A 57,671-nucleotide genomic window follows, 5' to 3' on the forward strand; every position below is an offset into this window, starting at 1 on the left:
GAACTGAAGCCATGACCGTGGCTAATTCTCTATAATCAATAGTTATGCATGGCATTTTAGCTAAGTATCATGCACCTATTGTTAGATAAAAAAGTATCTCTTAATTTTAGGTATCGATTTGTCCAATTAGCTTTGACGTTATACAGTGGGTAAATTACCTTCAAATAAGAATCATGCTAGCATTCTTAACTTTTAAATCTAATTACATAAAACAGCCAAAACTCCTTCACACTTCTCAATGACAACCAGAAATGTTATTCTAAAAGTTAAATTCCCAAAAGTATCAGGCATTCGATTAACAGTGGGCATAGTAATGGGATTGCTGTATTCTTTTGCCTTCTATTCCTTCATGTACATGGTGAGAGAAGGCTTTCGTTTACTTTCTGTTACCGAGGAGTACGATTTGTGGATTTTAAGTGATGAAGAGGTAAACTTCTACAATCTGTTCTTTGCTTTTGTAGCTGTTATTCTCTCACAATCGCTTTGCCTTAGCTTTTGGTTCGATCGACCACAAAAATTAGCCGGCAGTAAAAAATACAGACTCAATGCAATTGTAAATGACCAAAGAGTACTTAATTGGTATTTCCTGAACTGGTTTGCAAAATTGACTCTCTTATTTGCCCTCATGTTTGGAAGTGTTTACCAGGGAGGTTTTTATGTGTTCAGCTTTTATCCCGACTACAAGTTCATTTTCATGCTGATTGTACCAGTTCTTTTTCTACACACATGGCTTACCATCCGATTAAAATTCAAAGGCAATGGCTGGAAGTGGATGTTGGTTTCCATGTGTATTGTTACTGGTCTTTCCATTGGTCTGTCAAAAATTAACCTGATTGATTACAAAGTCATGAATCAATCCTATCTACAGAAGAATATTCGTTACAATTATCAATTTGAATTGGCAGAATCAGACTATAGTGAAACCTTCTATCCTACCTATTTTACAAAGAAGATCTATATGGTGAAATCGAGAAGTAAAAAGGAAACTGCACCACTGCTAATCGTAGATCAAGAGGAAATCGAAATGGTTCAGTTACATGAAAAAATTCTGGATTGGCAATCTACCCAAGAATATTATGACATAGAACGCATCATTTTTCAATTGCATATCCATAAGAATATAAAGGTAGGTGATCTCCAGCAATTGAAACAGGCATTGGCAAAATTGGGGGCAAGAAAAATTGCCTATGCATATCTTCCAAAGACACGGGAATACGATTCAAGATATTATAGAAATTTTGCACTCCAATCGCGCATTACAGATTGGGAAACAAGCTGGTTTCCTCCAAAAGAGGTTTACAAACACATGAATCGTCATGAAAATATCATAAAGGTCACGCAAAACTCAGAGGGCCAATGTTTCATTAATGGGAACAGGGTAAAGCTATCAATGCTTAAACAAAACTTAAAGCTACTCATTCTTAGCAATACAGATTATGTGATTCGATACGAGGTGAATGATAATATCGATTTTGCAGATTACTTTAGCGTGATTTCCGAATCAAGAGCTGTTATTAATGAATTGAGAAATGAATATTCAAAGGCCTTATACTCCAAGCCATTCATCGATTTGTATTATGAATATCAAAATGATGTAAAAAAGAAATACCCATTTTCATTTTTCGAACTGACCAGCGATTTTCAAAAAAGGCTTCACCAGGAGTAAATGATTCTTGTGAAATCTAGATCCATAACTTCTCTACTGCGGCCATATCATCAGGAATGCTTTCGATGGCATTTTCCATGATATTCAGTTCCTTCAATTGATGATCTTGAATCAAATGAAAAGGAAGCTCTTTCAATTGGTTATTTCTTAAATAGACATTGGTAATAGAATTGGAATTCAGGATATGCTCAAGCCCACCAGTAAGCATATTGTCGGTAAAATCGATAAGCTCAAGTCTTTTGCACTCCCCAATAATTTCCGGTACAACAGTAAATGCATTGTTCCCAAGATACAGTTTAATCAGGTGAGGTAATTCTGCCATTTGCCCAGGTAGTTCTTTCAACTCATTGTTTCGAATATCAAGACATGTTACAGTCTCCAGGCCAGAAATGCTCTCAGGAATGGATTCCAACCTGTTTTCCTGGATATCCAAAAACTCAAGATGTTTTAATTTGAACAAAGCAGGAGGCCAATGGCCTTTTAAATTGCACTTTGCGATATTCAGATGTGTTACCTGCCCTAAGTCATTCAGCTGGTAACCTTTAATTAACCAGTTTACCTTCCTAACTTGCTTTAGCTTTCTGTTAATCTGGTTGGATAAATCCTCAATTATCTGTATATCTTCCATTTAAAGTGTGTCTGCTGTGTTTTTTCAATTGCAAATTAGCAAAAAGTTTAAGATATCTACCAAACAAAATAATCATTCAGAATAAATTTTTGGGGATGTACATTCCTCTACTGCCTTCTTTTTGCCTATTTTTGAGGCATAAAATGAGAAAGAACATATCAATGGAAGATTTTAACAAAAGGGCATTTCAGGTCATTACAGATGGCAATTTGGATTACCGTCAGAAGAAACACCACCTTGCTTATATTGCAGAAAGTTCACAAGCTTATCCAGAAGTTTCGGCAGAAGCGAAAGAAGCTTTGGAGAAGAAGATTATTTGCGATTTATTTGAAGGTAATGCCCCTTACCGTCCTAGATATGTACTTCCAGATTATGCTCTAGCCATGAAAAATGGGATCGATTATCTTGAACTGGAAGCTCCAAAAGATTTCGATGAAGCCATCAACTTTTTATCGATTTTATATGTTCAGGTTCCTTCAATTACAGGATATTCGGTTTATCTTGGCAATATCGATCAACTCTTACTGGATTATGTAGGTGATTTATCGGAAGAGGAAATCTATAAAAAGATGAAGTTATTCTGGAGATTTATTGATCGTACTTTGCCTGATGCATTTGTACATATTAATATTGGTCCTGAGGACAATATCATCGCAAGAGTAATTCTGAGAATTGAAAGAGAATTGAAGCAGGTTGTTCCTAACCTTACGCTTAAATACGATCCTGAAATCAGCTCGGACGAACTTCTTTTGGAAGCCACAAAAACGGTATTCGAAGTGGCCAAGCCTCATATTGCCAATCATCCGATGACAGCAGCAGATTTTAAAGGCAATTATGGTGTGGTAAGCTGCTATAACTCTCTGCCCGAAGGTGGAGGCTCGCATACCCTGGTTCGTTTAAATTTGAAAAAGATATGTGATCTGCATCAAGGAGATTTGCAGGATTTCCTATCCAATACATTGAAGAAATACTGTATAATGACACTGGATATTATCGAAGCAAGATCGAAATACCTGGTGGAAACCGTAAATTATTATGAAACAGATTTCCTGGCCAAAGAAGGAATTATTTCGCTTGAGAATTTCTCGGCCATGTTTGGTTTTTACGGCTTGGCAGAATGCGTAAACCAGTTGATGAAAAAGAGCGGAAGTCAATCGGAATATGGGAAAGATGAAGATGCCAACCAATTGGGTCACCTGATTCTGGAGGAAATGAAAAAAATAGTTGATGCCCGTGAATTGCCTTACTGTGAAGCGAACGAAGGAAAAGCTTTCTTTCATTCACAATCGGGAATTGATATCGATATAGAAGAAACTGCAGGGGCAAGAGTTCCCATTGGCAGTGAACCTGATATCTATTCACACATTCAGGCCGTTGCTCCACATCACCATTTGTTTACAGGTGGAATTAGCGATATTTTCCATTTTGATGATACCATAAAAAGAAACCCTGAAGCGGTTCTTGATATTGTAAAAGGAGCATTTAAAAAAGGGATGAGAATGTTCACCTTTAATTTATCGGACAGCGAATTTATCAGAATCACTGGATATTTGGTAAGAAGAAGCGACCTGAAAGAATTCCGCGAGGAAGGTTCACGCTATGGCAGTGCCTTATTTGCAGCCAATTCTATGGACAATGCAAATGTTGATTGTAGAGTATCGAAAAGAGTACTTTCTCATGAGCAAGTTGCAGGCAAATATTAGTGGAATCATTAAGTCGAGTGTAATCGACGGACCGGGAAACCGAATGGTGATTTTTTTCCAGGCTTGCAATTTAAACTGCTTGTACTGTCACAATTCACACACCATCGGCTTGTGCAATTTGTGTGGCATTTGTGTAGATGCCTGCCCTACAAACAGCTTGCAAATCGACACCGAGAATAAACGAATCTTACACCAGGAAAACACTTGTATGCGTTGCGATAGCTGCATCAAATCCTGTCCCGAAAACAGCAGTCCGTTCTACAAAAAGATGTCAGTAGAGGAAATCGTTTCTGAAATTCATAAAGTAAGAGATTTTATATCTGGCATTACTGTATCGGGTGGTGAAGTTATGCTGCAGGTCGATTTTTTACGGCTTCTTTTTCAAACGATCAAGTCGGATAAGGAACTAAGTCACTTATCCATCCTGATTGATTCCAATGGCAATATTGCACAGGATAAATGGGATTCTATCTTGCCTTTTACCGATGGAGTAATGCTTGATTTAAAGGCTTTTTCTCAGGAAAATCACAAAAAGATTACGGGTTATTCCAACGAAACGATTTTAGAGTCAATTCAATACCTGGATAAGAGAAAGAAACTTAAAGAGCTTCGCTTTGTTTTGGTCAAAGGCATGAACAATCATGAAGATGAGCTCAGAAAAGTATCCCAATTCATGAGCTCTGTGTCTGCTTCGGTTGGCAAAAGCATTATCAAAATGCGGAAACATGGTATCAGAGATGAGTATGCTTTTGTAGAGGAGCCCAATGCGGATGATATGGAAATGGCTCGGAACATATTTGAAGAATCAGGATTGAATGTGCTGATGATTTAAAAAATCACGGAACTTACCAGTGATAAATCAATAAATACAAAAGCAGAAGTGGAACAATTAGTAGAAAGCCAAACCAGGCATTCGATTTGTTCTGACAAACCATCATGTATTTTGGTCTCTCTTTTCCAGTAATTATCGACTGAATGTACAGAATCACAAATCGGATTCCTCCACCGATAAAACAAAAGATTGGATGCATAATTTGAATTCTTAAATCGTAAAAGTGATTAAAAGTACAAAATAAATGAAGGCAGCATAAATTTGAATATTTAAATCTCTACTTTTAAAGTATCAAGTCAAAGGTATTATGAAGAAAAACAAGTTCAGACAATTGAACGATGATGAGATTCAATCATACATCAAAAAAAATAAACTGGAAGCAATTCAAACTCCTTCTGGATTGTATTACCTCATCGTAAACCAGGGAGATGGCAAAAATCCTACTCCTGATTCGAATGTATCCATTGCCTACATTGGTTACCTTACCAATGGCAATATTTTCGATAAAAGTGAAGAGCTGGAAATTAACTTGTCGGTTGTGATTGAAGGCTGGAAAGAAGGCTTGTCTTTTTTCAAAGAAGGAGGCGAAGGCATTCTGTTAATCCCCTCTCATTTGGCTTACGGAAGTACCGACTATGGGGCAATTCCCGGAGGATCAGTATTAATATTCGACATTTTTTTGAATAAGGTTTTCTAAAAGCGATGCGGAGGATTGTGCCCTCCCACTTCCAAAATCCCAATTAACAAAAAAAGCTGTCTAAGAAGTAGTTGTGATCAACAACTTTTCAGACAGCCTTTTAAATATCTTCTCAAAGCGTATTAGATTCTCTTCATCATATGTTCTACTTCTTTAATTTGAGCAGATAACATTTTTTGTTTGTCTAAACTTTTTGCTTCCTGCAAATAGTATTTAGACAATTTTTTGTTTCTTCTGGATAGATAAATTCCTGAAAGGTTAAGGTTTGCCACCGCTTTATCAGTTTTCATTCTAAGTCCGGTGTTCAAAGCTTTTTTGAATTGCTTTTCAGCTTGCGAATTGTTGTGTTCCTGCGAACTGATTAATCCTGACAGGTAATAATAATATGCTTCCTGGCCTTTAATCATTCTCTCAGGGCGTTTTACACCGTTCAATACTTTTCCGGCCGATTGAAACTTATTTTTTCTCAAAAAATAGAAAGCAAGCAAGTTTTTCTCGTTCTTAAAATGAAACAGAACAAACAATCCTGATAGCAGCACGGCCACTATTCCCAATCCAACAAAACTTTTAATAAACAGGAAGATTGAACCCAACAGTAAAATTCCAGCAATAATCAATCTTATAATGTTAGTCAACATGATATGTATTTTTAAATTAGCACTACAAAACAAAGAAATTTTTGTTAAAAAGCAAGAGGGAAAAGCAGGTGTTTTACATTTTAATTATTCCTTATATTTAGCACTGTTCATATATATGATTACAAGTATTTGAAAGCTAGCCAAACACAATTTTTGATTCTAAATTTTGGGTAATTTTACCAAGATGAATAATTGTTTCCGACAAATAAGTTTTACTATATTTACCTGTATACAATTGGTAGCTTATACCTACACTGCCTCAAACTTCTAAATACATGAAAAAAGCCAATAATAAGTTCATTTACAGCATTGTAATTCCAACCATTCTTGCAATCACGATGTTTGTAATCACTTTCTATGTTATCCTTATTCCTCTATTTGAACGAAGCATGATGGATCGCAAGAAAGAGATGATACTGGAACTCACCAATGCTGCCTGGAGTGTTTTATCGGAATACCAGGAAGCCTATCACAATGGCGAAATCAGTTTGGAAGAGGCCAAAGAGAAAGCCTCGGAACATGTTGGCAAAATGAGGTATGGCAACGAACAAAAGGATTACTTCTGGATCATTACCAACAGTCCTAAAATGGTGATGCATCCCTACCGTCCTGATTTGAATGGCAGCGATCTTTCCAATTTCTCGGACAATCATGAAAACAAGCTTTTTGTGGATGCAGCCGAACTGGTAAAGAACGAAGGAGAAGGATTTATTCAGTACTACTGGCAATGGAAGGACGATGCCTCTAAAATATCACCAAAGCTTTCGTATGTAAAAGGGTTTTCGGAATGGAACTGGGTTATTGGAACAGGGATTTACCTGGATGATGTGAGGATGGAAATCAAGGAATTGAAAAAGACTTTGCTAAAAATTTCCTTTACCATTATCTTATTTGTTGCCTTTATTCTCTTGTATGTATTGCGTCAATCGCGAATTATCGAAGAAAAAAGGTTAAAAGCTGAAAAGCAATTGCTTTCCTCTATACAGAAATACAAAAGCCTTGTAAATGCATCTACCGAAGGCACACTAATGGTAGTCAATAAAAAGGTAGTTTTTTCAAATACCAAATTCACACAACTTTTTGAGCACGATGAAATTATTGGATCAAAATTCTCGGAGCTTTTTCAAATGAGCTGGAATGATTTGGCTGATATGATCGAAAATCCGAAGAAAACATCCACTTTCGAAACTGAATTGGTGAATGCTCGAGCTGGATTGGAAAATGTGATCATATCGGTAACCCAGATTCAATTGTCTGGAGAAATTGGTTACATCATTGTGGCCAAGAATGTAACCGAAAAGAAGCGCATAAGACTGGATGCCAACAAAATGTCTGAAGACATTCAGCTTTCGCTACAATTGATGAATCAGCCTATTGATAACCTGATTCGAAAGAATGTTTGCTGCAATCTAAGCACTCCAATTCACGAGGCGGCCAAATTAATGACTGAACAAGAGTGCAGGTTGATCTGCATCAAAGAGAATGGACAGGTAATTGGTATTGTTACCGATACCGATTTAAGAAGCCGTGTTCTTGCTCAGGAGAAAAGTACAAATAAAGTAGTGGCAAGCATCATGTCGGCTCCTGTGGTTAGCATCAAGAAGGATGCGCTTTTATACGAAGCCATATTAAGATTCAAGCAAAGCAATGTTTCCCACCTATTAATTGAAGACAATCATGGGGAAATTATTGGGAATATCAGTAGCAGGCAGTGTCATGAAATGCAGCAAAATTCATTGACCCACCTGATCAACCAGATTAATGAATGCAGCACGGTGGAAAGCATCAAACGCATTCACAATAAGGTTCCGATTCTAATTCAGGCTGTATTTACCAGTTCTGAGAATATCAATAGTGTTTCGCGAATTATTACCGCCATTGCCGATGCCATTACATCAAGGATTATTGAATTGGCCATTCGCGAAGTAGGTCAGGCTCCATGCGAATTTGCCTTTATTACCATGGGTAGCGAAGGACGTTCGGAACAAACTTTAAAAGCCGATCAGGACAATGCCATCATATTTGCAGAAGAGAGCGAGGACAACAAAGCCTACTTTTTAAGATTATCCGAAATTATTAATGAAAACCTACATGCAATTGGCTATTCTCGTTGTAAGGGAGATTTAATGGCTGGAAATCCTGAATGGTGTAACTCTCTGTCGATCTGGAAAGATTACTTTTCACACTGGATCAATAATCCGGATATCCCAAATGTTTTGGATAGCTCTATTTTCCTGGATTTAAGAACTATTTATGGAGAAAATCACCTGGTGGATCAATTGTTTGAGCATGTGTATACCGAATTGGAACACAACCAGGAGTTTTACAACCAAATGGCCAAAACCGTGATTGGTGTTAAGCCTGCCATGGATAAAAAATCGGTAAACATTAAGAAATTTCTTCAACCTATTATCGGGTATTTAAGAATACATGCCTTGTACCATTCGGTGCGGGAAACCAATAGTTTGTTGCGCATGAACGAACTTATGGCATTGGGCGTACTGAGCGAGAAAAATGCCGACGAAATTGAAGCCATGTATAATTTCCTGATGCACCTTAGATTAAAGTGGCAGGTAAATTTGATTCTCGACAACGATTGGCCCGAGAATGATGTACTTCTAAAGCATCTTACTGAGATTGACAAGAGTACTTTTAAACGAATCGAAAAGGAAATTGCATCCCTTCAGGACGAATTGAAATCGGCATTTAAAATTTCTGAATACCAATAAAATTCAGTCGATCTGAATGTTCCAAATGTCATTCTTTCGGATCACCTTACAAGGATTTCCGAAAGCAATGCTGTTTGGTGGTATATCTTTGGTAACCACACTACCCATGCCAACAAAAGTGTTGTCGCCAACAATTACATTGTTCTTGAAAATAGCGCCTGAACCAATTTCACATGCATTTCCGATTTGTACATTCCCAGAGGTGATTACACCTGGATTGATATCGCTGAAAGCACCTATTTTATTGTGATGACCAATTTTTGCACCTCTCTTTATACTTACACCAAACCCAATAGAAGTTTGGGCACTGATCACGCATTGATGATCGATCAAAACAGCCTGTTCGAGAATGCTGCTATAACTAAGAATAGATGAATCGGCAATTAAATTATTATAATCCTCCTGCTTAACAAAGTGTAAAAAATCACGATAAATCGGATATTTGTTCTTTGGACTGGCCACACCAAAATAAATGCTTACATCAGTTTTAATTTTTTCGATTTCTCTGATATCAAATTTTACTTCCTGTGTTGGTGTAGATGCATTTGCCTGCATCTCCATATTCAGAAAGACATCTAAATTGAAATCATGATCGCCATTGAAATGAATGAGGTCGTGCAGCACACAAATCCAATTTTGATCGAAACCAAGAAGTTGATACGTACTTTGATTAGTTTGCTTCATTTCTAAAACCTAGTTTGCCAAATTCTTTGGGTGAATAACATTTTTTACCATGAATTTCAATTAAAGAATGAACGCGTTTAACCAGCTCAATATTGGTACTGTGGCGCGATCGATTCTCATCCCACCAAATATTGTCTTCCAAACCAACACGTACACCATATCCCATGCCAATGGCAGCGGAATTTACGGTAAGCTGATCGGCTGCCAATCCGGCCAGGCCAATATAATGCGTTTCGGGTATTTCAGCCAATGCGGTTCCAATCTGTTGGAAACTGGCCTGGAAACCAGCAATATTCCCAAAAAGTAAGTTCCAGTAAAATGGTCCTTCAATCAAACCTTTTTTAATCAGGTATTTTCCATAATTGATCATGCCCAGATCGAAGCACTCTAATTCCGTGGTGACACCATAGTCTTTCATTTTTTCGGCCAGGCGCTGAACCATATCCGGGGCATTCACCGAAGCCTGCTTCACAAAGTTCAAACTACTCAATGTTAGCGAACACATATCAGGCTTTAATTCAATAACTTCTGATCGTTTTTCGAATTCGGGAAAATTTCGACCTGATGTACTTCCGCAAATAATAAGATCGGGACAATGCTTGCGAACGCCTTCAAAAATATCGCGGTATATATTCTTCTTATAGGTGGGAATGCCATCGTCTTGCCTGGCATGCAAGTGGGCAATGGTAATTCCTATTTCGTAAGCCTCGTGGGTTTGTTCGATAATTTCCTGGGGAGATACTGGAACAAAGGGAGTCATGTCCTTGGTTGGAACCATTCCGGTTGGACAAAAATTGATTATGATTTTGCCGTTTCTCATGTGTTATATAGTTATAAGGTACACAAATAAATATACAACATTTTTCCTTTTTATAGTAATTATAAATAAGACTTAACACACATTCTATCTGACATTTAACTATTCTTAAACAAGAAAAGTTGCGGCCTAAAAAACCTCCTTTTTTAATGAAAAGGAGGTCAATCTCATATCGGATAAAAATTACTATTCTGCACCAATTGATTTTCTGAAACGAAGTGCTTTTTCTCTGAAATCGTCAAACTCTCCGTATTCAATAAATCGGCTCACTCTCCCATTGCATTTTTTGCAAGTTCCTTTAATCAGAATGTCATTCATATCATTCAGGAAATTCTCCTTTACGTCTACGCCTTTCACGCACATTTCCTTACAGTGTACACAATAAGTTCCTTCCTGCACGATGTAATCGTAAGCAGCCTTTTCTTCTTCGTCTAAAAGAACATGTAATTGGAATTGATTGAGCTTAATCTCACTGAACTTACTCATTTTTTGATATTTAGTCTTTAGGTAGTAGTATTTAATTGTAAGGCAAATTACTTTAACGAAGGTAGGAATATTCTAATTTATGACAAATTATTTTTCTGATTTTTATGAAGATGTGAATAAAATCACCTCTTAGAGGCATTATTTCGGACCAGCGAGTCTTTTTCTAAAGAATTTCATTATATCTTTGTTTTAAACAATAAGCAAAAATGAGTTTATACAAAAAAATAATCCGCCCAATATTAATTCAATTCGATGCTGAAAGCATTCACAAATTCACCTTCTCCTGCTTTAGGATCTTTCAAAAAATTGAGCCTGTCCGTAGCTTGTTTTCAGCCCTATTCAATACAAAGCATCCGAATTTAGAGCGAAGGTTGTTCGGCCTTACATTTCCCAACCCAGTAGGATTGGCCGCTGGACTTGATAAAAATGCCGAAGCTTTCGACATATTGGGAAGTATGGGCTTTGGGTTCATCGAAATTGGAACCTTAACGCCAAAAGGCCAGGAAGGAAATCCAAAACCTCGCCTATTTCGCTTTGTAAACGATAAGGCCATTGTAAACCGAATGGGCTTTAATAATGATGGGGTGTTAGAAGCCGTTGAGCGATTAAAGAAAAAGAAAACCAAAGTAATTATTGGTGGAAACATTGGAAAGAATAAGGTAACGCCTAATGAATTGGCCAGCGATGATTACATCAATTGTTTTGAAGCCTTGTATCCATATGTAGACTATTTTGTGGTGAATGTTAGCTCGCCAAATACGCCAAACCTTAGAGCACTTCAGGATAAAGAACCACTTAAAAATATCCTGAACAAATTAATGAGCCTAAATAAAATTAAAAGCAAAAAGAAACCTATTCTTTTAAAAATTGCCCCGGATTTAAATGAAGCTCAACTCGATGACATTGTAGAAATTGTTACCGATACCAAAATTGCAGGCATTGTAGCCACCAACACTACCATTTCGCGTGAAGGACTTCATTATCCGCAAGAGGAAATTGATGCCGTCGGTGCTGGTGGACTGAGTGGAAGACCATTGAAAGAAAAATCCACGGAAGTGATCCGATACATTCACCAAAAATCAAATGGAAGTATTCCAATTATTGGAGTAGGTGGAATTATGACAGCTCAAGATGCTTTGGATAAAATTGATGCTGGAGCTTCCCTGGTTCAAATATATACAGGATTTATTTACAGCGGTCCGAGCTTGATTAAAGACATCAACAAGGCCTTAATTGCCCGATCTGTCAATCAATAAGTATTTTTTAAAAAGCGTACAGATTTTCATAAAAAAGTTAGCCTTTCCAGTCTTGCTCTTTTCTATAGATTATTCGTAAGCAAATTGAGATATTTCCCAATATTTTTTATTTAGATTTAGATTCCTAAGTAAAACGAATATTGTGAGAGAGAATCCGGCTTTTAAATTATTAATCCTTTTTGTCATTGTATTTTATTCTTTCGATGCGAATTGCCAGCAATCGGAACAGGATGTTATCGATTCTTTAAGGATTGTGAATCAAGAAATTAGCAAGCAAAGAGAACTAGTAGACAATTACAACAGAATTGCCATGGCTTTTGGAGCCATAAATATAGATAGCTCATTGCACTACAGCAATAAAAGCAGAATACTTGCAATAGAAATAAACTACCCTAAAGGTTTGGCAGTGTCCCATTCCTATACAGCAAGGGCATCGATACAAACTTCCAATTTAAAAGCAGCCATCGAGAATTTTCATTTGGCACTAGACATTTTTAAGCAAGAGAATGACTCCATTAATATATTGGACACCTACAGTGGATTAAGCTATGTAAGTTCATACGGCAGCAGTCAGTTAAAAACTTTAAACTATAATTTAGAGGCGCTTGCCTATGCCGAAGCTCTAAAAGATACGCTGAAACTTTCAATCATTTACAACAATATTGGCGCTGTATACAAAAGACTTAAAAATTACGATCCTGCCTTAAAGTACTTTCAAAAGTCGCTGAATTTGGATCTGCCCAAAGGGAATCCTACTGCACTTGCAACAGGTTATTCCAATATTGGAGTTTTAAAAGTGGAACACGGCAAATTTCAGGAGGCTGATCACGATTATAAAATGGTGAGAAGGTTCCTTCCAAAAGTCAATAGTGAATATCTAAAAGCCTATTTACATGTTTCCCTATCGGGATATTATAACGGAATCGACGAATTAGATTCTTGTCAATATCATATCAACAAAGCCTACGAGTATAGCATTGATAATAAATACCCTCACATCCGGGCAAGGGTAGATAAACGCCATGGAGAATTGCTCTTAAAGAAGAAGCAATACCAAAAAAGCATAAAACTATTCCAGGAAAGTCTGGATAGATACACCCAGCTTGGATTGCAAGAGGAGTTTCCAACCATTTACAAACTGCAAGCCGAAGCTTACTCCAAACTAGGTTTATATCCTGAGGCGTTTGAGGCATCACGAAAGGAAAATCTCTTTATCGACTCTCTTCAAAGAACGAAGGTTACCAGCATTATGGATGAATTCGAGGAGCAGAACAGAAAAGATGAATTCGCTCGCTTGAATTTGGAACAGGCCCTAAAGGATCAGCAAATTGAGAACACAAAAATACAAATGGACAACAGAACCAATTTGGGTTTGATTAGTATCAGCCTGCTTGTGATCATTATCGGAATTATCGTGTATTTCTATATAAAAACCAAGGAGAGTAACCTGAAGTTACAAGAGAGCGAAGACAGCCTGAAAAGCATGAATGCTTCAAAAGACAAATTCTTCTCCATCATTTCTCACGATTTAAAAAGTCCTTTTAACGCCATTGTTGGTTTTAGTAATGAACTGTCTAACAGCTATGACGATTACAGCAACGATCAACGTAAAATGATGATTGGCATCATCAAGGAAACTTCGGATTCAGCACTTAGCCTGCTCGATAATCTATTGACATGGGCAAGATCGCAGAGTGGGTTTATTCAATTTAATCCCGAAAAAATTCAACTTCACTCCTTGGTAGAAACAAGTATCTCACCATACATGGGTGCTGCCAAAATGAAAAATCTACGCATTCAGAACCTTGTTGCAGAGGATTGCGAAATTTATGCCGATAAGGAAACCACACAAATTGTAATTTCAAATCTTTTCAACAATGCCATAAAATACAATAACACCAATGGTGAAATCATCATTTCATCCATTTCTTCGAAAAATCATATTGAAATATGTATTGCCGATACCGGAATCGGTATGAGTGAAAAAATAAAAGTTGGCTTGTTTAAAATAGAGGAAAATGTACAGCGTCCAGGTACTTCTGAAGAAGAAGGAACCGGACTTGGACTCATTCTTTGCAAAGAGTTTGTGGGCAAAAATGGTGGTGATATTCGTGTTGAAAGCGAAGTAAATTCGGGAAGTTCATTCTATTTTACCCTTCCGACAGCCTAATTGACTAAAGCAATTGTTCTATTGCATAGCTTTTATCTTTAAACTGGACCAGATCACCTTCTTTTTTTCCTTTAAAGGCCTGAACCAAATCCGATTGAAAAGAAACCAATAAATAATTTTTCCCATGAAGTTCGAGTTGGCCCAATCCGCCAATAATATAGAAACGAATATCATTGGTAATCACCAGTGTACCCAATTGTATGTTTTTATTTACCAATTCCGGGTCAACACGATCCAGTAAAGCCATCAACTTTTGGTTGTTTGCCAACTGTCGCATGACTTTTTCCTGTTCGATATGCATCATGGCACGGCCGGTTTCATGCTTGTCTCCTGCTGTACTTTTACTTTCGCTTCCCACCGATTCTTTTAATGAAGCAATGGCTAGTTTGTTTTCATTTATCTTCGATTCGATAAGCGTTTTGGCCAGTTTGTACAAATCAAGTTTGATATTTTTTTCCATGATGATATTGATTTAGGAAGAACAAATTTACAAAGAATTCCACAAGTAAGAAGTCTTCGTTAATAATTCCCTAAATCGATAACAAATACTGGGAATCATCATAAATTATTGTAAATTGGATTTGTTACACTTTAAACATTTAAGAAATGAGAAAATTGTTTGTTCTGATATTGGCAATTGCTCCTATGCTTCTTTCTGCACAGGATTTTAATGTAGGCTTTAGAGGAGGTTTTAATTTAGGAAATTACCAGGGAGAAGATAATGGTGGCAATTACAAATTTGCAGGTTATGCCGGGGCAATGCTCACCTATAATATAAGCGATATCGCAAGTTTACAAACCGAGATTAACTACTCCATGCAAGGTTTTCGCGATCATGTAGATGGAGAATCGGTAAGTGTAGCATTAGATTATATTACAGTTCCTCTTCTAATTCAATTTACGCTACGCAACTTCGAACAGTTTAAATTTTCGCTTGGCCCGCAAATTGGTTATTTGGTTCGCAAGCATGAAGATCCTGAAGATTTGTACAGAATGTCGCCAGAAATGGAATTTTCGATGGGGGCACATGGTGATACCTACGAAGATTTTGACTACGGGGCTACACTTGGAATGGAATATGAAATTAACGATCAGTTTTATATACAGGCGAGGTACTATCATGGAATCAGCAAATTATTTAACGAAGATGCCATTGATTCTGATGCCAAAAACCGAGCCTTTTCACTGGGAATCGCTTATCGTTTATGATGAAATGTAGGTCATAATCCAAGCGCTTTCAACCTGTATTTTGCGATTATTTAAAAAATATTCTACTTTTCGAAAAATCTAAACCATCGCATCGCACGTATGAACATTCCCTACTTGATCATTTTTTGCTCAGCCCAAATCATTGGTTTGATCCTGATTTTGCTGCGTAAAAAGTTCAGAACTCTTCCCAATTTTATCCTGAAGTTGATTTTTATCAATATCATCTCTCACTACTTATACTATTATTTCTTTTACAAAGGATTTATCAGCGAAGACTCCAACTGGCCTTTTGTTGTGGTTCCCATTGCTATTACCGCACCACTGGTTGTTTATTATTATGTGATGTCGGTTCTGTACGGAAAACTCAAATTCACCAAAGTGAGTTTACTACACCTCCTTCCCTATTTGCTAAATGCATTCATATTTGTACTGTACTTTAACAGCACTGAGCTGAAAAGCACTTATTTGCTTTTGGCAAAAAACATTTTGGTTTCCCTTTACATCATCTATCCTGTTTTAATCTTAAAGATGATTGGCAATTTCTATCAACTAAAAGGATTGTCCCTAAACCTCTTCAACTACAATAAGAAAAGAACATTGCTTGTCAAATTACTTTGCGGAATGATGAGCATTCATTTTGTGATTCTCGAAGTGAAAACCAACCTGCCTCTTTTCATTTCTGGTGTGAGTCCAACAATGGATATCATTAACCTGTTCTTTTTAATGCTTTTGGGATATGCCATTAGCTATGTGATTATTAGTGAACCCCGATCGCTGCACTTAAGTACCGAAAAAGTAGGCCTGGGTGGCTTTAAAAAGTACAGCAAATCGAAATTAACAAGAGCTGCTGCAGAACAAAATGTACTTGTTATGAACCAAGTGATGGAAACAGAAAAACCCTACCTGGATTCGGAACTCAACCTTGCCGGATTTTCTCAGCAATGCAAAATCTCTTCACACGAAATATCGGAAACAATTAATGGTTTGATGAACCAGACTTTTAATGATTACATCAACAATTACCGGGTAGAAGAATTCAAAAAATTAGCCGTAGAAGAGAAATATAAAAACTACACCATTCTGGCTTTGGCATTCGAAGCAGGCTTTAAATCGAAGGCCACCTTTAATGCAGCCTTTAAAAAGTTCACCAACAAAACTCCTTCGCAATTTTTAAAAGAATTGGACTAATCCAATATCCAATTTAGGCACAGGATTTTGCGGGTACGATAAAATTAGCAGACGTCCGAAATTATTGGCTTTGTCGCTATATCAGTGTTTTAGCTGCAGTTTTGAACTGTAACAAAAACATTGACACAATGAGTAAAAACGAAAAGCCATCGAAATTAAATCGTAGAGATTTCTTTAAAATTGGAGGAGTTACGGCCGCAGTTGGAGCAACTGCATTAAGCTCCTTACCTGGTAAGACTGCAGCCAAAGAACTCGACAAGCGAATTGTTGATAAAATTGTCACCACTCACGACGATTTTCCTGCTGAAGTAAGATCTGACTATGTGCCACCGCGAAATTGGGACCATGTACAGGCACGTTCCTTTTTTGTAAAGGAAATTAAAGCCATTGGCGAGACGGTAGAAGATGATATTGTTGCAGATGGACAAGCCTTTGTAGAGAAAATGAACTTTGCCTACGACAATGAAAAAGTAGGATACAACCAGGCCGATAAAGCCTTACTGGCTGGAGCCTGGGCTATGAATAACTACTCGGCAGGTCCAAGTCCGGCAGCCATTCCCAATTTTGGTGTTAACTCCTGGGAACAACGCCAGGAGAAAGCTCATTTTGCTCTTTTCGATAATGACTATGTCGTAAAAGAGAAATATCAGTTTACAAACAAACAAGAAGCGTCCAATCAAATTAAAAGAGCAGCCAAACTTTTTGGTGCCGATTTGGTCGGGATTACCAAACGTGATAAACGATGGGATTACAGCAAATTCTTGAATCCTATTCCACCTTTATTCAGAAAGCCATTATTGGCTCCACCCAGCAAGGAGCAAATGGAAGAGCTTCACAATTGGGGACCAGACAAGTTCGTTACCGATTGGAGCGACTTTCCTTTCGAACCCAAAACAGTAATTGTAATGGCCTTTAATATGGACTATGAAGGGATTGCCACCTCTCCGTCTTTCGTGGGAAGTGCTGCTGCAGGAGCAGGTTATTCCGAAATGGCGAAAGTTCCTTACCAGTTGGCAGTATATCTTAAAAACCTGGGATACAACGCTGTTTCGTCGGGGAACGACATGGGCTTAAGTGTTCCATACGCCATTGCTGCCGGTTTGGGCGAAGCATCACGTTTGGGACAGGCAGTGACCTATAAATTTGGTCCAAGAGTTCGATTGGCCAAAGTATACACCGATTTCGAATTTGTGGAATATGACAAACCTAAGTCGTTCGGTGTTATGGATTTCTGTAAAAACTGCATGCGTTGCGCCGATGCTTGTCCGACCAAAGCAATATCCTATGAAAAGGAACCTACTTTTGAACCAACTCATGATAATAAAGAGAATGCCTGGTACAATGTAAAGGGTGTGAAAAAATATCATGTAGATGCGAAAAAGTGTTTCAAACTGTGGGGCGAATTGGGCGACGATTGCGGAATGTGTATGGCCTCATGTCCATACAACAAACCTGATTTTTGGCATCACAGATTGGTGGATAGCATTACGGCTGCTATGCCTGGGCCCGTACACGACCTGATGCGCGAAATGGACGAACTATTTGGCTATGGGAATGTAGAAGACAAGGAATCAATTAAAAAATTCTACAGCCCTGAAGGCAAAAGCTATGACGGACATTAATGAATGATCACAATAAAAATCTAACATCATGATATTTACAGGAATTGAGATACTGTTTTTCTCCTTGGGAGTGCTGAGTACACTTGCCATTGGATTGATCTATTATTACAATCAAAAATTAAAATTTTCTGTCCCTGCCTGGACAACAAGTATTCTGGGTGCTTTTCTCTTTATTTTCGGAATTGCATGGGCTTTTAGCTCTGTTCTCGAAGGAGAGCCAAGGGCTGCCAGTATGGGACTCATTGTTTTTGTGATTCCCTCTTTAATTTTGCTGCTTTTCTCAAGAAAACTGGCAATTAGAAAATCGACAGGCAAATAGTTTTTGTTCATCGAGTAGCGGATTTGGGCACAGTCCAGGTCCCTACTCTTTTCATTTGGTTTACACATTTTCATGAAAAAATATATCAATTGGTTGGCCTACCTGAGCCTCGCATTGGCCTACTTTTATGGTGTTATCTACAAGGAGGATTCTCAGCAAATCCAATCCGTTCATGCCATACAGGATGAGAATATCCGCTTAGGGAAAGAGCATAACGATATTTATCCTGTATACCGGAAAGATAGTCTTATGGGATATCTTGCTTTTGGTACATCGCAGGGATATGGTGGCCCATTGCAGGTTGCTGTTCTGACAAACACCACGGGCGAAATATTAAGTACAGAACTGATTGGCAATTACGAAACGCCGTCCTTTGTGGCCAAGCTTTCGAACAAAAAGTATTACCAACAGTACGCAAACAAAAAATTGTTAGATCGCTTTCAGCTAAAGCAGGATGTTGAAGCAGTATCTGGCGCGACCGTAAGTTCCTTAGCCATTGCCCATGCAGCCCGCGACGCTTCCTACAAAATTGCAAAAGATGTATTTCAGCTTCATCCTCCTGATATTGAGAAAAAATGGAGATTGACAGCAAAAGAAGGCATCATTGCCTTGATCATACTGCTGGCTTTTGTGGGCATCTACATCAAGAGCAAAAAGTTGATCTATTTGAACCTCTTTCTTGGCCTGGTATTCATTGGCTTTCTGTTTAATGCATCGCTTTCTTTAACACATTTTGGTCGCCTTACTTTAGGTTATTTTCCTGATATCCACACCCATGTAGGCTGGTGGTTGTTACTGGCAGCCACGCTCAGTATTATTATTGTTTGGGGAAAGAATGTTTATTGCACGGCAATCTGTCCGTTCAGGGCCAGTCAAATGCTATTGCAGCAGGTATCGGGTATCAATATCAAAATGGATCAAAAAACGGCTAAAATCATGGGCTACACACCAGTTGTTTTAATCTGGCTTTCGCTGATATTGATTTTCATTTCCAAAAATCCCAGTATATCATCCTACGAACCATTTGCCATGTTGTTTTCCCTAAAAGGTGCAGGAATTCAATGGTATATTTTACCAACAGCTTTAATTGGAGCCTTGTTCTTTTCCAATTTCTTTTGCCGATTCTTCTGTCCTGTGGGAGGAATTTTAAATTGGTTGATTGCCCGCAGGAATCAAATTAAAAAACTACTAATTAACTAGATATAAAATGCTTAAACAGATAAAAGTAAGCAAGTCCACACTTGCCGGATTGGCTCTTTATGCCATGTGCTTATTGTCAATCCTGCTCTACCTGGCCGACAATTTTAAATGAGATAAACTTGTAGTTGGCGCTAGGGTTTATAAAATTTCACATGTTGATGCAACAGCAGAAAAATGGATTTGTGACTCAAATCCTATAACTGCGGCGATGCGTGTGGGATTATCATCGCTATTTTCTCTCAGCTTTAAAAAACTGTGAGAAATGTTTATAGATTATCACAAAAAAAGGTTTTACCATCATAATTGGTAAAACCTTTTTGCTTTATTTTTCTGAATGGCTTAAGCCATATTTTTCAAACAACAGTTCTTGTATTTTTTCCCTGAACCACAAGGACATGCATCGTTCCTGTTTATTTTCACATCCTGCTGTATTGGCGATTGTGCCGAAGCAAACATCTGCTCCATATGCTGGTAGTGATTCTTCCATTCAGGATCTCTCATCTCGCAAAAGGCGACACCTTGTTCGTAATCGCTAACTCTTCCTTCCATCACATCGATATAATACTGTAACTCAATGGCCGTATGCTTTCCTTCGAACTTTGGCAGGATCTCTTTGAATTTCTTCAATGTATCTTCTCTTTGCAAATCCCCCAATACACGAATGTAATGATCTACCCAATGAAAGTTTGCCTCATCTAGCATGGAATGAATTCTCTCGAACTGATGATCCTTTGCATAATACAAAGCTTCAAAAGAGAAAATATATGGTGTTTTGTTTTCCTTTTTAATGTTCTCCTCAATAAAGAACAGAACCTTTTCAATGAATGATTCAGGAAACTTCTTTGCCAACAATCCAACCAAATAGACAGCTTGCTCATTCATCAAATCCCAATCTTCTTCGGTCGTAAACATCTCCAGCAATGGTTCAAATAAATCTTCGCTCAGATGCTTTTCGGCCACAACAGCATACCACAAAGGTGCCGGCAACATGATTCTGTGTTTCTCGGAATAATAGACCTCACCCTTATAAGCATTTGTTAAGGCATATACTAGTTTCTTGCTCAATTCTTCACTGCTCTCCTGCTCTCTCAAAAAATCGATTGCCTCGTAAGGTATTCCTGTTGCTTTTGTATCTAAAATTTCAAAAGCTTGTTGTATTGTACGGATCATATTATCATGTTTAGGCCGCAAAGATAAGGAAGAATTAATAATTAGTAATGATTAATGATCAATTATTGGCATGCTTATTATTGGTGCATGGTTATAGAATAAATACGATTAAATAGTGCCTGAAAGGCTTGAATTAAATTAGCCCTTGCAAGGAGATGGAACGACGTCGCACTGATAATAATCCGAGTCTTTAATCTTCGCAACTGCTCCCTTTCCGATCCAGAAATTAGATTGTGATGATATCAAGCTAGTATAATAAGTAATTGATTAATGCGCATAATTCCTTTCTATTTTAAAAAGAACCACTGGCCATTCTCTCCTTGTTCAAAGTGAGAAATAATTGTTTCTTCGTAATGATCGAATGTCACTTTCACTTTCTTTCTAAACTTTCCCTTTTTCCGATAAGCTTTTATAATATTAATCGTACCAGATTTGCTAATTTTCCCACTGCTCCATTTGTAAACAGTATCTGCCGAGTTTCTGCTTAGAAAATGTACGACTTGTTCTTCAGCAACTATTGCATCAGTATGGCTTAATTTGCTTTTTTTGCCAAATACAAAATTTCCTAGTCCTTGTACTGCATATAAAGGTGAAGATACAATGCCTCCCACAAATCCTTTTGAAGCATTTTTACCGATATTGTTTGCAGTTTTATCGGCATTTGCCACTAAAATTTCGGCTTGTTTCATGTAACTTGAAACAGAATCGTTGGTTGTATTTACAGTACTAATCACTTCTGGAATGATTTGCCTAATTGAATCCACTCGAAGCAGAGTTTGGCTCATCGTGATATTGGTGCTATTGATGGTTTCCAAGATTTTTGGAAGTTGTTTGTGAACGGAATCAATACGCTCTAATACAGATGGAATCATATTACCAATAAAATGTGTTTCTGCAATAATTTTAGGGATAGTGCTGTTTTGTAGTTTTTCCGTTTCACTTATGAGCATGGGAATTTTAGATTGTATGTTATCAACTTGAATCGTAACTTCGGGAATGACTTCTAATATTTGCGGAATTCTTTTATTGGTAATACTGTCTATTTGTTCATTAATTAGAGAAGTTTCAGTTATAATAGCAGGAATATTTCCATTTACCTTCAATAATGTGCTTGAGAAATGGAAAATGGAATAGGCCAATGCCAATATTGAAAATCCGATCCAAACTTTTAATACAATTTTAATTTTCTCCACACTCATGCTTTCAAATTTTTTATAAGATTAGCAAACAAAGGCAGACAGGAGCTATCATAATACACAATAAACCAATCTTCTACCCCAAATAATACTTAGCAATACATTCTATTTTTGGAATAAAACCTGCCAAGCCATACACTGTTTTGACGCATTTAATTTTCAGGAGTATAAGTTTATGTATTTCATCATTCTAAACAAGCATTATCGATATACAGTATTTCAGCATCGACATTCGCTACATATTTATCGATTTAAGTTTTATTTCATCTCAATTATTAATTACAAAAATAGGTTTGGCTAATTTTCCAATAAAAAAAGGCGCTAATCAGCGCCTTCCCTTATCTATTTCAAAAAATACTATTTGTTTCTTACGGATACCTTCGCGGCCATTTCTTTGGCTTTTTCTACTGTAGACATCACATCGCTGTCGATAGAATCGTAAGCCAGGGTCACGCCCATTCGGCGATATTCGCGTGTTGTTGGTTTACCGAACAATCTGAAATCTGATTTTGGATAAACCGCAATTTGATCCAAACCTTCGAAAAATGGATTTTCACCTTCCTCTTTGGCAAGGATTACTGAACTTGCTCCTACTCTTTCCAGTGTAATTTCAGAAATTGGCAATCCTAAAACAGAACGACAGTGCAATTCGAATTCTGAGAAATTCTGGGTCCCGGCAAGAGTCACCATTCCGGTATCGTGCGGACGAGGAGACAGTTCTGAAAATACCACACCATCTTCACAAATGAAGAATTCTACGCCCCAGATTCCTGCACCACCCAGTGCTGCCGTAACCTTATCGGCCATTTCCTGCGCTGCTTTCACATCGGCATCGGATATAATGGCTGGTTGCCAGCTTTGCTGATAATCACCTCTCTCCTGCACATGACCAATTGGCGGGCAGAATAAAGTTGGACCATGCTGCTGTGTAACGGTAAGCAAAGTAATTTCGGAGGTAAATTTTACGAAGGCTTCCACAATTACCTCTCCCGAATCGCCTCTACCCTTTGCCCCAGCAATTTCCCAGGCTTTCTGGATATCATCCTTACATTTAACTACCGATTGTCCTTTTCCTGAAGAGGACATCAGAGGTTTTACAACGCATGGCATGCCTACTTCTTCAACTGCAGTATACATCTCTTCCAATGAAGTTGCATACAGGTATTTTGCTGTTCTCAGGCCAAGATCTTTGGCAGCCAAATCGCGAATGGCCCTGCGATCCATGGTAAAATTAGCTGCTTTAGCACTCGGCACTACCTGGATTCCCTGCTTTTCGTAATCGTAAAATCGTTCGGTACGAATGGCTTCAATTTCCGGTACAATCAGGTCTGGTTGGTGTTTGGCTACCACTGCATCAAGTGCTTCTCCGTCGAGCATGTTGATCACCTCAAAGTCGTCGGCCACTTGCATTGCTGGTGCATTTTCGTAGCTATCCACAGCAATTACATTTTGTCCCAATCGTTGAGCAGCTATCACAAACTCTTTTCCCAGTTCTCCCGAGCCTAGTAATAAAATCTTTTTAAGCATAAAATGTCTTTCTAATTAGATAATGGATTTATATCTCTTGTGTTTGGTTGTTCGAGCTGCAAAAATAATAGTTTCTGGTTATGGATTGATAATTCTGAGTAATGAATTGATGGATTTTTTGGGAATAGACAAATATTGTATTCTCTATTAATATCAAGCTCCATTTGTTGGTATTTAATAATTATATTTATTGAAATTGTATTCTATTGTTTCTTCATTCCCATGAAAACATGAAAATTGAATTAAGATATTTTACAGGAACAGGTAATTCATTAAAGGTTTTGCGAAGCTGTGAGACTATTTTTTCTGACTTAGGCCATGCTTGTAATTTGTCTAGAATATCAGTTCCAGAAACTAATTTGCATCAATCAGATTTGATCGGTTTTTGTTTTCCTGTTTATGCTTTCGACATTCCCCGAATCTGTAGGAACTACCTCAAAAGTCTTCGAAAATGCAGTAAGCAACAAGAAGTATTTATTCTTCTAACAGCAGGCGATAAAAATGAAGCTGGATTTGCCATTAAACAGTGTACTAAAATCCTGAAGAAAAGAAATTATAAAATCATCTATTCTGAGGTAATCCAAATGCCTATCAATTGGACCACCTCTCCAAAACCTCCTTTCCCACCTTCAGATGAAGAAGCTGAAAAAATAATCAGTCAGGCTGAAGCCATCAGTCATAAAATTGCCAATGACATAATTAATGGTGTTAAGCATCATCACAAGTTTAACTATCCTAAAAGATATTCAAAACTAAAATTCTATTCCGATTATTTACTATTCAAATATTTGGGGATCCAAAACATGTGGAGATCTTTTGCCATTTATAATACTTGTGATGGTTGTGGACTCTGTGCCAATATTTGTCCGACAAAGAGTATAAAAATGCTTCATAAAAAACCTGAATGGACTAAAACTTGCGAACAGTGCATGAGGTGTGTAAATTTTTGTCCGAAAGAGGCGATTTATCAATCGCATGGTGGAGATACCATAGGGAAGAACAAATACAGGGCACCTGGTTTCAAACCAAAATCTAATAACTGAACTGCCTGTGCATGAAATCTTTCTCGTAACAGACATCGACCCAACTTTTAAACAAATCAAATTAGACTTTAAAACAAAGTCGTCCTTTTCATTTCTACAGACCTTTACATCAAATTAAACAAGTTCGTCTGTTTTAAACTTTCTGATACATCAAATTAATATCAGGAAAACCAATCTAGAGACGAGATATAAATTCTACAGAAATGAATACAAACAAATTTGGTGAACAAGGATGGACTCCTGAAAGATTAGGAAACCTACAAGCTAAAACCTACCTCATAACGGGAGCAAGTGCAGGAACAGGATTGGAAGCATGCAGAATTTTATTGGACAAAGGTGCAGAGGTGGTAATGCTGAACAGGAATGAAGAAAAATCGAATCAAGTAATTGACATGCTTAAGGAACAGTTTGGTGCCGATGCAAAAGTGTCTTTTATAAAAATGGATTTATCCGACCTTACTTCGGTTCGTAATGCAGCCAATGAGGTTCTAAAGAGTGTGAGCAAAATTGAAGCATTGATTTGTAATGCCGCGGTTGCGCAAATCGCCAGGCAACAGGTTACACCAGACGGTTATGAGAGTCATTTGGTAACCAATCATTATGGGCACTTTTTATTGGTGAACCTACTATTTGACAAAGTGGAACAAGGCGGAAAAAGAATTGTGATTGTTTCGAGCAATGGCTATAAAATGGGCCTGAAAACCATTCAGTTTGATGACATGAACTTTGACAAAAATTATCATCCCAATACCACATACTGTCATAGCAAACTGGCACAAATGATGTTTGGCTATGAACTGCAAAATCGAATTATCGAAGCAAACAGGAAAGTAGAAGTTTTTGTTTGCCACCCGGGAGCATCCAAAACATCACTTATTAATAAAAATGCCAGTAGAATGTCGAGAATTCTATTTTCATTAATGGCCATATCGCCAATGGTTCAATCGGCAGAGAAAGGTTCATATCCGGAAGTAATGTGTGCCACAGAAAATCAACTTAAGCAGCTGGCTTACTATGGCCCTACAGGAAAATGGGAATGGGTTGGTCCGGTAGGCGAATGTGTGCTGGAACCTTTTGTTTTGGACAGAGAAGTTGCTACAAGATTATGGGCAGTTTCGGAGAACGAAACAGGTTTAAAATTTGAATTGTAGAGTAAAATGAATGCCATGATTGAAAAAATGAAAACATTAAAAATGACTGGAATGAAGATCGCAAGCACAATCTTATTACTATTGATTGCCTTCAATAGCTTCGCGCAAAGCCGAAATCTGAAAACGAAAACCAGCAAAGACGGGGAAAGTATAGTGAAGTATGAAGTTAAAAAAGTAGATGGTGGAACCCATATTTATTATGTGGTAGAACGCAGCATGAATGTTAGTTTGGAAGAATTAGATAATTATTTTTTGAACCCGGCCAATCATAAATACTTTTTGGAAAACACTCCTCAAAGCGAGGAAGTTCAAAAACTCTCGGATCAGGAATGGATTAACTATTACTATTTTGATGCTCCCTGGCCAATGCCCGATAGCGATGTTGTTGTAAAAATTAATCGCGCGAAGCAAGAGAATCAACTTGTATTTACTGCCAGTGCCATAAAAAATGATTACAAGCAAAGTGATGTTGAACGATTGACAAGCTACCAATTCAAATATGAATTCGAAAACATGCCTAATGGAACAACAAAAATTCGCATCACTGCCGATTTTATTTCGCCTGGTTCTGCACCTAAATTTCTGGTAAACACATGGTTTCCCGAAGGTCCTGCCAAAATTGCATTAAAATTAGGATCGAAAGTGCAATCTTAATTGATTAAATTGAAGCAGACATTCTATATTGGAAAAGGAATTCAGGCTAAAGCAATGCCTAACAAATATTCATATCTTAGTTAGATGAAACTTCCAAATACAAGTGAAAAGGGTCAGGTTTTTATGACCTGCACAATCAACAAAGTACACACCTGGGAAAATATATCGCCCCAACACATTGTTAGCTATATATACTCGGGTGAACTGATCTTGACCTATGGCAATAAAACACTTACTTTCAGAGCTGGAGACAGTATTTTAGTGCATAAAAATCAATTATCGAGAAGCATTAAAATCCCTGTTGATGGACAGCCTTTTCAATGCGTTTCCGTGCTTCTGACGGAAGAACAATTGCGCAGATTCTACCTGAATCGCCCTGTACTTGAAAGTTGGTCTGAGAATATCACCAAACAAAGACCCATTAAAGCACATCCTTTGTTGGAAAGTTTTTTCGGATCATTGCTTCCCTATTTTGAGATGCAAGATGAACTACCGGAAGAACTGGTAAATGTAAAGAGTGAGGAAATCCTAACCATTATTGATACTGTAGATAAAAGAGCGAGTGCAATTTTGGGAACATTTGGCGATATTGGCAAAATTGATCTTGAAAAATACATGGAAGAGCATTATATGTATAAACTTCCCCTGGAGAAGTTTGCTTTCCTAACCGGTAGAAGTCTGACTACATTCAAATCTGATTTTAAAAAAATATTTAAGAAAACACCCGGAAGATGGCTTACCGAGAAAAGGCTGAAGCTGGCACACCATAAATTAGAGACTGAAAAACAAAAACCCACCGAGGTATACCTTTCGGTAGGTTTTGAGAATCTTTCTCACTTTACTTTTGCCTTTAAAAAAGCCTTTGGGTATAGTCCTGGCAGCTTGAATAATTAGCTGCATTTACCGGGTAATTCAACTCGTTAAACGATTAATCAATGGATATCTTAAAAACAGCCAATATTTGGGCAAAAGATGAAATTTTTTCATCCACTTTTTTTATCCTTTTCGGGATATTATTTGTGCTGGCCACCATAGGCTTCTGGCAATTGGGGAAAAGTGAAATGGCCAGGGCCTTTATATTCCCGAGCCTCGTGGCAGGAATATTACTTCTAATCATAGGCTTAGGATTGGTTTATACCAACAAATCCAGAATAAAGCAATTTACGAATGCATATCATCAAGATGCAGCAGCTTTTGTACAAGAAGAATTCGAACGTGCCGAAAAAACCATATCAGAATATCAAACTGTCGTATTCAAAATCATACCAATCATTATTATCCTGGCAGCCTTGCTCATTCTATTTATCGACAAGGCCAACTGGCGAGCCATATGCATTACCACCCTTGCCATGATGTCTGTCATTTTAATAATAGACAGTAATGCACATGCCAGAATGGTAGTTTATAAAAAACAATTGGAATTGGTGAAAGAAACAGATTTAAAAAATTAGTCATACACTCCTTTCCCAATCTCTTACCGCGCGAATCCTTTCGCGTGGTACAATTATTCTTCATGATGATTTCATTTACCCACTAGAAAGAATCATTTTACATTAATCATTTTTATTGTTATAGCAATGGTATTGTGTTGAGCTTTTGGTAGATTTGGTTGACACAGAATTGATTTGTGTTTATCCGAACAACATGAAAACACAAATTCGGTTTTCTGTAAGGATAATTTAATGCCATTAGATACTAAAACACCTCACCCTATGAAAAAATCTATTTCAGTAATCATTGTAAGCATTTTCGCTTTATCTCTTCATGCTCAAGACAAGCTTAGCATCTTTTCAAAATACATACAAGAAGGAGATACCCTTAAACAAAAGGAACACCTGGAAACCTGGTCGAAAGAAGAACCCAGGAATGCTGAACTTCAAACTGCCTATTTCAATTACTATTTTAACAAAAGCAGGAATGAAATCATAACCCTAAATAGTGGTAATCCACCAAAAGATCAAAAGGTTTTGGTGCTTACAGACAGTACTGATCAGATTGCCGGTTTTATTGGAAGCCAGATCAATTACGACAAATCCAATTTGAAAAAGGCATTTGAAAGTATCGATAAAGGAATTCAACTTTATCCGAACAGACTAGACATGAGATTCGGAAAAATATTTGCCTTAGGACAAATTAAAGATTGGCGAAGTTTCACCGATGAAATCATTAAAGCCATAAACCATTCGGCAATAAACAAAAACAACTGGACCTGGACCTATAACGAAAAACAGGAAGGTGGAAAAGAAATGTTCTTAGGCTCTTTACAGGATTACCAGGGTCAACTGTACAACACAATGAATGATAAACTATTGGTGAATATGCAAGAAATATCACAGGCTGTTTTGGTTCATTATCCGAATCATATCGAAAGCTTATCCAATTTATCAATTGCCTACCTGGTTTCTAAAAAGTATGACAAAGCTTTGGTACCTCTTTTAAAGGCTGAACAAATTAATCCGACAGATTTTATCGTACTTAATAACATTGCCTATGCTTATAAGGAAAGTGGGAAAAGCAAAGAGGCCATTTCCTACTATAAAAAAGTAATCAAATATGGCGATCAACGAGCTAAAGCCCAGGCAGAAAAGGAAATACAACATTTACAAGAATAAGGAGAACCATTAAAGAAATCATCTTAGGATAAAACAATTCTTAAATCAAGCCAATATGAACCCAAAAACAAGTAATACAGAAGAGAAGAATGTGAAAACAGGCATTCCTAACAGACGTTTGGCCACTGGCGTTTCCATAGGAATGATTTTCGGTGTAGCCATTGGTGTAGCCATGGACAATATAGCTGCCGGAATAGGAATCGGTATGGCTGTGGGCGCTACTTGTGGAGCACTTTCCGAACACTTCGGCAGGAAAAAATAATTTTAAATTAAAGCAATCGCAAACCTGCTTTCATGAAAAAAGGTCCTTAGTTTCATAAAAAACATAAGGACCTTTGGCGAAAGACGTCCGGATCTTCTTGCAAACATCCAGACTATTTATAAAAATGAAAAAAATAGACAGTATTATTCCTGCACCTTAGCATTCCAAACCAGGAGAACCAATAGCATGGATAACAATGCGGCTCCTAACCACAGGAACTTAACGGTGGAGAAATCGTAAATTTCAACACCACTGGCAGAGGTATAATGACTCGATTCGATTAAGATACCACTGGCCATGTCCTGTATACCTGCACCAATATAGCTGGCAATGCCCACAAGTCCCAAAGCTGCACCCGAGGCTTTTTTCGAGGCAATGTCTACAGCCATCAGTCCGCCAATAAATGTTATCAGAATCCCAATAGCAAAACCAAAGAGCAGCATGCTAAAAGTATCCATCCAGGGGTGTCCATCGGGATAAAACAAGAAGAGCGAAATAGAACAGACATTTAAAATTCCTGCTACCAATACCGGGATATTCCTGCTCCCTTTAAAAAGTTTGTCGGAAATAAAGCCGGCAATCATGGTACCCACAATGCCACTAACAGCACTTACCGAAACAATGGAACTCGCCTTTAAGGTTGTGTAACCCTTTTGTACTTCGAGATAGTAAATACCCCAGCTTTCGATTCCATAACGACTCACATACATCAATGCACTGGAAATAGCCAATATCCAGATGGCAGGATTTTTCAGAACATCCTTTTGCAGACTTCCCACGGACTTGTCTTTTGCTCCAGTAGCCGCATGATCGTTCTTGTAATCGGCAATAGATGGCAAACCTTTGCTTTCAGGAGAATCGTGCAGAAAAAGAGCAAGCATAATTGCTCCTGCCAGGCCAATCAAACCCGCTCCCCAGAAACCCCATTGCCAACCAGAAAAGCTTACAATAAATGCTACTCCTATATAAGTAATTGCCTTTCCCAATCCGTGACTGGCACTCCAAATTCCGTAGTAAGTTCCCCTTTCGCGATTGCTGAACCAGCGCGATAGCGATACCACACTAGGAGCAGCACCCATACTTTGAAACCAACCACTCATTCCCCATAAAAGGGTGAACAGAAAAAAGGAAGTTTTAAATCCCAATATTAAATTAATAAGGGCCGTGAACAGCAATCCTGCAGCCATAAATCGACGAATATTGCTTCTGTCGGCCAAAAAGCCATTAACCAGTTTACCAATAGCATAAGTAAAAAAAAGGGCCGAACCAACCATTCCCAATTCCGATTCGTTAAGGACACCGGCGTCAACCAATGGTTTCTTCACCACATTTAAACTCAAACGACAAACATAGAACAAGCTGTAACCAATGGTTGCCGAAATAAAAACAGACCAACGCAAGCGGGTATAAACACCCTTAACCTCCTCTCCTTCTCTTATCGTTTCGGCAGGTGGAAGCGCTTTAAAATAATTGGTAATCCCGTTTAGCATCTTTTTAAAATTTAGGTAAAGCACTAGTCCAAAATCCCAGCCGAGGACGAATTACAGATGGAATTTTTTCGTAGTGCTTTAATAAAACAAATAATGAAACTTAAATTGGCTTAACAATTTGTCGAGCAACACCAACACAGCGCATATTGATCTTAAGCTATTGTTAAGCCAGCTCAATGATCGCTAAATAGAAAGATCTGTACAAGCGATATCGACAAACGACAATTGAGCATCGACAAACCGATACTGGTAATCGATTTAATAAAGTGTGGGTATGGAAGAGTTGGATTTGAAATCATTAAAGAAAAGTGCAATGAAGTTATTTGCCTTGTTTAAAACTCATCCTAAGTTAAACTCCACACTCTTTCAACTTAAGCATGCAAATGGCAAAGATTTTAGTATGTTTAAGAAACTTATTAAATTAGTTAAACATGGCCCAGTAGGCCTTATCAAAGCAAAAGTTTACTTTGATAAATTACTGAACACCGATCCATTTAAAATCAATTAAATATGAAAGTTACAGCCAAAAAAAATGAACAAGTTGCCAATTTGATATTCGGAGAAATTTATCCACATTATTTGAATAGAATTGAAAAAAATGGCAGAACCAGGGAAGAACTCAACCAGGTAATCGAATGGTTAACCGGTATTAATGAAGAGAAACTGCAAGAGTTGATTGATGAGAAAGTAACATTTGAAATCTTTTTCCAGCATGCAAACATGCACCCTAATGCTCACCTGATTAAAGGTGTGGTTTGCGGTTATCGAATTGAAGAGATAGAGGATGAATTCGAAGTCTATAAAAAATGTCGAAGAATGGAGAAATTAATTGATGAATTGGCGAAAGGGCGCAAAATGGAGAAAATATTGCGGGAAGAGAAGAAATAGTTCCGCATGTACATAAGCGGTTTGCATGGACCGCTTGTGCTCAAAATTTACATCCAATTAGATAAGTTCGATGTCAATCATGCACAAGCTTTTAGCTATCAAAATTAATTTAAATGCCTATTTATAAGAGCAAAATTGTAATGGCGATATATACTAATAGCAAAGCCAATATCGAATTAAAAACATAGTAGAAAGTTTTGTTTTCGAAATAGTTGAATAGAGTTGTACCCAGTATTGCCCAAATAGAGGTACAAACAAAGGCCAGACTTGAAAGGAAAACAGAAGAGATTACAACACTTATCATTGAACTTCCAATTAGATGATTAAAGGAGGAATAAATTGTTACTCCATACAGAATTACTTTAGGATTAATCATTTGCAAGCCCAAACCTGTTACAAAGGAGTAATTGTTATTAAAACTTCGGCTTTTCTTTTTTACAGGCAAAAAGGGGATCAGTGCCAGGTATAAAATATAAGCAGCCCCAAACCATTTTATAATATCGAATAATTGATTGTTTTTCGATGTAAAATAGGAGGTAAACGAACCTGCTATCAGCATCACAATAAAGAAACCCAATGCGATTCCCAAAAGATAAGGAACAGATCCTTTATAGTTCAATTTCATTCCTGCGGAAGTTGCAGTAATATTATTTGGTCCTGGTGTAATTGTGGTAACAATTGCATAGCTTAAAAAGGATATGAGTAATGCCTGGTTCATCTTTGATTCATTTTTTAAATCATAACTTTGCAAAAATAAATTGAATCAATGCACAATACAATAAGTTACAAAATTGTTACCTATGAATAGCGGTCGGAAAATAAATTCAACAGACAATATCAACCGAAAGGAGCTTCTTGTTACTTGTCCTTTTATGAGGGCATTAATCATGATAGAAGGACGTTGGAAACTGGTAATTATTTGCCGATTGAGAGATGAAGGAAACCAAAGCTTCTCAGGTTTACAGAAATTAATTCCCAATGCCTCGAAAAGAATGATTGCAAAGGCCTTGAATGAACTGGTAGCAGATAATATTGTTTTGAAGCAAAAAACGAATACTTATCCACTCTCAAGTGAATATTCCCTGTCGGAACATGGAATCAATTTGTTACCGATAATTGAACAATTAAAGGATTGGGGACAGCAAGTAAAGCCGCAAACGGAAGAAAATTGATAAGTTCGTATTAAATAAGTAAAGGTCTTCATAATTCATTTTTTTAAGGGTGATTTATCTTACAGGTACAGAATTTCTGTACATTTCTCACCCTAAGCTCATCATTCATTTTTTGGAATTTACTAACAAACAAAAATACTGACCATTATACATTCAAGATGGTTGATGGGATGAATCATAATTCCTTTACAATAGCTCGAAGCATTAAACCTTTTTATAGAATTGTTATCAAAGCATTAGACTTTAAGAGAGTTGACACGATAATAATTCAAACTAAAAAGATTGATGCAATGAGGATAATGAGCAGTCTAATTATTGGAAGCCTAAGCCTGTTGATGGTAGGAATTGGCTTTTCATCTTGCGCAGAAGATGATGTAACAACAAGTGAAGAAAATACAAGTGAAAATACAGAAAACTTACCTTCCATTACGGGTTATCCCATTGTTGGAACCAAGCAGACACTTTCGTACAACAATAACATTGAAATTTCCAAACCATCGGTAGGAGAAGATTTCTATGGGCAGAATTCAAATTATCCGGGTAAGCAGCCATCTTATATCGACAATGGGGATGGCACAATTACTGATCAGGTAACTGGTTTAATGTGGTCGCAAACAACCGACCTAAATGGCGATGGAAGAATTGATAATGACGACCGAATGACATTGGCTGAAGCCAGAAATGGAGCCAGCAGTTTCGCTTTAGCAGGATACACAGATTGGAGGTTACCCACCATAAAAGAAGCCTACTCTTTAATTCTCTTTAAAGGTGAAGACCCAAGCAATTATACCGGAACATCAACCAACGACTTAGTGGCATTTATCGATACAGATTATTTCCATTTTAATTGGGGAGATGTGGATAATGGTTCTAGAATTATTGATGCTCAATACCTGACAACAACTGAATATATTGACTATACAATGCATGGGGATGAAACTGTTTTTGGTGTCAATTTTGCCGATGGCAGAATCAAAGGTTATCCTATTAGCATACAAGGAAGCGAGAGAGAATACTATGTAGCCTATGTTCGTGGCAACACTAGCTACGGAGAAAACAATTTCGTAGACAATGGTAATGGAACCATAAGCGATGAAGCAACAGGTTTAATGTGGATGCAGGATGATAACGGAGATGAAGGATTGAGCTGGAAAGAAGCCCTTGAGTATGCTGAAAACAAAGATTTTGCAGGCTACACCGATTGGCGCTTGCCCGATGCCAAGGAGCTTCAAAGTATTGTTGACTACACACGATCGCCAGAGACAACGAATTCGGCAGCAATAGATGCACTTTTTAATTGTAGCGAAATCGCAAACGAAAATGGCGAAACAGATTTTGCCTACTACTGGACCAGTACCACACATGCCACAATGGCAACAAGTTCCAATTCCGGGAGTTCTGCGGTTTACATTAGTTTCGGGCGTGCAATGGGTTATATGAACGGCAGCTGGTTGGATGTGCATGGTGCTGGCTGTCAACGCAGTGATCCTAAAATGGGAAATCCTGATGATTATCCTGAGGGTCATGGTCCACAAGGCGATGCAAGAAGAATCTATAACAAAGTTCGTTTGGTACGCACGAAATAATGTAAGCAATATGTAATCATCATTTGGCAGTATTACACAGAACCTCTTACATCACCTAAATGTAGAAGGTTCTTTGCGTACTGCCTTTTTACTTCACATCTCACTTCTTATCGTTAAACATTTTTCAATTTCTACTTATTAATAAAAAAGATTTTAGTAAGTTTAAGATTCCATTAACTATTACCTATTTGTTAACTCTTTAATGTAATCTTTATGAAAACTAAATTCTTAACCCTTCTAGCTTTTCTTTTATTATCAGGTGCATTTATTGCCAATGCCCAAAAGTGCAATTACACTCACGAAAAAATAGATGAATTTTCAGGAAAAGTGGAAAGAAGAATTCTGAAGTCACATAACTTCTATTTTAAATTTGCCTTTTACAGGTTGGGAGATGATTTTAGACTGGAATCATATGTGAATATTCCTGGCGATCAGGCCTTTTTAATTCCTGAAGGAAGTAAATTGCATTTGAAACTGGGCGACAAGTCTGTAATGGAACTTACTTCGATTAAAAATGCAACGCCTCAATCCTTTGTAGCAGCGAACCAAATTTTTTCTGGTTTTGCCATGACCTACCCAATTACCAAAGAGCAATTGAAGAAAATTGAGGAAGTGGGCATTAAGTTTGTTCGTACTTACCTGAAAGATGAATCCTATTACGACATGGATTTTAAAAAGAAAAAGATTGAAAAAACCAAGAATTATGCGCAATGTATTCTTGCTGATTAAGATGCAGGAACATTTGAGATTGTAGCAAAAAGCTTAAAAATATAAAACCCTAACAGCTGAAACCTAACGATTCTCTGTTAGGGTTTATTACATAATAAAAACGATAAAGAAAAACACTACATAAGTAAAGACATTATTTTCCCAATTGCCCTTTAAAGCCATAAAGCTTTATCAATCTTATAATTAAGCGTGTCGCAATTCACATATTTCAATTCATTATTATCATGCTTATTCGAATATTTATATTCATTGTTTTACTTTCTCTCTACAGTTGCAGAGACTTCAACAGCCGTAAGTATATCAATCGTGAAAATGAAGCCATTTCTGATCTGATTCATGAAATGATAGATTATCATGACCGGATTACAATGAATGGTATAGACACCGCGAAGGCCAGGCTATATCTACAAACAACAATGGATACCATGATTTGTAAAATTGATCCACCAGGAGGCTATGTTATCAGTGTAGATAATGTTAGATTGCCTACAGAAGAAATCGAAGAAAACAAAAAAAAATATGAGAATGAGTATAAGAAGTATCGAAGAGAATTCAAGCTTTTTGCACCTTTAAGAGATGGACAATTGAAGAGAAGAAAAATTGATTTCAATTTTAACTACTCCAACTTACAAATAGAATTCACTTCAAAGAACAATGATGAGCTGACTTTTCAAAAAAACGATTTGGGTTACCTGTATGTCTCCAGGATTATTTTTAAGCATAGTTTCAGCAAAGGATACTTAACTTTTGCCTATTACTGTGGTGAAGGATGTGCATGGATCTATAATATTGAAATTGAAAAAATTGACGGAAAATGGAAGATATCAAAGCGATTATCAGGCTGGATTGCTTAAGTAATATCCCATCAGCCATTGCAGTCCTCACCTATTTAAACCAGTTCTTAATTTCCAGTACATTAGCTTCCATTATTAAATAATATGTAAATTTATTTATGGATATCCTCATTGATTTATGCCGGCATTTGTCATTTCTAAATCAACAGGGAGTCATTACACTTTTGCAATTTAAACAATGTGCCAAATGAAACATGTTTCGCTGATAATAATGACTCTTTTGGGCTTGATTTGCACCAATCAGGATGGCAAGACCCAATCAGTTAGCGAAAAGGAAAATCGAATTGTTCGCGAGCATTGCGAGTCTTTTCCTGATGGCACACAATTGTCAATGGCTTTTATCCATAAGAATGAAATTTCCTATATCGGATTTATAAAACGAAACAACAATCTGCTTGAAGTTAACAATAGAGATTCAGTTTTTGGCATAGGTTCCATCTCCAAAGTATTCACAGCCACATTACTATCTCATCTCCTGCTCGACAGAAAAATAAACTTGAATGACCCCATTGAAAACCATTTGGCATTTAAACTTCCTTCATCTGATTTTGATCCTACTCAAATCACTTTTAAAACTTTAGCAAACCACACATCCGGATTACAGGGAATGCACTCTGATTATAGAAGTTTTATGGAAAATACGAAAAATGGTATTCTGTTTGATTCCACCGCATTAAAAAACCATCTGCAAAACAAACTCATTCTTGTCAGCAAAGCCGGAGAAAAACGCCTCTATTCCAACCTTGGATATGCTAGTCTTGGCTGCCTGATTGAATACATTCAAAAAAGCTCACATGAAGACTTGTTGCAAGAACAAATTTGTTCTGTTTATGGCATGAATAACACCACTACGGATTACAATAAAATCAAAAAATTCCTTGTAAACGGCAGAGACTCGATTGGGCAATTACTGTCCTTTGAGGATGTAGGGATTTATAAGTTTTCAGGAGGCATCTTATCAAGTGTTTCCGACTTGTCGAAATTTGTACAAGCCAACTTTAGTGCAGATGAAATTTTAAATTTCCAGAGGCAGGAAACCTACCGATGGGGCAATTCCGGCATGGCATTAGGCTGGCAAATCTCCAACTTTGGAAGTGATAATTGCAAATGGTATTTCCACGACGGTGGACTGGATGGATATCGATCGGCTTGCTTTATGGATGTTTCTTCCAAATCTGCTGTAATTATTCTTTCCAATGTATCTGCCTATCATCCCGAAAGTGATAAAATTGTTGATTTGGCAACTGAATTTATGAAGTTGGGATACCTGGAATCTGAAATAGACAACCCTTGTATAAATTCATTTTTAGAAGTAGCCCTTAAAAATGGTTGGGGTGCAGGCAGAAGAGATGATCTTTTACAATCGGATGTAGACCCAAATTCGATTGTAGGCGTTTGGCAATACAACAATGGAAACAGATGGATTACACGCACTTTTTTCGCCGATCAGAAAATGCAAACAGATTTTTACAAAGACAGTGAAATAGATGTTTGGGGCTATTATGAATTAAGTGGAAAAGAAATCAACATTTCAGACATTGGAGGTGAAGCATGTACGTCCGATGGCAAATATGAATATCAGATTAAAGGTGACACATTACGATTTAAACTGATTACCGACGAATGCGATGGACGCAAAAACGGAATGTGTAAAGATTGGATCAGAACAAAAAAACAAAATAAGAAATGAGAAAAATTGGATTACTATTCATTTTAATCAGTTTTTCAACCGGGATATCTGCACAGCTAATTCGGGAGATTAAGCTCAACTATTCATCATCAAATGATCATTATTTCGTGGTCGAACCCAAAGGTAACATTCAGGGAGCGTTGGTATTGCTGCCAGGTAGTTACCAGGAAGCCGAAAGTATTTTCCCGGAAACGAAATTGCATAATGTTGCCTACCTGCACAATTTATTGGTGGTTGCTTTTACATGTGGTAAAACCAAAGCATATATCGATGATCAAACACTCGAAAATATCGATACAGTTCTAGATCATGTGATCAAAACTTTTCATGTTCCTAAAGACAAATTTGCCATTGGCGGATATTCGGCCGGAGGTGTAATTGCATTGACTTATGCGGAACATTGCAAACAATATCCCCATAAGGCAGTAATTAACCCACAAGCTGTTTTTACAGCCGACTCGCCAGTAGACCTGGTTGATGTATGGTATACCTTTAATAGAGAAGTGGAGAAAAACTTTTCGGAAGCTGCCATGAACGAAGCCAAAGCATTTTTAAAAACGATGAAAGAAGATTTGAATGGCACACCACATACAAATCTTGAAAATTATATCAAACATTCGCCATTCTACTCCAAAGCTGATGATGGAGGCAATGCAAAATATTTATTGCAAACAGCTGTACGGCTCTATCATGATCCGGATATTCTTTGGCAACTAAAAAACAGAAGGAGAAGTTTATTTGATATGAATATACTTTGTGCTTCTGCAATGGTTAATTATTTGCTATTACAGGGCAACGAAAAAGCCGAATTGATGATTGCAGATAGACCTGGCACCAGAAGTGATGGATTCAGGCATCCCCATTCGTGGTCGATTATTGAGGAAGTGGATTGCATCTTATGGATCAAAAAATCCCTGGGGATTGAATAGAAAAGATCACAAAGCACTATCAATAACATGTAAAATGATTTGGAGAGATTTCCCACTAAAAAAAGAGAAAAAATGACATACCAATCAATTGCACTACTATTTCTCATGATCAGTACAAACATTTGCTTCGCACAGGAAGCTACCACGAAGGTTGACTTTTCATCTGATAAGTGGAAAACATTTGGCGCTGTAGAGGTAAAAGAATTTGATTCGAAACTATCCACCTGTATTTTGGATGGAACAGGAATCGCCTACCTGGATGGAATAGATTTTCAGAATGGAATAATTGAATGCGATTTGTATTCACCTTCGCCTAAAGCCTATTTGGGAATTGTTTTTCGAGTGGGTTCACTATACAACTTTGAATACATCTATTTTCAGCCTCATACAAGTGGAAAATGGGATGCAGTACAATACGACCCAATTTTTAACAGGTCGGCCACCTGGCAACTGTACAATGGAAAAGAACACCAGGCAGCTGCAAATATCCCAACAAAAAAGTGGTTTCATGTAAAAATTGAAGTTGCAGACGATCTCGCAAAAGTATATCTCGATTACAATCCCAAGCCTGTACTATCGGTAAAATTGAAACATGAATACATTACTGGTGCTGTTGGTGTATGCAGCTACCACCCAGCGATTTTTGCAAATCTTAAAATAACAAAACACGCCCCTGTAAGTATTCTGCAAACAAGGCCTCTGCCCACTTTGGATGATAAAACCTACATTTCGAACTGGCTGGTATCAGAACCATACGATAATTTCGATTTTGCCATTGAAAAAGCATTTTTAAAAGAAGCCTTCATCACAAAATGGCATCAGATTGGAGCTGAAGAAAATTACTTAATCAACCTAAACAGGTATTTTACAAAATCGGCAAGTAAAAATACGGTTCTTGCAAAAACGATGTTGATTTCAGAAAAAGCACAAACTAAAACATTACACTTTGGATACAGCGATAAAATAAAGATTTACCTAAATTCAAAAGAATTGTTTAAGGGAGATAATCGCTTCAACGACACCGGAAAATATGATGACAGAGGTTATGTTTTGGATCAACACAAAAGCATAGAATTGCCTTTGCTTAAAGGGAAAAATGACTTAATAATTGAAGTGGCCGAAGATAAATTCGGTTGGGGCTTTATTGCAAAACTTGAGGATTTGGAAGGAATTGAAATTAGAAATTTAAAACAATAATAGCATTGAGAATTTAGGAACACTATATCTATTTATATTCATTACATGCAGTATAATATTCATCATCGTTTGGAAGGCTTTTGTGAAAAAAGAACCTAAACCAGACTATCATCTCCCATCTCAAATTCGTAAATAAAAAAGATTTTAGTAAGTTTAAAAAGCTTAGCCATGAACACCTATCTATGCATTTTAAATCTTACTGGATGAAAATAAAACTCTTTGCACTAGCCATTCTGTTCGTGGCCATTTTTCAAGCTTGTACTAGCTCCTCATTTAAGCAGAATATTGAGCTTAAGGCATCAGAACCTGGGCTCATAAAAGAGGTCGATTCCATCGTGATACACAAAATGAATCAATACAATATTCCCGGACTATCCATTGGAATCATCAAAAATGATTCTATCATTTACAGTAAAGGCTATGGTATTAGAAGCATTAAAAACAGAGGTTTGGTAACAGAAAATACTGTATTCCACACGGCCTCAATCAGTAAGTTGTTTACAGCAGTTGCAATCATGAAACTTGCAGAGCAAAACGCTTTACGCATTGATGATAAATTGGTTGATATCCTTCCCGATTTGCTTTACAACGATAAAAGAGTGAAAGAAATCAGCATCAAAAACCTATTAAACCACACTTCTGGTTTACCCGATATCGGTAATTATCACTGGGAGAATTACAATCAATCAGACAACAGTTTGAAAGAATATGTTTTGGGACTTTCTCTTCAACTTGAATCTGAACCGAATACCGAGTACCATTACAGCAACCTGGGCTATGATATCTTAGGCCATGTAATCGAAAAAGCATCTGGCACCAGCTTCGATGATTTTATGAAAAAACACATTCTGAATCCAAGTGGAATGCATCAGAGCGATTTCAGGCATTTTAAAATAGCCGATTCATTGCAAACAGCCCCACATTCCAAACATTGGCTAAGCGGCAATGTCTACACAAGAAAAACCTATCCATACACAAGAGAACATGCAGCAAGCAGCACCTTAAACTCATCGTCGAAAGAGTTAAGCAAATGGATGATCTCCTTTCTTCAATTGCTGGAAAATCCTAAAAACGGTAAAAACTATGCTGCAATGCTTGCCCCCTCTTTTGAATCATATCCATACATGGGTTTGGGATTTCAATTGGGCAAAATCAATGCTAAAAACACAATTGGTCATTATGGTGGTGATAAAGGTTTTAGAAGCTATTTACTGATGATTCCCGAAGAAAAAATCGGATTGGTGGTTTTGGCGAATTGTGATTATCATGAAGATTTCAGACAAGAAATATTACATCCGATAGCAAAACGAATGCTAAGCAAGTACAAGGAGCATTAAGAGGCTTTTGTTACAAGAAACTTATGAATAATTAAGAAATTTGAATCATGACAAAAAAGAATAAAACACGAATCTTTAGAATTGTATTGTTTGTTGGAACAGCAGTATCGCTGTTTTTCGTTCCATGGCTATTGGTTAAAGCCTGGATTCTTCCCCTACCCGATACGGTTCAGGAACAGTTGGATGAAGCCATCGGTCATGGATTTGAAGGTATGATTGTTTACGTAGACCAGGCAGGAAAAGAACCCCAGTATTATGCTGCAGGTTGGCACAATAGAGAATCTGAGATACCCGCCAATCCACACGCGCTGTTTAAGATTGCCAGCATTAGCAAGCTGTACGATGCCGTAGCTGTTGCCAAATTGGTAGGCGCTGAACGACTTTCCCTGGATAAAAGCATTGCTGATTATTTGCCGGAACTTGTAGGAAGAATCGAAAATGCCGAGAAAATTACTTTGCGATTGATGATACAGCATAGAAGTGGAATCCCCAATTTTACGGATGCTCCCAATTTTTGGGCAGCTCCCACCGGCTCATACGAAGAGAGCCTTGCGCTAATTATTGACAAGCCAGCCAATTTTGAACCTGGCGAAGACTATGAATATTGCAATACGAATTATCTTTTAATCAACAAGATTATGGATGATGAGCTTGGCTATGGAAACTTTCAATTCATACAGGAAGAAATTCTAAATCCATTAAAGCTGGAAAAGACCTTCAGTTCGCTAAGTGCAGTGAAAGTAGAGGATGTGATGAGTGGCTATCATGTTGGATATCCACACGATTTAAAAACAAACGATTATGGCATGCACGCCACGGCAGAAGATGTGGGCGTTTTCCTAAGGGCATTGAACGATGGATCGGTATTTGAAGCAGGAGAACAGGAAATATATGCTTCCATTTATGAGTACGAACATTCTGGTTGGGTTCCTGGATATCAAAGTTTTGCCAACTACAACAAAGAGCTTGATGCTGTTCTTGTTCAGTTTTACAGCACAACCGATCCGAAACTGTACAATTGGAACTTGTCGGAAATCATCAATAATAGAATCGTGAAAATTCTGAAAAGGCAAAAGGATTCGTGAGAATTACAAAAGCATTAAAACGTTTAATAAGAAGTTTTTACTTTATTCGACTAAGGAAATAATTATGTTTGAAAAAGTATATTCTTTCTGCTAAGAAATAAAACCAAAATGCGCAACAAACGATTCATTACACTAAAAGGAATTTTATCAATCTTTATTGCTTTCATTCTTTCCATGATGATTGGATCAATTTCCTGCGACATGCATGGTGTAATAACTGCATCATACTTTTATTTGCTTTATCCAGGTCTAATATTTCTGTTCTCATTGATTGTTTACCTTTTTACCTGGCTTCTCAATAGACATAACAGTTTAAAAGTGGCTATAGTATTGTCAATTCTTAATATTGTGGTAAACATGATTCTATTCTTGGATATTGTAAGATAATTCTGGTGGCTGAAAGCTGAACGCTAAATAATAGACAGCTAGCCTATTTAAACCAGTTCTTAATTTTTAACACATTAGCTAACACAATCAAATAATATGTAAATTTATTTGACTTGATTGGTCGAAAACTTGTGTGGGATAAAAAGTATGTAGGAACTAGAAGATCATTAAGCAATACATTTCTATTGCTTATTTCCAGCAAATCTAATTAATAGCATTTGCATACAAGTTAGATCTCATAAAAGCATTTACATCTTATAGAATAAACATAAACAAACATGAAAGATTTCAAACTAATTGTCATATTCTTTTTTATCAGTTTAGGCTATGCCAAAGCTCAACAAAATGATATCAATGTTATTTATGGCGACCATCATTTATTTACAGTTGCTACGCCTACCAACTGGGTAAATGATAAAAAGGCGGCTGGTACAATTGGCCTAACAAATTTCTTTTACTGTATTGATGACCAAAGCAAATCTGTAAAGAGCTATATGTTTGCAAATGGAATCGATAAAGGAAATCCACAGGATTCATTACGCACTTTTGTTGATGGGGATATCGTAGCTTTTAAGGAAAAATATCCGAATGCTAAAATTACCAAGTTCGAAATTGGACATACCCCACCAATTATTGGAGCAATTGCACTGTCTTACACCAACTTGCATGACCGATTCAAAGAAGAGGTAGTCTATCTGGAAACAGAAATGACATTCATTGTTCTTACTTTCTCAGCAAACAATGAAAACGACTATCAAAAGTATTCCACTGTTTTTGATTCAGAGTTTATAGGAAGCTTCCAGTTTCTAGGTAATGATCCAAGTCCATTTCTTGAATGGCAAAAGAAGAATCAGAAGTGAGATATAAAATCACTTAATCAATAAAAGAATAAACAACATGACAATTACAACATTTCTAACATTCGTAGGAGAGCAATGCGGAAAGGCCGGGGAAGCGATGAATTTTTATACTTCCATTTTCCCGAATTCAGAAATTAAAAGCATTGTAAAATATGCTGAAGGAGAAGCTGGAGGAACACCCGAGCTGATTAAGTATGGCGAGTTTTCATTAAATGGAACCGATTACATGCTTTCCGAAAGCAATTTCAATCATGCCTGGTCGTTTTCACCTGGGGTTTCGCTCTTAATAAGCGATTCTTCTGATGAGTTGATACAATCTCTTTTCGAAAAGCTCTCCTCCAATGGCGGTCAGGTAATGGTTCCTTTAGACGACTATAAAGGTGAAGGCGATTACGGATTTGGCAAGAAATTCGGATGGTGCGAAGACAAATATGGTGTATCCTGGCAATTTATACTTTCTGAATCATGAAAAGTAGCCGCCTACTTGTGGCTTGACACTTAATACTGTAGGATGTTATGCTTTTTCGGCAAATTGGCTTCCATCATTAAAAAAATATCTAAATATGAATTATATAAGCGCATTACTTGTTTGTAAACTGAGTAAAACTCCTGTAAGGTTTCGGGAGTTGAGAAATATCCGGAAAAAAGAAAAAGAACTCGCACCCTTCCTACATGCAATTGTTCTTCTAAACAAAGGAGAAATAGCTTATGACAGGGAAAAATTAACCAACTATTATTTGAAAGATGGGAACATTCAAAATATTGCCTATGGACTTGTTATTGCCAAAAAATTGAAGAAAGATTTACCTCTTTCACAAGCCATAGAAATGGACATGAATGGTATTGATTTCATGAAGCATTATGAAGACAAATTAAATAGTGGAGATGACAAAAGCTAAATTCCATGGGCGATGATCGTGAAGACTTAAGAAGCCTAAAAAATTACTAAACCCAACAATGAAAAACCTAATACTACTGACAATATTGATTTCTCTTTTTTCATGCAAAATGGATAAAGAGGATTATATAATAAAAAAGTTTGAAAATTTGTTAGGTGAACAAGAAACAAAATTCCTGAATGAGCTTGTGACCGATTTAGATCTCTTTTTAGATAGCGAATACCCAGGAAAGAAATTGAAATTCAAAGAATATTTAAAGGATATATCAAAATCATCAGTAAAAACTGATTGGACAATTGATGATGTAAAACTGCAGTCTTATAAGGAAAGTAATTTGTTTGGAAAATATGATACAATATATCCAGATTCGGTTTGGCATGAAGGTATTTCCTTCAAAATAAACCATCCAAACCATGGTATCTCAGAAGAACTGATTCCCATTGATGGCCAGAATAAGCAGATCCTTATTGATTCAATTCTCAATCTGTTAAAAAACAAGCCTCTGTCAGTTTTAACTGAAGCAAGTTGTTTTTATTCGGCCCTTGACTCTGTAAAGCAATCGGATGCCTTAATTATAGAATATTTAGATGCTAAGCAAGCAGTAGGCCGGATATCTCAACAGAATTTGGCAGATGGTCTATTGTCCAATTATGACGACAGTAAAGAATATTTTGCAAAACGCATATATATCATTAACAGGTATGACTTATAGAAGTCTACCAATGCTAACAAAAGCAAATTACTGTGATACCGAAGGCGTAAAATCCCTTAAAGCCTAGTAAAACCGAAAGCTCCTATGGAAATATATATACTAATTGGAACAATTATAATTGCGCTAGGCCTATTACAAATAAGAAACTGGAAACCTACTAAAAATTTACAGCAAATTGCCTCAACACGTCCCTCTTTAGACCGTGAGGATTATATCACAAGTTTAAATAATAAAGGATATGAGAGGGAATATATAGAACTTGTATATGACGAGATCTATCAGTTTATTGATTTGCCCAATTTTCCAATCTACCCCGAGGATGATTGGCATCTTCTTTATGGAATTAATGATCTTGATGATGTAGAATTAATCGATTTGATTTGCAATAAATTAAACCTTCAAAAACCAGAACAAGAAGATTTTGATTTTATTGAAAAAAATATCCCGCTTTGAATGCTGAATCTGTTTTGGCCTTGTTAAAACATGTAAAACAAAAAACTGCAGATGACGAAAGCTTGTAGCATGTCAATACGGAAAGATTATTAATCCATTACGTCCAATTTAAAAATGAAAAAAACAGTTCTCCTATTACTAACAATAAAAATCTTATCAAGTTGTACTTCTTTTATAAAACAGGATAGCTTAAGCAAGTCCGATCTGGAATACATTGCAGAGTTAGGACTACTTGATACAAATGAAAAAATACTGATTTTTTCCTCTTCGCTCACTACCCAAAAGAGTGGCAATTTTCTGACCGATAAAAGGATTGCTAGCTACTGGTTCGATCAAGATACAAGCAAGTCTTACATAGAAAGTGCCCTTTATTCGGATATTATAAAATTGGACTCAGTAAATTTAAGCGACGCATGGACATACAATTCTTACCTGCTTGTAACAAGAAAGGACAAGGTAAAATTTAAAGTTTACATTGCTAAAGATCAATATCACAAATTTGCAAAAACAGCATTCGATTATTGGCAGAAACAGTAAAACAAGTTATTACCTCCGCTACCGCGCGAGCAATGTCATTAAGTTAAGGTTATTTCACAAAGCATCACGCTGATTTTTAGTAACCTTTGGTTTGACTCTATTTATGTATTTATCTTTATGCCGATTAAAATTACGATTCGGTCTTATCTGAATTTTATCTCATCTCCTCCAGCCGGAGGGGCTCTCACTTTTTGGCTTAAGCCCAAAAAGTAAGCAAAAAACCCAAGGCGGACTGACAATTGCAATTTGATTCTTAAAATGCTTAAGTGCGGCTGGGTGATCTTCTAACAAGTTCTCAGCTTCCCATCCCGAAAGCTTTCGGGATTACTAAAGCCTTTCTTCGAATAAAATCACAATTGTCAGAATGCCGGACAGCGACTTTTGAAGACAGCAGAATTAATAATTAGTAATGATCAATTAACAATTGCAGGTGCCAGATACTTGAATCTTAAAGCTTGCAGCTTGAGGCTGATCACTCTAAGCTTCTCTCCTATTTAAACCAGTTCTTAATTTTCACCAAATTAGCTTCTATAATTAAATAATATGTAAATTTATTTTTCTGGTTTTGCGAGAGGTTGCTACTGGATTGGCTTAATTCCAGTAGTTATCAGAAGGTCTTAAGTTTGAGCAATAACCATAGGCATAATGTAACAAATATAAATAATGGAAAAACCCGATTTAAGAATCAAAAATATCATGATCAATGGCCTGGTAGCATTGCATTGGGCATTTGTATTTTTTGCTTCCTTCATTTGGGGATTTAAATTAGTATCGATTGCCCCTCCTTATTCTTTTATAATTCAAACCCTTGTGTTTGTATTGTTTGCTTGGCCAATCAAAATGTATTGGATCAACATTTATATGGATGCCCTTGTCTTTAAAAAACAAGGCTTTCATCCCAAATTAAAATCAGATTTTGGTGTTCTGCTCGATAATATATCTGACTATAAAATTGAAAAAATAATATTCAACTTTTACTGGCTCGTATTTAAACGGGAAAATGGCAAAACAATTCGAAGAATTAGCTCAATGTCTGCAAAACAATTTAATTTTTTATCGAATAAACTGGCTGAAAAAGTGAAACCTAAAAAGAATGTAAATCATCGATATTTAAAATAACTACTCAAATTAATATACTTAATGAAATATTTCATAATCACTCTTTTGGCAGCAATTGCTTTTACTGGCTGTAAAACTAAAAATGATGGATTCAGTATCATCGGTCATATCGAAGGAATAAAAGACAGTACCTTAATTACATTATACGATTTAGACCAGCAGATCAACTTAGATTCTGCTTATTCTTCAAATGGGAACTTTACATTGAGTGGCAAGGTGGAACACCCTTCGTCTTGCTGGATTCAATGCGAAAATGAATATGCAAATATTCAAGTCGAAAATCTTGAAATGTCTTTCCACTCGCCATTAAAGAACATGCATCTGAATTGTAGCATTTCGGGTGGAAAAGAGCAAGATTTACAAAATGAGCTAAAAAATCTTCAACAAGTGTATGACCAGGCATATATAGATGCTCTGGATCATTTTATGAAGAAAAAGTATTCAAGCGATGAAGAAAAGCTTAGTCTGATCATGAAAATCAACAACTCTCAAACAGCCTCGCATGATGTATATGTTGATTTTGGGAAAAAACATGCTGATTCATACATGGGATTAAATATTGTTTATAAGAATAGAAATAGCATTGAAAGAGACACATTGACAGCCATATATGAAAATCTGCCTCCTGCAATGAAAAACACATCAACAGCAAAAGCCCTGAATGTCTATCTGTTTGAGGAGGTAGCAAAAGTGGGAAATCCTTTCATCGATTTTGAAGTGAGCACCATAGATGGAGATGATTTTAGATTGTCATCCCTAAAAGGTGAATACATCTACCTGTGTTTTTGGAGTGCTGGTTGTGGACCTTGTCGTATGGAGAATAAGTATTTGAGCGAACATTTTACCGAAATTCCCGAAAACTTGTCAATCGTGAGCTTTTCGGTAGATAAGAATGCAAACACCTGGAAAAGTGCTTCCGAAAGAGATCATATCTCCTGGCATAATATTTCTGATATGGAAGGCTCTAAAGGGAGAATTAAAACCCAATATCAAGTTCAGGCCATTCCTACGTCCTATTTAATAGACAAAAATGGAAGGATTATTAAAAAGTTTAAAGGATATGATCCAAAAGGAAATATCATTGAGAAATTGAAAAACATTATTGATGAGTTAGAGTAGGTTTTTGCTAATGCACGAGTCGTATCGCACAGAAAACAGCAACTACCAATAGTATTAAAGATAGCATAGAAAATGACAGTATATAATTGGCCTAAAATCATGGAAATGAAATCGAACGAAGAACTCGTTGAAATCACAGAAACTAATCTTGAAGGATTAGACCACGATGGATTATTAATGGCAGAGGCAGAACTAAAGAAAAGATTTGAAAATGGTCAATTCGAACTCAATAAGGAGCCCAAATTTCCAGAAAAACCAATTCTTGACCACAAAAATCAATCCTATCACAAATCGATTCTTAGTGCAATCATTTTTATTGCTGCCTTTTATTTTATTTTCAACTGGGAACTAAGTTCTATTTTGATATTAACCGGTGTATTACTGATTCATGAATTGGGTCATTTGTTAGCAATGAAGGCTTTTAACTACAAAGACCTAAACATGTTTTTTATTCCTTTGCTTGGTGCTGCAGCCTTTGGAACCAAAAAAGATATCAGTCAAAAGCAAAAATTATTCATCTCATTAGCCGGACCTTTGCCTGGTATCATCATTGGCTCTTTTATTTATGCACATGGCTATGCAGCAGACAATGATCTATATATAAGAATTGGAAATATGTTTATCTATCTAAATCTTTTTAATCTAATTCCGGTAATGCCATTAGACGGCGGTAGAATGATTAAGGATTTGTTCTTCTACAAAAAAGAAAAAATAAGTATCATCTTCTTATGGATTTCCATTGCTTGCCTCATTATCTTATCCATAAAAATGGAAGCTTTTCTCATGCTTATAATTCCTGTATTTCTTTTTACACAGATCAGCGTTCAGACTGAATACATAAAGATTAGACAAGTGTTAATTGATAAGGGATTTGATATAAACAAAGCCTACGAAGATCTAAGCAATGAAGAGTATTGGTTATTAAGAGATGAACTTGCATTGAACATGAAAACAATATCAAGAATTGTTGATCCTAAAAGATATATACAGGTAGCCAATGAAAAAATAGTGGTTAATTCTTTAAAACAAATACTACAAAACCCCTCAGTCAAAAAATTAAGCACAGGGGGAAAGGTCTTTTTTATCTTATTATGGATAAGTGCATTTCTGATCCCATTCCTGGTTTTAGCTGCTTATTATATTTTAGGACTAATCGAGAGGTAGAGAATTAACTGGACCAACAAAAGTTAAAATCAAAGTATGACAAGTAAAAACAATTAATTAAAGGAAAAATATGGGACACAAAGTAGTTTGTTTAGAATGTAAGATTTCCTTTAATCAGGATATCGATTGTAATAATAGAAAAGAAACACCTTGTCCCGATTGTGGTAAAATCATGATTTTCTTACCTCATAGATTCAGGCCTCCTCTGAAAAGAAACGATAAAGAATGGGCAGTTGTAAAGTTTTTGGTGAATCATGGATTTTATTATCAGCACATATACGAAACGGCAGAAACATCAAACCATGTAAATCGGATCGACAAATATGTATCCTACCCTAACAATATGAGAGAAGCCAAAGAGTTTGTCGAAAAATATAAGCAGCAGGCAATCAAGAAAAAGTAAACGGAAACTCATTACCGCACGAGTCCTTTCGATGGCATGTTTGACAGCTATTGATAACATTAGAAGTAATAAAAGTTTTACACAAAATGAATAGAGACATTTTTGATACAATACATGATTTGTTTTTTAATTCAACGAATGGGATATTTTTTGATATATTGATTCCTGTTCTTGTAGTAATTGGAATGATTCTTTGGGTTTACTGTTTTTGGTTTCATTCAAAATATGATAAGGATACCAACAAACTCATTCTTCTCCTTGTTTTTAATCTCTATTACCTTCCATTTTATTTGTACAGGATAAAGCAATTGAAAAGAGAGCTCCAGATAAAAGCTCTTAGCGAAGAAATATTTGATTCCGAATTTATCGAGCAATCCAGGCTAAGTATTCTTGATGTTCTCCGGTTATGGGCTTCATCAAAAAGCGAATTAGAGCTTTTGCTAAACGAAAATGACATCAATATTGTTGAAGAAATGTTTTCTCAGTGGAACGATTTTTATCGAATTGACACTAAGATCATTAAAGAAGCTTTTCAGGAGTCGGAAATGAGGATATTGGAAGCTTTTGATCAATCACTTCTTCTTGCTCAGGAAAAATATAGTGGAACATATCCTGATTTGGCTGCCTTTCATGAAACAAATGATTGGCAGGTGTTAAATCAAATGGCTAATGAAATTGTAAACGAAATAGAATAGAAAAATACTTACTACCGCCACGGCGCGAGTCTCTCGCGTGGTAAACCACAAACAAACTACTAAGAATCATTTTACATTAATAAATTTTATTATCTCAGCAATGGAATTCTAAGGGGCTTTTGGTAGATTTGGTAGAGAGCAACATACGGTTGATCTAACAAAAACATTAAGCCCCTAATAAAATGATGAAATTGCCATTCCTTTTTCTTTGTTTAAGCATAATTCTTTTGTCGTGCAATTCAGAGACAAAAAAGAATCTCTCTAAAGAAAGTCAAATTCAACCCCCTCCGGCACCCATTGTCAATTCTGACTTAATAGAGGATTTCCACTCTTCCTTATATCTTGATAGCTTACTAACGAATCGTAAAAGAAAGAAGCTTGCTGAAATTAGGGTTCATGAAAATTCTGATTCATGTAAAATCATTTTGAATACTTTGGTAGAATGGAACGATCCGGGTGATTTCCTAAATGTTCAGATCTTAAATTCGAAGGGTAAGGAAACATTAAGTATAAACAATATTGACGGCTGGATGAAGTGCGTGGGTCCCTATAAACTACCTGAATCAGTCCATACATTGAATGTGGACAAATCAGGATACACACTAATTATTGACAACAAAACAGGGAAGCAATTGGTTCTCTTCGGCTATTCTTATGCGAGTCAACCTGGACTAATGACAATAATTGATCTTTTTCCTGAACCCAAAATAATTTTTAACAAGCAGTTTGATTTGCATGCAATTTCAAAGGTCAGCACCAAAGGAATTAGAAATTATATTGGAGAAACCGAACTTTTAAAAGAAGTGGTTTTAAATATGGAATTGATGATAATCGAAGAATGACAACAGTTTAATTAAAATAATACTACTCATGTTCGGAATCTTTAAAAAGAAAGCCAAAGAGCTTCCAAACTTTGATCATTTAAAGTCTTACCCTAATAAAGACCTCTATTTTGTGCGGACTTTACAATGGGATTGGCTGAATGAGGAAATGATACACCTGTTCGACAATAAATCGCCACGTGTGATTACCATGGACAAATGGCCTCAGCAAATATATTTGGATGCTGATGGGCAAAAAACCATTAAAGAATACATTATCTGGATGGCAAATCAATATGCAAGCGGACAAATTCCTCCTACTCTCGATAAAGAAATGATTTCTTTAATTGAAAATTTAGTGGCAGATGGAGAATTGATTAAAATGGTGAATGAAAAAAGCAAATTGCCATATTACCTGGATGAACCAAAATCAAAACAGAATGTAGAAAAAGCTTACGAAATGATGATCAAGGATGAATATATAAAGGAAAAATAGGCATGAAATTATTCCAGAATAAAGAGAGCTTTTCCATTCAAAGCCAATTGCAATTCGATGAGCTGATTGAAAAGCTATCTACCTTTGTTGACTTTAAACACAAAGGAAAGATTTCTACCTTTCAGATTAGGGAAGATTATTACGGTACCATTGAAAATGAAGGCAGTGTAAAACTTTATAAAACACCATTCATTTCAGGCCTACTCGACAAAGGTTTGAGTACAAGTATTTATCTCACATGCAAAAAGGATGAGATCGAAGTCAGCATCGTGGATCATGGGCTTTATTTCATTTTGTTCATATTTGTAATCATTGCTTTTTCGGCAGGAATCATTTTTTATTTTGCCATTCTCTACCCCGAGGCTCGAAAATTACTATGGTTGGGATTCTCATTGATCGCTGTTCCATTAACTGCCTTTGTCTTAGACCGAACAGTCTTTTTTTCAACGCTTAAAGACATCAAAAAAAGGCTGAAAATGCTGGAATGATAAGCCACCAAAAATGAGGTCCATTCTGTGGAAAAACCAACAAAAAGAATTGCATTCGAAGAAGAACTCGATAAAAGGATGAAATGAAAAAGAGCAAATTGATAATAACAATTGGAATTCTGTTGCTTCTCTCCTATATATTTAGAGATTATCTATTTAAGGAATTCTGGATATTTGGAATGCTGCCAATTGGTTTATTGGGGGTGATCTTTGCCATTGTATTGGGATTCTCCATCCTAAAGAAAAAAAGAGAATCTATTATTATTGGTCTTTTGGTCATCCTATCCATTATTACAATAGACAGTTTTAGCTGGGAAGTATTTAAAAGTAAAAAAGTACTGGAGGCTTATTTAGATGATGACCTAACAGGAATGCACTTAATTTTGAGAGAAAATAACGAATTTGAAATAAGGTCTTATTTCATGTTTGGAGATGAGTATTTTCATGGTAAATATAACATACGTGAGAATCAAATTATCTTTCACGACAGGCCATATATCAATGATTTTATACCCGATACTATTACGATCGTAGATGAAAAAATTATTTTAAAATTTGATCAGGATGGTGTTCCAAACACTCAGTTTGCAAACTATTTTGAAATCAGACTGAACAAGCTAAATGAACTGAATCAATAAACCAGTAAAGAATGAGACCAACAATCATTTTCATATTGCTTTTAATGGCTCTGCAAACATCTGCCAAGGCTAGGTTTATACATGTTTTTGTGGCCTTATGCGACAACGAGCATCAAGGAATAGTTCCTGTTCCCGAGGCATTAGGTAATGGAAAAGATCCGGCACGCAATTTATATTGGGGTGCAGCTTTTGGTGTAAAAAACTTTTTTCACAGAAAAACCAATCACTGGCAACTCGTAAAAACCATAGATTCCAATGATGTAAACATTTTGGAAAGACTATTGTTCAAACATCATACAGAGGACATTTACTTGCTTGCCGATGCTTATGATGGTGAGCACATTCAAACTTGCATTGAACAATTCCTGGAATCGAGCAATGGTCAGCATCCCATTCATATTAAGCATGAAGAAAAAAGCTTGCATTTTGGAGGAAATTCAGATTTAATTGCTTACGTCGGACACGATGGTTTAATGGATTTTGATGTAATGCTTGATTACGAGAAAAACGAAAACCCGATTGATGTAATGATTCTGGCCTGTTATAGCAAAAGCTATTTTAAGAAGGAAATAAAAGCAGCCCAGGCCAACCCTCTCCTATGGACCACCCACCTTATGGCACCTGAAGCTTATACTTTGCAATCAGCCATCGATGGATGGATTCTAAATGAATCTCCCGCAGAGATTGAAGAACGAGCTGCCCAGAGCTATCACCAATACCAAAAGTGTGGAATCCGTGGTGCAAGAAACCTGTTTACTTCGGGGTATTAAGATTAAAAACATAATTGGAATGAAAAACAAAATCTTAATAATCAGTCTGTTTCTAATATTTTTTTCACATTTGACAAAGGGACAAATCATCGGTTTTGAAAAAATTGATGATTTAAAAGTGGCTTCATGGATTCCCAAATGGACTATTGAATATCAATCAGTCTATCATTTCGGCGATTCAGAAATGGAATCAGAATTTATATTGATTTTTGGGCATGATAAGTATTACGGACAGATAAAAAGAGGAAGCTGGAACGATAATGGTACTTCATGGATTTGGAGCTATGAAAATTTGACAAATATTCGCATTGAGAAAAACAAATTCTATTCTGATCAAACAGAGGGCGAGTTTGTGATTTATGATAATGGACAAAATAAGATTAAAGGCCTAAAGGTTGATAGCCCATGGAGTGGCTTAAGCGAAAATAGTGAATATGAAATTGGCACAAAAACATCTCCAATTGATGAGTATTTCAATGGTAAATATACACAAGCGTCAAAAAGAATCCTAAGCAAAGAGGAATTGCAAAAAATGTCAAACTCAGATTTAAAAATGATGCGAAATGAAATTTTTGCCCGATATGGATACTGCTTCAGTCCAGGAGGTGAAATGGATCACTATTTCAAGAAACAAGAATGGTACTCAGCACAATATAAAAATGTAAATGAATTTCTGACTGAACTTGAAAAAGAAAATATTAAGCGGATTATTATTGTCGAAAAAGAGACAAAATGAAAAAGATAATTTCCATATTACTCATAATCGAAATGATACTCTTGATACAGCTATTACTTGTAATTGCCTATTATTTTAGAGAACATCCCAAGTTGGTTTTGGCCAATTTTGTAATCACTCTACTCTACAGTCTGATCATCATTGTAATATTAATTTTCAAAGGAAAGGCACTAAATAAAAGATACCTTTTCATTGGAATGATTGTGCTCTATTATACGTTATTCTTTTTAAATCTGGAAAGACTTGTATTTTCCAATTACTATGTAACACTCTTAAGCAATCAGAACGCTTTTAATTCAGCACTAACAGATAGCGATCATACCACATTAATAAATTATACCAATGTAAAGGCTGTATTTAAAAACGACGATGTAATCTATTTCTATTTCGATATTGATCATCCTACATTCGAAGGAATTGCCTATACCAAAACGAATCATATTCCTAACCATACAGGGCAAGCTTTCCAACATGTTTACACATGGGGCAAGCTTTATGGGAACTGGTATTATTGGTCTGCATATGATGGGTATTAATTGAGCTTATCGTTCTACCATTATTTACCTCTAAGATTATTGCTTACACTCACATCATAAATCAATAAACCTTTTTGCAATGACAAAAAAGCTACTTCTCATCCTCATAATTTTATTTGCTTCTTCCATTGCCTTTGCCCAGGTAGAAATAAAAGGAAAGGTGATTCTTAAAGAAGAGAATGCAGAACTACCAGGTGTCAGCATCATTGAAAAAGGCACCGATAACAGCACAACAACAGATCTGGATGGAAATTTTACCATCAGCGTATCGAAACCTGATGCAATTCTGATCTTTTCTTTCGTTGGCATTCGAACAAAAGAGGTGAAACTAAAAAATGAAACTGAACTTCTTGTATTTCTAAAATCCGATTGCTTAATGGATACTTTCGATCATCAATACATTGGCATTTTGGCAAGCAGCGGAGCTGTTCATACGCCTTTCGGTGGGCAATTTGAGTTGTCCTTCCCTCCTTTTTTTTATTCAACTACCCTAAAAACGGCAATCAATTACCAGACCAACAAGAGAGACAACGAATTTTTAAATTCCCAAATTGAGTTCGACCATGTGATTTTTGAGTGCGATTTTCAAATGGACCTGAAATGGTACTATCGGAAAGTGACTTTCGAAAATGAATTCAATGCAACGGCATATTCACTGGAATCGCATTTCTTGTTAGATGTACTGAACTTCGATAGTTTCTACAATGTAGGTTTCATTACTGGATATGGCGAACTCTCCTTTCGACCCATAGAAGCTGATCGCAAGGAAGTTTTATCGGGGCCAGTTATTGGAGTGGTTGCAGACATTGGCAAACCATTATACTCCAATGTATTTGCAAAAGCAGCAATCTACAAAGACATGGTAGAATACCAGGCACAAATTCGATTCGACTATAAAAAGCTTGCTGCATTTGTGAACTTTTACAGGCTTAACTCTTTTACAGAAGTAAGTTTGGGATTTGGAATTAATACAGGCTATCGTTCAAGTCGACATAGAAGATAATACTTGTAATTTCCAAAGCCATCGCGTGAGTCTCTCGCGTGGTAAACCACAAACAAACTACTAAGAATCATTTTACATTAATAAATTTCATTGTCGCAGCAATGGAATTCTAAGGTGCTTTTGTTAGATTTGGTAGTCGAATAGAATTCATTGATTTACAGCACCAATACAGGATCATTTAATTAAAAGAAGAAGAATTATGGCAAAGCTAAGTTCACTATTAATCGTTCTTATCCTTTTATCGAGTAGCTTGTTTTCCCAATCGAAGCTTGAAAAATTAAACAGTGGTTCGATCATGGAGTTTAACTCGAAGATCCTAAAAGAACAAAAAGTCCTTTTCCTTCACCTTCCCAAAGATTATGAAACAAAATCATACCCCGTACTTTATGTGATCAGTTCTCTTGCTCATGATTTTAGGGCAGATATTTATCGTGACCAGTCTATTGTGATAGGAATTGAAAATAAGTACCCCAGGAAATATTTTGTTGGTGATAACAATCGAAAAGACTATTTGCAATTTTTAAACGATGAATTAATTCCTTTTGTGGAAGCAGAATTCAATGCCAGCTCCACGAGATACATCTCGGGTCATTCCATATCCGGAGGATTTGTGATGGACGTTTTGATGCAATCGCCTGATACTTTTTCTTTCTATGCCGCAACGAGCCCATGCATTCACATGCTTAATGAAAGTACTGGAATCACTGCTCCAACAAATCCAACATTCTTGTATTTCAATATCGGGTCGAGAGAGAATTACGAACAATTGGAGCAAGCCAACAAGATTTTCAACAACACTTTGGATTCCTTAAACTTGCCAAAGCTAAAATGGAAGTTCGAGCTTCTGGCCGATGAAACACATGAAACCAACGAGTTTACAGGCTTTTGCAGAGCCAATAGTTTTCTTCATTCCTTTTCAAGCATTCCCGACCATTTGTTGTCTCAGAATATCCATTCCATTCTGGAATATGCCGATGAGATGAATGATCGACTGGGGAATAAAATAATCATTGGCGAATCTGTTTTTATGCCCAATATTCTTATCAATCTGAATACCGAAAACTATCAGAACGTTGTAGATGCAATGCAGTACATTGCCAAAGAAAAAACGGAATTCTTTGTAGCAGAAGCCAAAACAATGACTGACATAGCGGATGAATTAAGAAAAAAAGGAAGCCATTCAAATGCCTTGAAAGCTTACCAGCTGATATACAATAAAACAAAGAAACAGGAAGTGCTCGAAAAAATCAAAGAAATGGAGAAGTAAAAGCTCCACTACCATATAAGTGCTTTCACATAATAAAACCTTAACAACAGCTCCTTATATCAGCTACAAAACAGCCTTTAAATCGCAATCATAAAATCACTTAGACTCTTTTACAAAGAATCATTTTATATTAAGCATTTTTACATCTAAGG

General features: G+C 36.6%; 62 protein-coding genes. 50 read left to right on the forward strand and 12 right to left on the reverse strand.

Features of this window, described 5'->3' with window-relative positions; translation table 11 throughout:
- Positions 1–238: 238 nt before the first annotated feature.
- The gene (locus ELS83_RS01420) at positions 239–1,666 is read left to right on the forward strand and encodes a hypothetical protein (RefSeq protein ID WP_171593726.1); all 1,428 of its coding nucleotides are present in this window, start codon (positions 239–241) and stop codon (positions 1,664–1,666) included.
- 16 nt (positions 1,667–1,682) lie between these two features.
- On the opposite strand, the gene ELS83_RS01425 is transcribed toward ELS83_RS01420, so the two are convergent.
- Entirely contained in the window at positions 1,683–2,294 is a 612-nt protein-coding gene (locus ELS83_RS01425; protein ID WP_171593727.1) for a leucine-rich repeat domain-containing protein, read from the reverse strand.
- A gap of 143 nt (positions 2,295–2,437) precedes the next feature.
- On the opposite strand from ELS83_RS01425, the gene ELS83_RS01430 reads away from it, so the two are divergent.
- Entirely contained in the window at positions 2,438–3,997 is a 1,560-nt protein-coding gene (locus ELS83_RS01430) for a YjjI family glycine radical enzyme (RefSeq protein WP_216616309.1), read from the forward strand.
- On the forward strand, positions 3,972–4,829 hold the full coding sequence (locus tag ELS83_RS01435; RefSeq protein ID WP_171593728.1) for a YjjW family glycine radical enzyme activase: 858 nt from the start codon (positions 3,972–3,974) through the stop codon (positions 4,827–4,829). Before ELS83_RS01430 ends, ELS83_RS01435 begins: the two co-directional genes overlap by 26 nt.
- Positions 4,830–4,842: 13 nt before the next feature.
- On the opposite strand, the gene ELS83_RS01440 is transcribed toward ELS83_RS01435, so the two are convergent.
- Positions 4,843–5,028 carry a hypothetical protein gene (locus tag ELS83_RS01440; protein WP_171593729.1) on the reverse strand — a complete coding sequence of 62 codons (186 nt, stop codon included), beginning with the start codon at positions 5,026–5,028 and terminating at the stop codon, positions 4,843–4,845.
- A 108-nt stretch (positions 5,029–5,136) separates the two neighbouring features.
- Between ELS83_RS01440 and ELS83_RS01445 the strand changes: the two genes are divergently transcribed.
- Positions 5,137–5,526 (forward strand): FKBP-type peptidyl-prolyl cis-trans isomerase, encoded by a 390-nt coding sequence (locus ELS83_RS01445; protein WP_171593730.1) that lies wholly within the window; start codon positions 5,137–5,139, stop codon positions 5,524–5,526.
- Positions 5,527–5,648: 122 nt separating this feature from the next.
- Here the strand turns inward: ELS83_RS01445 and ELS83_RS01450 are convergent, their stop codons facing one another.
- Positions 5,649–6,164 carry a DUF2892 domain-containing protein gene (locus ELS83_RS01450; RefSeq protein WP_171593731.1) on the reverse strand — a complete coding sequence of 172 codons (516 nt, stop codon included), beginning with the start codon at positions 6,162–6,164 and terminating at the stop codon, positions 5,649–5,651.
- A 275-nt stretch (positions 6,165–6,439) separates the two neighbouring features.
- On the opposite strand from ELS83_RS01450, the gene ELS83_RS01455 reads away from it, so the two are divergent.
- Positions 6,440–8,893: a DUF294 nucleotidyltransferase-like domain-containing protein gene (locus ELS83_RS01455; RefSeq protein ID WP_171593732.1), complete on the forward strand. Its 2,454-nt coding sequence runs from the start codon at positions 6,440–6,442 to the stop codon at positions 8,891–8,893.
- Positions 8,894–8,896: 3 nt separating this feature from the next.
- On the opposite strand, the gene ELS83_RS01460 is transcribed toward ELS83_RS01455, so the two are convergent.
- The 3 genes from ELS83_RS01460 to ELS83_RS01470 all read right to left on the reverse strand — a co-directional run bounded on the left by ELS83_RS01460 (position 8,897) and on the right by ELS83_RS01470 (position 10,880).
- Complete coding sequence (locus tag ELS83_RS01460) at positions 8,897–9,577, reverse strand: LbetaH domain-containing protein (protein WP_171593733.1); 681 nt, start codon at positions 9,575–9,577, stop codon at positions 8,897–8,899.
- Positions 9,564–10,397 (reverse strand): beta-keto acid cleavage family enzyme, encoded by an 834-nt coding sequence (locus tag ELS83_RS01465; protein WP_171593734.1) that lies wholly within the window; start codon positions 10,395–10,397, stop codon positions 9,564–9,566. Before ELS83_RS01465 ends, ELS83_RS01460 begins: the two co-directional genes overlap by 14 nt.
- A gap of 183 nt (positions 10,398–10,580) precedes the next feature.
- Positions 10,581–10,880: a hypothetical protein gene (locus ELS83_RS01470; protein WP_171593735.1), complete on the reverse strand. Its 300-nt coding sequence runs from the start codon at positions 10,878–10,880 to the stop codon at positions 10,581–10,583.
- 206 nt (positions 10,881–11,086) lie between these two features.
- On the opposite strand from ELS83_RS01470, the gene ELS83_RS01475 reads away from it, so the two are divergent.
- A complete protein-coding gene (locus ELS83_RS01475) occupies positions 11,087–12,136 on the forward strand; it encodes a quinone-dependent dihydroorotate dehydrogenase (protein WP_171593736.1) in 1,050 nt (349 codons plus the stop codon).
- 142 nt (positions 12,137–12,278) lie between these two features.
- Positions 12,279–14,306: a tetratricopeptide repeat protein gene (locus ELS83_RS01480; RefSeq protein WP_171593738.1), complete on the forward strand. Its 2,028-nt coding sequence runs from the start codon at positions 12,279–12,281 to the stop codon at positions 14,304–14,306.
- A gap of 4 nt (positions 14,307–14,310) precedes the next feature.
- On the opposite strand, the gene ELS83_RS01485 is transcribed toward ELS83_RS01480, so the two are convergent.
- Complete coding sequence (locus ELS83_RS01485) at positions 14,311–14,766, reverse strand: 3-oxoacyl-ACP synthase (RefSeq protein WP_171593739.1); 456 nt, start codon at positions 14,764–14,766, stop codon at positions 14,311–14,313.
- Between the two features lie 146 nt (positions 14,767–14,912).
- Here ELS83_RS01485 and ELS83_RS01490 point away from each other — a divergent pair, with 146 nt between their 5' ends.
- The 5 genes from ELS83_RS01490 to ELS83_RS01510 all read left to right on the forward strand — a co-directional run bounded on the left by ELS83_RS01490 (position 14,913) and on the right by ELS83_RS01510 (position 19,844).
- Entirely contained in the window at positions 14,913–15,515 is a 603-nt protein-coding gene (locus tag ELS83_RS01490) for a porin family protein (RefSeq protein WP_171593740.1), read from the forward strand.
- A gap of 99 nt (positions 15,516–15,614) precedes the next feature.
- A complete protein-coding gene (locus tag ELS83_RS01495; RefSeq protein WP_171593741.1) occupies positions 15,615–16,703 on the forward strand; it encodes a helix-turn-helix domain-containing protein in 1,089 nt (362 codons plus the stop codon).
- Between the two features lie 128 nt (positions 16,704–16,831).
- Entirely contained in the window at positions 16,832–18,325 is a 1,494-nt protein-coding gene (locus tag ELS83_RS01500; RefSeq protein WP_171593742.1) for a reductive dehalogenase, read from the forward strand.
- A 28-nt stretch (positions 18,326–18,353) separates the two neighbouring features.
- The gene (locus ELS83_RS01505) at positions 18,354–18,644 is read left to right on the forward strand and encodes a hypothetical protein (RefSeq protein ID WP_171593743.1); all 291 of its coding nucleotides are present in this window, start codon (positions 18,354–18,356) and stop codon (positions 18,642–18,644) included.
- 72 nt (positions 18,645–18,716) lie between these two features.
- Positions 18,717–19,844, forward strand: coding sequence for an FMN-binding protein (locus ELS83_RS01510; protein ID WP_171593744.1), 1,128 nt, complete (start codon positions 18,717–18,719; stop codon positions 19,842–19,844).
- Between the two features lie 339 nt (positions 19,845–20,183).
- Here the strand turns inward: ELS83_RS01510 and ELS83_RS22415 are convergent, their stop codons facing one another.
- From ELS83_RS22415 to purT, 3 genes are all read right to left on the reverse strand, one after another.
- Positions 20,184–21,014 (reverse strand): YecA family protein, encoded by an 831-nt coding sequence (locus ELS83_RS22415; RefSeq protein ID WP_283242707.1) that lies wholly within the window; start codon positions 21,012–21,014, stop codon positions 20,184–20,186.
- A gap of 287 nt (positions 21,015–21,301) precedes the next feature.
- Positions 21,302–22,213 (reverse strand): hypothetical protein, encoded by a 912-nt coding sequence (locus ELS83_RS01520; RefSeq protein ID WP_171593745.1) that lies wholly within the window; start codon positions 22,211–22,213, stop codon positions 21,302–21,304.
- A 354-nt stretch (positions 22,214–22,567) separates the two neighbouring features.
- Positions 22,568–23,737 (reverse strand): formate-dependent phosphoribosylglycinamide formyltransferase, encoded by a 1,170-nt coding sequence (gene purT / locus ELS83_RS01525; protein ID WP_171593746.1) that lies wholly within the window; start codon positions 23,735–23,737, stop codon positions 22,568–22,570.
- A 230-nt stretch (positions 23,738–23,967) separates the two neighbouring features.
- Between purT and ELS83_RS01530 the strand changes: the two genes are divergently transcribed.
- From ELS83_RS01530 to ELS83_RS01560, 7 genes are all read left to right on the forward strand, one after another.
- The gene (locus tag ELS83_RS01530; protein WP_171593748.1) at positions 23,968–24,780 is read left to right on the forward strand and encodes an EFR1 family ferrodoxin; all 813 of its coding nucleotides are present in this window, start codon (positions 23,968–23,970) and stop codon (positions 24,778–24,780) included.
- 203 nt (positions 24,781–24,983) lie between these two features.
- The gene (locus ELS83_RS01535; RefSeq protein ID WP_171593750.1) at positions 24,984–25,931 is read left to right on the forward strand and encodes an SDR family oxidoreductase; all 948 of its coding nucleotides are present in this window, start codon (positions 24,984–24,986) and stop codon (positions 25,929–25,931) included.
- Between the two features lie 27 nt (positions 25,932–25,958).
- Complete coding sequence (locus ELS83_RS01540) at positions 25,959–26,585, forward strand: SRPBCC family protein (RefSeq protein ID WP_216616311.1); 627 nt, start codon at positions 25,959–25,961, stop codon at positions 26,583–26,585.
- 84 nt (positions 26,586–26,669) lie between these two features.
- Complete coding sequence (locus tag ELS83_RS01545) at positions 26,670–27,479, forward strand: helix-turn-helix domain-containing protein (protein ID WP_171593751.1); 810 nt, start codon at positions 26,670–26,672, stop codon at positions 27,477–27,479.
- Between the two features lie 41 nt (positions 27,480–27,520).
- Positions 27,521–28,036, forward strand: coding sequence for a hypothetical protein (locus ELS83_RS01550; protein ID WP_171593753.1), 516 nt, complete (start codon positions 27,521–27,523; stop codon positions 28,034–28,036).
- Positions 28,037–28,297: 261 nt separating this feature from the next.
- Positions 28,298–29,197 carry a tetratricopeptide repeat protein gene (locus ELS83_RS01555; RefSeq protein WP_171593754.1) on the forward strand — a complete coding sequence of 300 codons (900 nt, stop codon included), beginning with the start codon at positions 28,298–28,300 and terminating at the stop codon, positions 29,195–29,197.
- A gap of 55 nt (positions 29,198–29,252) precedes the next feature.
- On the forward strand, positions 29,253–29,459 hold the full coding sequence (locus ELS83_RS01560) for a glycine zipper domain-containing protein (protein ID WP_171593725.1): 207 nt from the start codon (positions 29,253–29,255) through the stop codon (positions 29,457–29,459).
- Between the two features lie 143 nt (positions 29,460–29,602).
- Here ELS83_RS01560 and ELS83_RS01565 read toward each other — a convergent pair whose 3' ends face one another.
- The gene (locus ELS83_RS01565; RefSeq protein ID WP_171593755.1) at positions 29,603–30,949 is read right to left on the reverse strand and encodes an MFS transporter; all 1,347 of its coding nucleotides are present in this window, start codon (positions 30,947–30,949) and stop codon (positions 29,603–29,605) included.
- A 274-nt stretch (positions 30,950–31,223) separates the two neighbouring features.
- Here ELS83_RS01565 and ELS83_RS01570 point away from each other — a divergent pair, with 274 nt between their 5' ends.
- Together ELS83_RS01570 and ELS83_RS01575 are read left to right on the forward strand one after the other, a co-directional pair.
- Entirely contained in the window at positions 31,224–31,457 is a 234-nt protein-coding gene (locus ELS83_RS01570) for a hypothetical protein (RefSeq protein WP_171593756.1), read from the forward strand.
- Positions 31,458–31,459: 2 nt separating this feature from the next.
- Positions 31,460–31,837: a DUF2200 domain-containing protein gene (locus ELS83_RS01575; protein WP_171593757.1), complete on the forward strand. Its 378-nt coding sequence runs from the start codon at positions 31,460–31,462 to the stop codon at positions 31,835–31,837.
- Between the two features lie 121 nt (positions 31,838–31,958).
- Here the strand turns inward: ELS83_RS01575 and ELS83_RS01580 are convergent, their stop codons facing one another.
- On the reverse strand, positions 31,959–32,555 hold the full coding sequence (locus ELS83_RS01580) for a LysE family translocator (RefSeq protein ID WP_171593758.1): 597 nt from the start codon (positions 32,553–32,555) through the stop codon (positions 31,959–31,961).
- An 82-nt stretch (positions 32,556–32,637) separates the two neighbouring features.
- Between ELS83_RS01580 and ELS83_RS01585 the strand changes: the two genes are divergently transcribed.
- The 29 genes from ELS83_RS01585 to ELS83_RS01725 all read left to right on the forward strand — a co-directional run bounded on the left by ELS83_RS01585 (position 32,638) and on the right by ELS83_RS01725 (position 57,519).
- Positions 32,638–33,009 (forward strand): winged helix-turn-helix transcriptional regulator, encoded by a 372-nt coding sequence (locus ELS83_RS01585; RefSeq protein WP_171593759.1) that lies wholly within the window; start codon positions 32,638–32,640, stop codon positions 33,007–33,009.
- 290 nt (positions 33,010–33,299) lie between these two features.
- Positions 33,300–34,595: an Lcl C-terminal domain-containing protein gene (locus ELS83_RS01590; protein ID WP_216616313.1), complete on the forward strand. Its 1,296-nt coding sequence runs from the start codon at positions 33,300–33,302 to the stop codon at positions 34,593–34,595.
- A 213-nt stretch (positions 34,596–34,808) separates the two neighbouring features.
- Positions 34,809–35,324, forward strand: coding sequence for a hypothetical protein (locus tag ELS83_RS01595; protein WP_171593760.1), 516 nt, complete (start codon positions 34,809–34,811; stop codon positions 35,322–35,324).
- Between the two features lie 224 nt (positions 35,325–35,548).
- A complete protein-coding gene (locus ELS83_RS01600; protein ID WP_171593761.1) occupies positions 35,549–36,178 on the forward strand; it encodes a hypothetical protein in 630 nt (209 codons plus the stop codon).
- Between the two features lie 187 nt (positions 36,179–36,365).
- The gene (locus tag ELS83_RS01605; protein ID WP_171593762.1) at positions 36,366–37,868 is read left to right on the forward strand and encodes a serine hydrolase domain-containing protein; all 1,503 of its coding nucleotides are present in this window, start codon (positions 36,366–36,368) and stop codon (positions 37,866–37,868) included.
- On the forward strand, positions 37,865–38,797 hold the full coding sequence (locus ELS83_RS01610; protein ID WP_171593763.1) for an alpha/beta hydrolase family protein: 933 nt from the start codon (positions 37,865–37,867) through the stop codon (positions 38,795–38,797). Before ELS83_RS01605 ends, ELS83_RS01610 begins: the two co-directional genes overlap by 4 nt.
- Before the next feature lie 72 nt (positions 38,798–38,869).
- Positions 38,870–39,994: a hypothetical protein gene (locus ELS83_RS01615; protein WP_171593764.1), complete on the forward strand. Its 1,125-nt coding sequence runs from the start codon at positions 38,870–38,872 to the stop codon at positions 39,992–39,994.
- 203 nt (positions 39,995–40,197) lie between these two features.
- Positions 40,198–41,331 (forward strand): serine hydrolase domain-containing protein, encoded by a 1,134-nt coding sequence (locus tag ELS83_RS01620; protein ID WP_171593765.1) that lies wholly within the window; start codon positions 40,198–40,200, stop codon positions 41,329–41,331.
- 47 nt (positions 41,332–41,378) lie between these two features.
- Positions 41,379–42,416, forward strand: a complete 1,038-nt coding sequence (locus ELS83_RS01625; RefSeq protein WP_171593766.1) for a serine hydrolase domain-containing protein — start codon at positions 41,379–41,381, stop codon at positions 42,414–42,416.
- Positions 42,417–43,081: 665 nt separating this feature from the next.
- Entirely contained in the window at positions 43,082–43,663 is a 582-nt protein-coding gene (locus ELS83_RS01630; protein WP_171593767.1) for a hypothetical protein, read from the forward strand.
- Positions 43,664–43,700: 37 nt separating this feature from the next.
- Positions 43,701–44,132: a VOC family protein gene (locus ELS83_RS01635; RefSeq protein ID WP_171593768.1), complete on the forward strand. Its 432-nt coding sequence runs from the start codon at positions 43,701–43,703 to the stop codon at positions 44,130–44,132.
- A 94-nt stretch (positions 44,133–44,226) separates the two neighbouring features.
- Positions 44,227–44,562 carry a hypothetical protein gene (locus ELS83_RS01640; protein WP_171593769.1) on the forward strand — a complete coding sequence of 112 codons (336 nt, stop codon included), beginning with the start codon at positions 44,227–44,229 and terminating at the stop codon, positions 44,560–44,562.
- Between the two features lie 58 nt (positions 44,563–44,620).
- The gene (locus ELS83_RS01645; RefSeq protein ID WP_171593770.1) at positions 44,621–45,274 is read left to right on the forward strand and encodes a hypothetical protein; all 654 of its coding nucleotides are present in this window, start codon (positions 44,621–44,623) and stop codon (positions 45,272–45,274) included.
- Positions 45,275–45,358: 84 nt separating this feature from the next.
- Positions 45,359–45,727: a hypothetical protein gene (locus ELS83_RS01650; protein ID WP_171593771.1), complete on the forward strand. Its 369-nt coding sequence runs from the start codon at positions 45,359–45,361 to the stop codon at positions 45,725–45,727.
- Between the two features lie 114 nt (positions 45,728–45,841).
- Positions 45,842–46,264, forward strand: a complete 423-nt coding sequence (locus ELS83_RS01655; RefSeq protein WP_171593772.1) for a hypothetical protein — start codon at positions 45,842–45,844, stop codon at positions 46,262–46,264.
- A 663-nt stretch (positions 46,265–46,927) separates the two neighbouring features.
- Positions 46,928–47,383, forward strand: a complete 456-nt coding sequence (locus ELS83_RS01660; protein WP_171593773.1) for a hypothetical protein — start codon at positions 46,928–46,930, stop codon at positions 47,381–47,383.
- 21 nt (positions 47,384–47,404) lie between these two features.
- Positions 47,405–48,502: a TlpA disulfide reductase family protein gene (locus ELS83_RS01665; protein WP_171593774.1), complete on the forward strand. Its 1,098-nt coding sequence runs from the start codon at positions 47,405–47,407 to the stop codon at positions 48,500–48,502.
- 72 nt (positions 48,503–48,574) lie between these two features.
- On the forward strand, positions 48,575–49,666 hold the full coding sequence (locus ELS83_RS01670; RefSeq protein ID WP_171593775.1) for a site-2 protease family protein: 1,092 nt from the start codon (positions 48,575–48,577) through the stop codon (positions 49,664–49,666).
- A gap of 70 nt (positions 49,667–49,736) precedes the next feature.
- Entirely contained in the window at positions 49,737–50,069 is a 333-nt protein-coding gene (locus ELS83_RS01675) for a hypothetical protein (protein ID WP_171593776.1), read from the forward strand.
- Positions 50,070–50,155: 86 nt separating this feature from the next.
- Positions 50,156–50,764 carry a hypothetical protein gene (locus ELS83_RS01680; RefSeq protein ID WP_171593777.1) on the forward strand — a complete coding sequence of 203 codons (609 nt, stop codon included), beginning with the start codon at positions 50,156–50,158 and terminating at the stop codon, positions 50,762–50,764.
- A gap of 182 nt (positions 50,765–50,946) precedes the next feature.
- The gene (locus ELS83_RS01685; RefSeq protein ID WP_171593778.1) at positions 50,947–51,606 is read left to right on the forward strand and encodes a hypothetical protein; all 660 of its coding nucleotides are present in this window, start codon (positions 50,947–50,949) and stop codon (positions 51,604–51,606) included.
- Between the two features lie 28 nt (positions 51,607–51,634).
- Entirely contained in the window at positions 51,635–52,081 is a 447-nt protein-coding gene (locus ELS83_RS01690) for a hypothetical protein (protein ID WP_171593779.1), read from the forward strand.
- A 2-nt stretch (positions 52,082–52,083) separates the two neighbouring features.
- Complete coding sequence (locus tag ELS83_RS01695) at positions 52,084–52,569, forward strand: hypothetical protein (RefSeq protein ID WP_171593780.1); 486 nt, start codon at positions 52,084–52,086, stop codon at positions 52,567–52,569.
- Between the two features lie 83 nt (positions 52,570–52,652).
- Positions 52,653–53,207 (forward strand): hypothetical protein, encoded by a 555-nt coding sequence (locus tag ELS83_RS01700; protein ID WP_171593781.1) that lies wholly within the window; start codon positions 52,653–52,655, stop codon positions 53,205–53,207.
- An 11-nt stretch (positions 53,208–53,218) separates the two neighbouring features.
- Positions 53,219–53,977, forward strand: a complete 759-nt coding sequence (locus tag ELS83_RS01705; RefSeq protein WP_171593782.1) for a hypothetical protein — start codon at positions 53,219–53,221, stop codon at positions 53,975–53,977.
- A gap of 19 nt (positions 53,978–53,996) precedes the next feature.
- A complete protein-coding gene (locus ELS83_RS01710; RefSeq protein ID WP_171593783.1) occupies positions 53,997–54,713 on the forward strand; it encodes a YARHG domain-containing protein in 717 nt (238 codons plus the stop codon).
- Positions 54,710–55,249 carry a hypothetical protein gene (locus tag ELS83_RS01715; RefSeq protein WP_171593784.1) on the forward strand — a complete coding sequence of 180 codons (540 nt, stop codon included), beginning with the start codon at positions 54,710–54,712 and terminating at the stop codon, positions 55,247–55,249. Before ELS83_RS01710 ends, ELS83_RS01715 begins: the two co-directional genes overlap by 4 nt.
- A gap of 79 nt (positions 55,250–55,328) precedes the next feature.
- Entirely contained in the window at positions 55,329–56,252 is a 924-nt protein-coding gene (locus tag ELS83_RS01720) for a carboxypeptidase-like regulatory domain-containing protein (protein WP_171593785.1), read from the forward strand.
- Positions 56,253–56,451: 199 nt separating this feature from the next.
- On the forward strand, positions 56,452–57,519 hold the full coding sequence (locus ELS83_RS01725; protein ID WP_171593786.1) for an alpha/beta hydrolase: 1,068 nt from the start codon (positions 56,452–56,454) through the stop codon (positions 57,517–57,519).
- The last annotated feature ends 152 nt before the right edge of the window (positions 57,520–57,671 follow it).

This window comes from Marinifilum caeruleilacunae (assembly GCF_013141825.1).
Taxonomy (GTDB): domain Bacteria; phylum Bacteroidota; class Bacteroidia; order Bacteroidales; family Marinifilaceae; genus Marinifilum; species Marinifilum caeruleilacunae.

Coding starts and splice junctions, on each gene's coding strand:
- ELS83_RS01420 (WP_171593726.1), top strand. CDS start 239: ATGACAACCAGAAATGTTATTCTAAAAGTTAAATTCCCAAAAGTATCA.
- ELS83_RS01425 (WP_171593727.1), bottom strand. CDS start 2,294: ATGGAAGATATACAGATAATTGAGGATTTATCCAACCAGATTAACAGA.
- ELS83_RS01430 (WP_216616309.1), top strand. CDS start 2,438: ATGAGAAAGAACATATCAATGGAAGATTTTAACAAAAGGGCATTTCAG.
- ELS83_RS01435 (WP_171593728.1), top strand. CDS start 3,972: ATGAGCAAGTTGCAGGCAAATATTAGTGGAATCATTAAGTCGAGTGTA.
- ELS83_RS01440 (WP_171593729.1), bottom strand. CDS start 5,028: ATGCATCCAATCTTTTGTTTTATCGGTGGAGGAATCCGATTTGTGATT.
- ELS83_RS01445 (WP_171593730.1), top strand. CDS start 5,137: ATGAAGAAAAACAAGTTCAGACAATTGAACGATGATGAGATTCAATCA.
- ELS83_RS01450 (WP_171593731.1), bottom strand. CDS start 6,164: ATGTTGACTAACATTATAAGATTGATTATTGCTGGAATTTTACTGTTG.
- ELS83_RS01455 (WP_171593732.1), top strand. CDS start 6,440: ATGAAAAAAGCCAATAATAAGTTCATTTACAGCATTGTAATTCCAACC.
- ELS83_RS01460 (WP_171593733.1), bottom strand. CDS start 9,577: ATGAAGCAAACTAATCAAAGTACGTATCAACTTCTTGGTTTCGATCAA.
- ELS83_RS01465 (WP_171593734.1), bottom strand. CDS start 10,397: ATGAGAAACGGCAAAATCATAATCAATTTTTGTCCAACCGGAATGGTT.
- ELS83_RS01470 (WP_171593735.1), bottom strand. CDS start 10,880: ATGAGTAAGTTCAGTGAGATTAAGCTCAATCAATTCCAATTACATGTT.
- ELS83_RS01475 (WP_171593736.1), top strand. CDS start 11,087: ATGAGTTTATACAAAAAAATAATCCGCCCAATATTAATTCAATTCGAT.
- ELS83_RS01485 (WP_171593739.1), bottom strand. CDS start 14,766: ATGGAAAAAAATATCAAACTTGATTTGTACAAACTGGCCAAAACGCTT.
- ELS83_RS01490 (WP_171593740.1), top strand. CDS start 14,913: ATGAGAAAATTGTTTGTTCTGATATTGGCAATTGCTCCTATGCTTCTT.
- ELS83_RS01495 (WP_171593741.1), top strand. CDS start 15,615: ATGAACATTCCCTACTTGATCATTTTTTGCTCAGCCCAAATCATTGGT.
- ELS83_RS01500 (WP_171593742.1), top strand. CDS start 16,832: ATGAGTAAAAACGAAAAGCCATCGAAATTAAATCGTAGAGATTTCTTT.
- ELS83_RS01505 (WP_171593743.1), top strand. CDS start 18,354: ATGATATTTACAGGAATTGAGATACTGTTTTTCTCCTTGGGAGTGCTG.
- ELS83_RS01510 (WP_171593744.1), top strand. CDS start 18,717: ATGAAAAAATATATCAATTGGTTGGCCTACCTGAGCCTCGCATTGGCC.
- ELS83_RS22415 (WP_283242707.1), bottom strand. CDS start 21,014: ATGATCCGTACAATACAACAAGCTTTTGAAATTTTAGATACAAAAGCA.
- ELS83_RS01520 (WP_171593745.1), bottom strand. CDS start 22,213: ATGAGTGTGGAGAAAATTAAAATTGTATTAAAAGTTTGGATCGGATTT.
- purT (WP_171593746.1), bottom strand. CDS start 23,737: ATGCTTAAAAAGATTTTATTACTAGGCTCGGGAGAACTGGGAAAAGAG.
- ELS83_RS01530 (WP_171593748.1), top strand. CDS start 23,968: ATGAAAATTGAATTAAGATATTTTACAGGAACAGGTAATTCATTAAAG.
- ELS83_RS01535 (WP_171593750.1), top strand. CDS start 24,984: ATGAATACAAACAAATTTGGTGAACAAGGATGGACTCCTGAAAGATTA.
- ELS83_RS01540 (WP_216616311.1), top strand. CDS start 25,959: ATGAAAACATTAAAAATGACTGGAATGAAGATCGCAAGCACAATCTTA.
- ELS83_RS01545 (WP_171593751.1), top strand. CDS start 26,670: ATGAAACTTCCAAATACAAGTGAAAAGGGTCAGGTTTTTATGACCTGC.
- ELS83_RS01550 (WP_171593753.1), top strand. CDS start 27,521: ATGGATATCTTAAAAACAGCCAATATTTGGGCAAAAGATGAAATTTTT.
- ELS83_RS01555 (WP_171593754.1), top strand. CDS start 28,298: ATGAAAAAATCTATTTCAGTAATCATTGTAAGCATTTTCGCTTTATCT.
- ELS83_RS01560 (WP_171593725.1), top strand. CDS start 29,253: ATGAACCCAAAAACAAGTAATACAGAAGAGAAGAATGTGAAAACAGGC.
- ELS83_RS01565 (WP_171593755.1), bottom strand. CDS start 30,949: ATGCTAAACGGGATTACCAATTATTTTAAAGCGCTTCCACCTGCCGAA.
- ELS83_RS01570 (WP_171593756.1), top strand. CDS start 31,224: ATGGAAGAGTTGGATTTGAAATCATTAAAGAAAAGTGCAATGAAGTTA.
- ELS83_RS01575 (WP_171593757.1), top strand. CDS start 31,460: ATGAAAGTTACAGCCAAAAAAAATGAACAAGTTGCCAATTTGATATTC.
- ELS83_RS01580 (WP_171593758.1), bottom strand. CDS start 32,555: ATGAACCAGGCATTACTCATATCCTTTTTAAGCTATGCAATTGTTACC.
- ELS83_RS01585 (WP_171593759.1), top strand. CDS start 32,638: ATGAATAGCGGTCGGAAAATAAATTCAACAGACAATATCAACCGAAAG.
- ELS83_RS01590 (WP_216616313.1), top strand. CDS start 33,300: ATGAGGATAATGAGCAGTCTAATTATTGGAAGCCTAAGCCTGTTGATG.
- ELS83_RS01595 (WP_171593760.1), top strand. CDS start 34,809: ATGAAAACTAAATTCTTAACCCTTCTAGCTTTTCTTTTATTATCAGGT.
- ELS83_RS01600 (WP_171593761.1), top strand. CDS start 35,549: ATGCTTATTCGAATATTTATATTCATTGTTTTACTTTCTCTCTACAGT.
- ELS83_RS01605 (WP_171593762.1), top strand. CDS start 36,366: ATGAAACATGTTTCGCTGATAATAATGACTCTTTTGGGCTTGATTTGC.
- ELS83_RS01610 (WP_171593763.1), top strand. CDS start 37,865: ATGAGAAAAATTGGATTACTATTCATTTTAATCAGTTTTTCAACCGGG.
- ELS83_RS01615 (WP_171593764.1), top strand. CDS start 38,870: ATGACATACCAATCAATTGCACTACTATTTCTCATGATCAGTACAAAC.
- ELS83_RS01620 (WP_171593765.1), top strand. CDS start 40,198: ATGAAAATAAAACTCTTTGCACTAGCCATTCTGTTCGTGGCCATTTTT.
- ELS83_RS01625 (WP_171593766.1), top strand. CDS start 41,379: ATGACAAAAAAGAATAAAACACGAATCTTTAGAATTGTATTGTTTGTT.
- ELS83_RS01630 (WP_171593767.1), top strand. CDS start 43,082: ATGAAAGATTTCAAACTAATTGTCATATTCTTTTTTATCAGTTTAGGC.
- ELS83_RS01635 (WP_171593768.1), top strand. CDS start 43,701: ATGACAATTACAACATTTCTAACATTCGTAGGAGAGCAATGCGGAAAG.
- ELS83_RS01640 (WP_171593769.1), top strand. CDS start 44,227: ATGAATTATATAAGCGCATTACTTGTTTGTAAACTGAGTAAAACTCCT.
- ELS83_RS01645 (WP_171593770.1), top strand. CDS start 44,621: ATGAAAAACCTAATACTACTGACAATATTGATTTCTCTTTTTTCATGC.
- ELS83_RS01650 (WP_171593771.1), top strand. CDS start 45,359: ATGGAAATATATATACTAATTGGAACAATTATAATTGCGCTAGGCCTA.
- ELS83_RS01655 (WP_171593772.1), top strand. CDS start 45,842: ATGAAAAAAACAGTTCTCCTATTACTAACAATAAAAATCTTATCAAGT.
- ELS83_RS01660 (WP_171593773.1), top strand. CDS start 46,928: ATGGAAAAACCCGATTTAAGAATCAAAAATATCATGATCAATGGCCTG.
- ELS83_RS01665 (WP_171593774.1), top strand. CDS start 47,405: ATGAAATATTTCATAATCACTCTTTTGGCAGCAATTGCTTTTACTGGC.
- ELS83_RS01670 (WP_171593775.1), top strand. CDS start 48,575: ATGACAGTATATAATTGGCCTAAAATCATGGAAATGAAATCGAACGAA.
- ELS83_RS01675 (WP_171593776.1), top strand. CDS start 49,737: ATGGGACACAAAGTAGTTTGTTTAGAATGTAAGATTTCCTTTAATCAG.
- ELS83_RS01680 (WP_171593777.1), top strand. CDS start 50,156: ATGAATAGAGACATTTTTGATACAATACATGATTTGTTTTTTAATTCA.
- ELS83_RS01685 (WP_171593778.1), top strand. CDS start 50,947: ATGATGAAATTGCCATTCCTTTTTCTTTGTTTAAGCATAATTCTTTTG.
- ELS83_RS01690 (WP_171593779.1), top strand. CDS start 51,635: ATGTTCGGAATCTTTAAAAAGAAAGCCAAAGAGCTTCCAAACTTTGAT.
- ELS83_RS01695 (WP_171593780.1), top strand. CDS start 52,084: ATGAAATTATTCCAGAATAAAGAGAGCTTTTCCATTCAAAGCCAATTG.
- ELS83_RS01700 (WP_171593781.1), top strand. CDS start 52,653: ATGAAAAAGAGCAAATTGATAATAACAATTGGAATTCTGTTGCTTCTC.
- ELS83_RS01705 (WP_171593782.1), top strand. CDS start 53,219: ATGAGACCAACAATCATTTTCATATTGCTTTTAATGGCTCTGCAAACA.
- ELS83_RS01710 (WP_171593783.1), top strand. CDS start 53,997: ATGAAAAACAAAATCTTAATAATCAGTCTGTTTCTAATATTTTTTTCA.
- ELS83_RS01715 (WP_171593784.1), top strand. CDS start 54,710: ATGAAAAAGATAATTTCCATATTACTCATAATCGAAATGATACTCTTG.
- ELS83_RS01720 (WP_171593785.1), top strand. CDS start 55,329: ATGACAAAAAAGCTACTTCTCATCCTCATAATTTTATTTGCTTCTTCC.
- ELS83_RS01725 (WP_171593786.1), top strand. CDS start 56,452: ATGGCAAAGCTAAGTTCACTATTAATCGTTCTTATCCTTTTATCGAGT.